The organism is Paenibacillus thermotolerans (assembly GCF_028745515.1).
Taxonomy (GTDB): domain Bacteria; phylum Bacillota; class Bacilli; order Paenibacillales; family YIM-B00363; genus Paenibacillus_AE; species Paenibacillus_AE thermotolerans.
This window is the reverse complement of the sequence record NZ_JAQZSG010000006.1, coordinates 115,343-171,448: the sequence shown is the minus strand read 5'-3', so window position 1 is coordinate 171,448 and position 56,106 is coordinate 115,343. Positions and strand designations below refer to the sequence as shown.

Below are 56,106 nucleotides of genomic sequence, written 5' to 3'. Positions count from 1 at the left end.
ATCAACCGATTCGAACGACGGCGGCCCAAAGAAGTTATCTCCGGTCCAACCGTGTTTAGGCCGTGCCTTTACTTCCGACACCGCTACGACCGGATAAAAGGAAACATGTCCTTTGCCGTACTCATTCAGCGGAATGCGCTCGGTGTACGATTTTACGCTGATCTCACGCTTGCAGTATGCGTCGATAATCGCGGAAGCACGGATAATTAGCGAGTTCGTCAGCGTCACACCTGGCGGCGCGTAGTCCGCTGCCTCTGTGACGGTTAAATAAGCACTCATTCAACAAAACCGGCCTTCTCCAATTCATCAGCCAGTTCGCTGGGAACATCTGCTTTGCCGTTCTTGAAGCTTACGATGCGCCCGCCTTTGAGGAATACCGAATGATTCCCCTCTTGACCTTCCGGCCAATCTTTCAATTCAACGCCTTTAACCGCTACCGTAGCAGTTTCCTTGGCAGGTTTGACTGCCGATGCCTTGAAAGCTTTGACCGCATCGCTCAGCACGTTGAGAGCCTCAGAACGTTGTTCATCCGTCGCGTCCTCAGACTGTGCAACCGGCCCTGCGAAGTCAAGCCCCGTTTTAAAAGCGTCTGCTGCTTCTTGTGGATATTGCCCTTCCTGATCGCCGATTACGGCCTCTTCGGCCAGCTCTAACGCTACATCCAACATCGAAGCAAGCTTTTCTTTTACCGACTTAGCCAATGCTATACCCTCCCAACAAAGGAATAGGGCGACTATTAAGCCGCCCCTCCCAAATTATGAACTTAACCGATCTTCGCAATCGTCGGACGCGTGATTTTGCCATAAGCATGAGCATAACCCGGACCTTTCGCAACCGGTGCACCGTATTTGATCGCTACCATTTTCCGCTGCAGGTCGGACGTAGTTCCCATTTCAAACAGGAATACGCCTTTTTCTCCAACGTAGTGGTATTCGATCATCGGCTCCGTAACAATCGCAATGCCATAGTCCGTTTTTGTTGCATCCGTACCATTGACCGTCGATTCGATAAACGGTTCCGGAATGATCGGCAAGCGGCCGGCGGAAGTAAGGACCGTCGCCACTTCAATACCCGCGACAACCGCCTTATCAAACGGATTGGTCATCGTACCGGCCTCTACAGCCGCTCGGACCTCTTCTTCCATATAGTAATGAGCAATCGGGTCGATGTAGATCGCCGTCGGTCGCAGCGTATACTTCTCGCTCGCCGTCATCGCAGCGACTTGTGCGCGGATACCCGCAACGATCAATGCGCCGTCCGCAATCGTGAAGGTGTTCGTGATTTGCTTCGAAAGACCGCGATATTGCAAGGTCGTCGGCGCGGAAAGGGAAGTGTCGTTACCTCTCCACAGGTTTTTACCGTGGGCCAACGTAATACCGGTAATCATGTCGTTAAGGTCCTTCGCTTGCAGTTCCGGCCAGTTGTTTTGCTGTGCGGCCAATTGCAGGTCGTAATGACCGTAGTTGACTTGGTTTGTCAGCGCCTTGATTTTCAGCGAACGAGCAACGCGGTTATTTGCTTGCGCCGTAGACGAAGGATTTCGAGGGTCAACGAACGCACCCTCCTTAAGCTCCGTTTGCTCGAAGTAGCTGGAGAAGTCACCTGTTGCCGGTACGTACTGAATCCGGCCATCTAATACCGAGTTGCGGCGGAATGCGTCAACAATCTCTTTTTGATACTCATCGATAATGAGTGCGCCCGGAGCGACGATTTGTGCCGCAGCAGAAAGGTCAATAAACTGTGTGTCTGTAACTTGTGCCATTAATTATTCACCATCCTTTTGAAATTGTGCCTTAGCGGCAATCTTGAGTTTCAAGGATTCAGCAGACGAAAGGTTCAACTGATCCACAGAAGCGCAGAAAGATTTGTAATCCGTTGTGGCGGATTCCTCGACCTTTCCGTACTTCGCAAGCAATTGAGCCGGCGAGGCTGTCTTGCGTTGCGGTTCTTCGTCTTTTCCGCCTTCTCCACCTTTAGCAGCGGCTTTCAAGTCTGCAAGTTCCTTTTCCAGCGCAGCCGCTTTATCTTGTGCGGCCTTCAATTCGGCAGTGGCGGCTTCCTCGGCGTTCTTTTTCTCATCAGCTTCTTTCGAAGCCTTGATGGATTCAACCTCCGTCTTGATCGCGCCGACTTCGGTTACTACCGTTTGTACGCTGGCCGAGAGCGTAGTCATTCCATCCGTTACAGCTTTCAATGCATCTTGCATCGCTTTAATTTCTTCCGGTGTCATCTTATTGACAACCTCCTCTTTTTTACTGTTTTTTGCGGCAAAACTTGTATTTGTAAACGCGGCACTTTCGGCGTAAAGGATTGCGCCGCCGGTGCCGCAGAATTCCACCACATCTAAGATGTTCGTATCATCTTCGGCATTCTTTACGGATGCTTCCATTTCAAGACTTGCACCGAAACGGTATTCTTCCCATCCGTATTCGTCGGCTAGGCCGTTATAATAGCGAATAGTTGCTACAACATCCGGGAAATCCTTGCCGTAAATGTAGCCCTCGACCATTGCGAAGCCATCCATTGAGCGATAGACCTTTTCCATTACACCGACTTTAAAGCGCGTATCGTGGCCTCTCATCTCGTTGTGGTAGTCGATGTTAAAGGCCATGCCGACGAACGTCTGCAAGTATTGATCGCACACAACAGAGGAAATGCGAATCTTCTTTCCTCCGGCACCTTCCGGACTACCGTCGGATGGTTTATCGATCTCGAACAAAGCGCATTTAAACGGTATTTTGTTCGGATGACCTCCGGTCACGTCCATCAACTGGAATTGACGTGGCTTGAGTGATTTACTCATTTTCAAGCGAGTGAGCATCTTCTTTTTCACCTCCCGACGTAATGTAATTGTCCGCTAGTTACGAGCGATAGCGGCATTTGCCCACATGACAGCCTCTTCAAGCTTCGTCATTGCTAACGACTTCTCACGGCTGTTCGGGCACATGTCGTCAAAAGCGACAGCTAGACCTTTTGCTAGAGATCGGATTGCATCGTACTTCGCTGGCTGCCCTTCTTTTGGAGCGTGATATTGGAAGTTGTTTTCAATTACTGGATTCAATTCGTTCACCCCTTTCACCGCAAAATAAAAACACCTGCTATTTAGCGGTGTCATGCACTACTGCAAAGTATCGATGCGGACAGTTTGGATGAAGCGGTAACGGAGCCGGCAACGTATCTTTCGTATACGGCGCTCCTGCTATGATGTTCGCGCAATCCTCATGGTTTGTTGCGACCGGCTGTACGTAGTATTCGGTGTACGGCGCGTACTTGTCATCATGAGCAAACAACGCCTCATTCCACGATAACCCGGCTTCGTAGTCGCTGATCTGCGAGGATTTGTACGTCATGCGACGCGTTAACCAGTTGCCCATTTCGTCGGCAATGGCTTTTTCCTTCTCGCTGCCCGTTAGGTCCGCGTACTTCTTCTCCATATCCGCGAGTTTTCCGCGAAGTTCTTCTTCGTACGTATCCATGATCTTTTTCGCGTTATCGTCGGACTGTTTTCGAATGTCGTCTTTCACTTCATCCGGTAACTCGCTAAGTTTTTCCTCGCCCATTTCCGCCCGGCGGCGATTGTACGAAGTTAACCAGGCTTCTTCCTTCAAGTCGTAAAGTGCATCCGACAAGGCTCTAAAATCGTCATGTGTAGGCGTCCAGACATACAGCAACGAATCAATAGAAGTTACATTGTCGCCACGTCTCAAGAGCATCGCCATGAGCAATAGATACGCCGCAATAAACTCTTCTTCTGCATCGCGTGTATCTTCATGCACGATTGGATCATGAAACGCTTCTGCTTTCATCCGCCTAGCCTTTACCGGCTCGTTTGGAGGCAAAGGCGTTGATTCCGGTGGAGGTTCTTGTTCTTCCATCGGCTTGTTGATGTCGATCGACTTCACGCTGCCTGGTAGCAACACAACTTCACCGTGTTTATTCGGATGCGTTTTCTTACCCTTCGATCCACGGACCTCATCGACCGTGAATACTTTCCGGTCCAGATAGATTTGATCGATTTCCGCTTGTGTCTTTTGGTCCTTAAGCGATTGTGCGTAAATGAATTTGAACTGTATCACATCACCTAAACCGAAGTAGTCATCAATAATCTTGTCGTTGATGTATTCGGATATGGTGTCCGCGATGGATTGAATGGTCGCGTTAGTATCCTCATCTTCAGAATCAGCTGTGCTACGGTTTACGTCTTTCGTCTGGCCCAGCTTTTTAGGAGAGACACCGAAAGCAATAGCTACGATCTCGATTAAGAACCGTTGCCATTCAATAAACAGCGCTTTATCGTCTGTCGCACCTAAATCCAAGACAGAAGGATTCTCACCGCCGATGATCGGCGGTACGCCTTTTCCTTGAACCTCAGCTTCCCAGTAAGCACGAAATAACGCTACAGCTTTTGCATCAGCGGTTTTACCGAGGTTCAGAATCTTGCGAATGAACGTGTTCTTCGCCTGATTCCCGGCGTTTTTGTGCGCTGCTATGAAGTTATTGACCGATTCCCACACCGTTTCAAGCGGAGATAATCCGAACGGCGTATTTGTTCGCGGATTCATTCGGATATACATCAACTCGTCGTCCGTAAGGTGAACATACGTTCCATTTGGCAACCGTTGAGCATACCGGTACGAATCTTTTTTGCCGTCCCAGTTTGGGTACAGTTCAATCGAAAACCCATCAACCGGAAACAATCGCAGTGGCCGCATTTTATCTCCGGCCTTTGCAATCTCAGCAGCACCGGCACTCGCAACAAGCATATCTTCCACGATTTGCTCCAACCAGAGCCGGAATGAGTCTGTTTGATTCGGCTTGCGCAGCGTCCGCGTGATGAGTTTGCACGCTTCGGCATACTTCTCTTGATCGTTCTCGTCAATCGCCGCAACGGACCAATCCAATCGCGAGATACCGTCTTTTATAACGTTTATCGCTCGGCGCGGAATTGGTGATTCACTAAGCAGCCGTAGATTCGCCGGCGTTCGTTTCATTACAGGCTGATTCGTCTTTCCACCGAACCAATAAAACGGAAACGGGTAAGCCTCTGTTTGTCGATCGGGTTCATTCTTCATCCGCCCAGCTTCTAGCCATTCGATAAACCATGATCTCAGACCCAAGTGTTGACCTCCTTTCTTTCCCAAATAAAAAAAGAAGGTAAGGAAAATTTTCCCGACCTTCTCTTAACGTTCATTCTTATCCATTTAAACTATAACTTATTTAAACTCCTTATTTACTGCGGATTTGAAAGCATTTTAAATATTTCCTTTATCTTTTTGCCGTATCTGAACGCCCACGTATCATTTGTATCTTGGTGACTTCTTAAGTTGATTTCTTCCTCGTTTGTATATCGAATTAATAATCCGACTTCAGATTCATTCCGTGTTGATTTGAATAGCTCAATATTTCGGATATTTTTATAATAAAGTGATTTAAGAATAATGCCGTTATCCCCTTGAATTATTGCTATGACATGATCTTGCATGAATGCATACAGTTCAATATTCGTATTTTCAACAAATAAATTTTTGGGGTAAAAAACTTTTACGTCATCTTCATTTACATATTCTTTTAATACTTCCGAAAGTAAACCGATTGTTGTCTGTCCATAAAACGATTTTTGCACCGCGTGATCGACGAATCCTCTGTAATTCATTTCCATAGTGAACCGCTCCTTTAGTTGAGTTTACATTTACTTCTACTTATTGCAATAAGTATCCTGCAAACCGTCGCACTAATGGATTTTCAAATATAGTTTAGTATAGTAAAATATTTCCTAAAGGTAGAATAATCGAATCCTAGATTTATGTTTAGAGGAGGCGGTAAATATGGTCAGGCAAGTGTTTTATAGCTTTCATTATGAACCAGACAGTGTCAGAGCTTCTCAAGTAAGAAATATGGGTGTCATCGAAGGGAATCAACCAGCAAGGGATAATGATTGGGAAACAATAAAACGTGGTGGGAAAGCAGCCATTCAAAGATGGATCGATTCTCAACTTCACGGACGTTCTTGCACCGTAGTATTAATAGGAGAAAATACTGCAGGTCGAGAATGGATAAATTACGAAATTAGTAAGTCTTGGAATGACAATAAAGGTGTTCTCGGTATCCATATTCACAATTTAAAAGACTTTTCAGGGAATCAATCGAGAAAAGGGAACAATCCTTTTGATTACGTTGTATTCACAGAAAGCCAAAGAAAACTATCCACTGTTGTCCATACTTATGATCCGCCATACCGAGAAAGTAAAGATGTTTATTCATATATTAAAGATAATCTTCCTGGTTGGATTGAAAAAGCAATAGCACTCAGAGAAAAATATTAGCTGGAGGATATTATGAACGACGTTATACATGAAGACTCCCAATCCGTACAATCTCATTTAAATATCCTTCAATCCATAATTCAGCGAATGTCAGCAAATAGTGCCTCATTGTGGTCATGGTTGATAAAGGGAAGCCGGAATATAACCTAATTGCTATTGTTCCGGTAGCGCTTTTCTTAGTAATGGATACTTATTACCTAGCATTAGAAAAATCATTTCGGAATTCATACAATTCTTTTATACAAAAATTACACAATGGGACGCTTGTTATGAAGGATTTATATATTGTTGCACCTAATGGTAATCTTTTTATACTGTTTCTTAAGTCCATCATTTCTATTTCAATTTGGCCCTTTTATTTAATCTTATTTGCCATGATAGTGATCGTGTACTCGTTACTTTGAAATATCCCTGTCGATCGACTGTCGGCAGGGATTTTTCCTTATAATTTAACCGAATGCAAAACCACTATCCTGATTTACATTTGCAAAAGCTAATATTAAAGCGTCGGCCCGGTCCGGAGACTGTAGCCCACGCTTTTTCATATCTTCTTTGCGTTCTAAATATATCTTCCCATTACTGCCCATTCGCCATTTCCTTGTTGTGAGCTGCGCGATCAGCTTTTCATCATCTGGAAGCTCCAACACTCCGGTTCGCCCGAGCATATAGTTACTCATGTTCTCTTCCAGCATTTCTTTTATATGGCCCCACAACTCAGACCCAAGGTTCCCGTAATACTCATCGATAGCCTTTGAACCGTTATGGACCGGGATTATGGTGTATCCGAGTCCCGTTTCATCGTTCACTTCATTCAGTCGGTCCGTTACACCGCCGCCTACGCCGTCATCGTCTATCCGGATCTCGACTTCGGTTACGTCCGAACGTTCCGCTTTAACGTCATCGATTAAGCGAAGCACCCAGCCGGCAGTTACCATGGTGTCCTGTTTAAAATGATGCTTTTGATTAACTACTTTGCCGCCGATCCGCGCATAAATGCTCGTTTCGTCATCACCAAATCGGGCAACGTCGCAACCGACGAATAGCTTTGTGCCTTTCGCCTCAAGCCTAACTTCATCTTTCGCAAATTCGGCAGCTTCGAGAGAAATGAACGTGTCAGCTTCGCCACGCGGGAATTCTCCTTCTACCCGCACCCTCCATACATCGCTTCCCTCACCGTATTTCCGTTTAAGCATGGCGATGTTATCTTTGCTCGTTCTTGGACTGTCTAAGCAGGATACTTTATGCGTCCGGTAATCCGCCCGATCTTTATTGTGAGAATCAAAAAAGACCCCACTTGTTTTTGTGGGGTTCCCGCACATTAGCAGCTTATTGAACGGACCGGATAATGTACCAAGTATTGCTTCCATGATCTTATCTTCAACGCCGGAGGCTTCGTCTACGATGAAGAGCATATAGTCCTCGTGGAAGCCTTGCATGTTCTCCGGCTTCGTCGCTGTCCTGGCCGTTGCGAACCATCGTTCCTCATAATTCCGCATGTAAATCTTTGTTTTGGTCCACTTGAGGATTCGCTTTAAGATCGGACTCTTGCTCTGCCACTTACTTATCTCAGCCCATAAAACATCATGAAGCTGCTGACGTGTCGGAGCTGTGCAGACGACTTTCGGAAACGGAAAGCAAGAAAGGAACCAGAGCGCCACAACTGATTCTAATCCAGTTTTCCCGACTCCTTGCCCCGATCGGACTGAGACAAGGCGGTCATTTGCAATATCGTTTAATACTTCCGCCTGCCATACGTCTGGCTCGAATTTGAGAATTTCTCTACAAAACAAAACTGGTTCCCGCTGGTAGACCGGAATGCGTTTCTTAAACGCCTGTAGCCTCCTCTTCATCTCTGGAGAGCTCTTTGTCAATCACCAATCACCGCCTCGACCCAATCCTCTATCAGTTCATCATCCGCATCTCCACTGCCTCCTGCTTTGGTCTTGAGCACTTCGACTTCCGTTTGTGCCTTCTCGACCTGAACCTTCATGAGTTCCAGTTTCATATGTCTTTCATCATTCTCAGGGGCAGCAGAAAGAAATTGCTTAATCGCAGATCGGAGTTCCCGATTGATTGCAGCGAATGCCTTTAGATCGTTTGCTTGTTTATCCCAAGCAAACTGCAACTCGTATTCTTCCTCGGTCCCCCACTCTGAAGGTTTCTCTCGTTTGAGTTCCTTCGTCAGGTCATCCTTGTCGCGAACGAACATGATCCGCTGCGCCCACAACATTTTTCCGAATGCGATTTCTACACCTTGCCACAAGATATCAAGGGGGTCCATTTGTTGGGCTACTTTCATAAGTTCCTGAAAGTCAGGGTCTTGAGGTAGGAATTTGCTGTAGATACCATTTTTGAGGGCGTTCGTATTTCCGGAAGGGGCACCACCTTTGTTTCCCTTCGCATTCTTATTCCCTTTCGGAGCGCCCCGTGGCCGTTTAAGTGGAATATCATCCCACTTATCTAAAAACTTCCATTTTCGGACGAGTACATCAGAAACGCCAAGCTCGTCTGCTATCTCTGTCAGCTTCATCTTTCGACCGCTCTTGAGCCAAAGTTTGAGGGCGGTTAATCGGTTGCTGCTTCGTTCCCTCGCCATTACATTTCACCCAACTCCATCGATTTGAGTTGAATGGAACGCTCTTACGAAATTTTCCTTTAGCGTTACCATTCATATTACTGTATTGAATCGATTTTTCAGCGGAATAAAATCATCGATTTTTCCTAAAATATGGAACACGGGAGAACCATAACATATATTCTGTTGCACTCAACAAGTTCGCGAATACTGCGTAATTATGAGTAATTTCCCGTTTTCAGAAAATGAGTGCGACATTCACCATATTTATGGGTAACTTAACTCCAAAATTGCAGCGTCCATCATGTCTTGTGTAAAGCCAATATAGCGTAGGGTGGTCGTTTCTTGGTCGTGATTGAACATTTCCATTAGTAACGCTAGGTTCCTTCTGTCCTTCATATAGAGATGATATCCCCATGTCTTTCGCATGGTGTGTGTCCCGATCTCGGTGAGTCCGAATTGTCGAGCTGCCTTGTTTAGCATTTTGTAAGCGGAACTTCGGTCAAGCGGCTGCTTTCGTAGTTTCGACTTCTTCTTTATTTGCCTGCTCGGAAATAGATAATCGTTGTCGTTCAATTTTTCAATATATCGTTCAAGCTCGGGGCGAATAGCCGGATGAATAATAAAACGCTTTTCCTTCTTCGTTTTCTTTTCACGGATATAGACATGCGTTTTCCCTCGAACCATACCGGCTCTAAGCTGACGTAGATCGGAAACTCGCAAGCCGCTGTAAATCCCCATCGTGAAAAATAAATAATTTCGAATGCTGCGCAACTTCAAGTAGTGCTGGATACCTTCGATGATCTCAGGGTCACGAATTGGTTGAACGAAATTCATTTGTTCGGCCCTCTCTCTTTTTGACTTAAATAAAAATAGAGAGATACGACGTTTGCCGCACTCCCAAGTAATATTTCACTTCTAAAACTCAAAGCCTCGTCTCAAATTGGACTTCTTTCTCTGGCCATTACATTTATTCACCACCGCCACAACTTTTTTTTAAAAAAACCTGATATTTTTTTTGAACATAATCCCTTTAGTATCAACAGGTTCCCGCTTTTAGATTAATGTCAATATTTTTTGTGTTCTATTTTGAAGAGAAAATCGATTTACTTCGTTCCCGATAATTTCCTACAATGAGATTGACGATAAAAACGCCTCACTGAAACTAATCAGTTGAAGCGTTAAAAATACAGAAAGGAGAAATAATTTGAATCGTCGTAATTATGGTTTCGATATTAAAGACTTGATTATCTTGATGCTTGTTATTGCACAATTCATTCGTTGATACTTCTAGGGGCCGTTTCTTCGGCCTCTTTTTCTTTTTCTATCAACTCAGAACAAATGTTCCATTAACATAGCAAAATGTTGTATAATAGTGGAATAGAGAGGGGGGGTGTTTTTAAATGCCGAATAAAAAGCAAACAAGCAAGTCTGTTGCAAAAACTGCATCTAAGATTTTGCGTGACGATCGTTACAGTGCTGCATCAAAGAAGGTCGCCGGAAGTGCACTAGCTCAAACGAAAAAGAGGTAATAACATCATGTCAATCAGAACTTAGCCACTTACACGAATCCGTAGTTCGTTAAGTGGTTTTTTATTGCATACATTCCATAAATATAGGGAGATACGAGGTTATCCGTACTCCCTCGGGGTACTCTGTTTTTGAAGTATTTAACGACGAATTACCATACCTTGACGGATCATAAAACCTTCCGTTGCACCATAGCGTCCAATGCGTCCCTGTCACATCATCGAAATGGAGTTTGACAATGCTTACGTCGGGCAAAATCCCTTTGAACCGGGTCAGCTTCTCATCACATTGGATTCCTAACTTTTGGAGAGCTGTGACAACATCTTTTGTCCTAGTCCCACCATTCTTCCCGCCGAACGCCTCGATTGACTCTTCCAACGACACTTCGGCAATCATAGCGACACAGGTTTGACCGCACAAACTCGATCCAGACGGTTGAAAGATATGATTGATCTTCATTTCCACTTCCATCGCTTCATGAACTTATCATTCTCTCGCCGTTCCTCTCGGTTTACCGGGTCCACGCTGATCTCATAGGTGTACCGAATTAACCAATCAAATAATCTCCTCACGTCCGTTCCTCGCTCTCCTCAACCCTTCTTGGATTCCCATCTCATAGCCGTGTCGGTATCCTTCGCTGTAAATGTTCGCGTTATGTGCTTTTTCAGCTTCTCGCAAATGCTTTGGTTTTTTCTTTTCACGTTTGGGCTTGCCCCTCATAGGTTCATCCCCTCCAGACTGCCACGGCCTGATAGACGTAGCAGTGTGCAGTGGACGAACTACTCTGCCGGCGTGAAGTCAACATAATACTCTTTGCCGACTTCGAACTGTTCAGCAGTAGCCGGATTCACAACTGACAATTCAATCTTCCCGCCCGGAGTCCAGCGAAAGAAATCTTTGTTTTCTTCACTGTTTCCAGTTACCGGTTGCAAAGTAATGTTCGAAGTTACACCTTCAGGGCTATACCCTACTTTGCCGTTACCTGTACATAGGAATTTTGCTCTTACTTTCATATCGATCACCTCCAAAATAGAAATAAAACCGGCTGTTGCTTCGGCCAACCGGCAAGCCGCCACGATCTCAACCTTCGCGCCTATGGTCAACGCTGAAAGGAGCGCAATTCCACCTACTATCCTTTACCCCCGGATAGAGGTCAATGTCATGGGAATTGTCGGGGAGGATGAGATTATCGAAAGTGTAGGAATATGCCAACTAATGACCAAAACATAACGCTAAGTAAGAAAGCGTTTACTAAGCCTCGGAAGAATCCGAGACCGTCGTCTTTACGCACTTCTGTTTTGAGCAGAACTGTTTGGTCCCAGTCCAATTGCCCCACATGCAACCTTTGCATTTCTTCGGCTGCTGTTCCTTGTTCTTGATCTTCGTAAAAATCACGACCTTTCATTATCACTCTGGCTCCCTCCCCTGCCATTTCATTGAGTGATTCACCCTAACGAAAAAAGCCGCGTTTCCGCGACTTCCCCCGTTCAACCTATTGATACTTTTTAGACATATGGTATCACTGCAGGAGCCGCCATTTTCCCAACCAATAGACCCACATTGGAACCGTGTCGTACACGGTCGCGGCAGGCGGTTACGTGGCAAATGGCGTAACCAGTCGTTCTCTTTTCCTTTTGTGAGGAGAGTCAAAAACGACAAACAATGTAACCCCTGCACTAATACCATATGGAGGCGGTAATTTATTGGATGCGCCTACCGCCGATGCGCCGTGCCCGGAATGGGCTTCTTGCGGACTCGGGCTATTGCCCTCAACGTCCATTTCCCCGATTGAATCCCCGCGTGGCCCTTGCCGACCGTTGATATTGCGGCCCCGCCCATTAGGGTCGTTGTATAGGGTGCTCTCTATCGTTCGAATGTCGGACGGGACGCGGGGTATATGTGATGCGCGTGACTCAACTTCTCCGCCCTTACTCCCACCAGTGGGTAGGTTTGACTTAGAGCCTAGGACATTTTTACGCGCTAATCACCGCCGGATGCCGCCGAACACCCTAGGGAGTTGCCAGCATCCATTGATTGCTTGGGTGGGCTGGTCCCGTTTAAGCCCGTGCAATTTTGGAGCGCGGCGGGTGTTCACCTCCACATATAGTTTGCACACAATACATAGTAAGTGCATACACACCACCGAGCGCATCCGCTGCTCTGTGTGATAAGCAACGGAAACTGTCTTTCTAACGAGAGAAAGGCACTTTCCATTGTTTATCAGGCATAAAGCCCTTTCCTCGCTTCGCACCATCGCAATTAATGCTAAGGCTGCATCGGCTGCAACCATTCAGCGCGTTCGAGTGCCTCCTTTGATAAGGGCTAGGATGGCATCACCCGGAAGAGGTATTTCCTTCCTACTGATGCCATCGTATCGCCCTCTAACTACGCGCACGCTACGGATTTTTATGACCACTCCTTTATGATGAATTTGCATTCACCTTCCGGATCTCTGCCCGGTCCGTAATCAATTTCTATTAGGTCCAGCTCCCGATTTAATTTCAGGCTGTTTGCGATGTTCTTTATGATGTTTCGGCGTTTCTCAAAGAAGGTTGTCGTTCCGATCGGCCATATATCATCCGTTCTCTTGATCCGCGTCATATGAGCTTGCGCCCGCTTGCTTTTCATTCCATCAATAAATAGGAGCTTTGCAATCATCTTTTCATGCGGATCGCGGATATTGTTTATGACGCCGCTGAGTACGCGGGACCGTTCTTTGTAAAAACGGTACAGTACTTCGCGCTTGTCCTTCAAAATAACAGTGTTGGCCGTAACGTTGGAGATGTCTTGTTCATTTTCCTTTTTTCCGGATCCGTGAGCCGCCGCGAGGTCATATTCAGTCATCCCATCGGTCAACGTGTTATTGTTCAGCTCATAGTTCTTAATGATATCCAGCATGCCAGGATAGAGTTTAAGCAGCCATTTTGTTTTGATAACGTCTTCTTCCGTTAAGTCATCAAACAAAGATAGCTGTACAATCATCCTCGTATCTTCTCTCTCCGCGCTAACTTCCTTTGTAATCACTAAATCACCCCTTTACATTTCTTGATTACAAGCTGTTTAATTGTTTACGAGGTGGTAGACTTGTTCAAACGTTCCTTACATCTTCGAACGGATAGAGACTTTCAAAAAGCACTGATGGCAAAGTATATAGTAAAGATAATTCAGTCAGGTGAAGATTGCGGCGAAGGGGTTATTTATCAATTCGACTCGGATGAGGTCATTATTCTTGATACAGAAAGTCAGAATCCGGCGCATTTTTTCCGTTCGGCATGTGAGTTTTACGCCGAGAGGTAACCGATTATTCCTTTGCCACTACATCAACAATCAAACCTAAACTGCTGCCGCTACGGAGAGCATCCGCAACCATTTCTGCTTCTCCCCTCGTCGTATATTCCTCCAGATCATCGCTACCCGGTTTACGTAAGAATCTAGGTTCAATGCCGGGACCAGATATTTGAATCAAATATACCTCTGACTTATCTCCTTTGATGGATTGGAGTGCTTTTTGTATTTCTTCCCTCGCCCAGACTGGTAAATCTCTATTAAGGAGTTTGTCGGCTTTCTCCAACGCTTCCACCGCTTGATTTAGCTGCATTTCCCAACTCTTCACTTCAGAAGGAAGTAGACATACGAATTGCTCGCGCTCTTTCGTTAACCTCTCTATTTCCGCTTCCTTCTCTGCTAACTTGGTGAGGAGAGGGCGGATTTTCTGAACTTTCTTTTGAATACCTACCACTTGTTCGAGATAGTGGAATGCTTCCTCAATCTCTTTTAAATCTACGTCCGTAGAGGGAAGTTCGGGTAAAAGGTCGATCTCTCCCGTTTCGATTCCGTCACGAAGAATAACCATGATTCCGGCAGGAACGTGCGCCCCTTTGTCATATAAATCATTTGCCGATTGATTAAGATACGCAATCAACTTCGCTTTACTTATTACTCCGTCTATCCGCGTCATGCCAGCCCCTCCCAATTCCATAATCCTTGCTGACCTTTCACCGGAATAGGTTCGATCAGTCGAACGTTCGCTAATTCCCACGCGTAACGGCCCGGTGTATAATCACCGAAAGAAAACTCATTTTCATCAATGAAAAAGTCATCATTTTGACCGTGCAATGCAGGATAACCATCGCTAAAAAACCAATCCGATACTTTTCTGCAATCCACCAAATCAGCGATCGCTACAATCGCTCCTGTCGGCATTCTGCTCAACGCGCCCGATGCGATATTAAAATAGTTATAATAGACGCTATACATCTGTCGTTGTACTTTATTCGGCAACGACTGCATCATATCGTGCGGGTCCTTCTTGCTTGCATGTATCGCAATCTGCCCGCGATAATTTGTCTTCCATCCCCGCGTTTCAAAGCGCTTTGCACCAATGGCAATTAACGATGCCCAAGGTTGGTGTATCGTTATAGCTTTCATATTGATTCCTCCATAATAGTATTATTCGGCCAAGGCCACCGGACTAACGTCCCGAGATTGGCTTCAAGTATCCGAGGTCGATCGCAAGCTGCTGGATCGCCCCCATATCTTCTTTTGGGTATCCCCAGTGCGGGCAATACAGACCACCGTATCCGTTGTTGTGATTGGCATCGTCGTCGCCGAAGATATAATCCCTGAAGTCGTTGACCAAACCCCAAAGAGTCCCGCCGTGGGAGAATGCATGCTTCTGCTCCCGTGTCTTCCCTTCCTTGCCGGCCACCATCAAGATCGGCTCACCTGTATAATCATCCGTATACCATAACCAACCGTTTGCCCAATGAAAGGCCGCGAATCTATCGTGCTTCTTCGAGTAAAGGAACCGACGTCCACGGCTACCGATCTCCCGGATCAACCGATTGATGAGTTCTATTCTTTCCGGTCGCTCGAATGGCGCTGATCCAGGTAACGGCTCTGATTGACCGACTTTTCGCACCCGGATTTGCTTGCACAAGTCGATGAAGCTCATCTCCCAGCAATCGGATACCTCGATCCATTCATCGTACTTCGCGGCTCCGGCGGTCCTCGCAGTTTTCAGGAAAGAATAAGCTGGGTGGTCGCCCCACATTCCCTCGGGGTAACTGACTTCGTACAGATTTATCGAATTCATCCGTTCAAGCCCCTCCTTTTGCTTTAAACACCCTTAATCTCATACAACAGTTGATTCAATAACAACTTTGGAACACCGGTTCTTCGTGACAATTTGCTTCTTGAAACGTATGGGTCATGAGCTTTGATGTATTCGCGGATATGAGCAGGAATATTAGTTGTATCTAGTACAATCGGGTTAGTGATTTCTACCTTTTCAACATTTCCGATTTCGTATTGATCGATGAGAACTTTATATTTACCCCGTCCCAATTGACTTAAAGCATTTACTGATATAAGCCTAGCAATTACCCTGTCAACAATATCCCGACTCAAATCGAGAATTTTTACAATATCTTTTCTGATTATTTTGCCATTTGCACGGATGACTTCTAAGACTTTCGCCTCTCTCTCCGTTATTATCAAACTAAACCACTTCCCCTTAAACGAAAAATCGCCTTGTTTTCAAGACCTCGAATCGTTGGTGTCCATTGTTCAGTTTCCGGTGTTGTATCGAGGGCATCTTCTACCATCTGAAGCTTCGCATCGAGCTGATCGATGTAATGAAGGGCTACGGCTTCCGGCAATTGAGGTTGGACCGGGCTACCCCATTCACCCAGGTTGTGATGAGACAAAACGATGTGCTGCAGGGCGAGAATCCGTTCGTCATTCGGGTCCAGTCCGTTCATATGTACCGCCTCAATAATCCACCCATAGACCATTGTGATATGCCCGAGCAACTTTCCTTTCAGGCTGTAATCGGATACGATGCCGAGCTGCGATTCCATTTCTTCCGTCTTGGCTATGTCGTGCAGGATAATCCCAGCCCTAACCAAATCCGGATTTAAAAACGGACGCTTCCGGCATATAAATTCGCCTACTTCTAGCATTCGGCAGATATGATAGGCTAGTCCGGCGTAATAAGCATGATGCATTCCTTTAGCCGCCGGGAAGTGCATCAGCTTATCTCCGACCTTCTGAATGCAATACAAAACGATTTGACGAATGACCAAATCCCCTATACTCTCAGCCGTCCGGTTAATGATGTGTACCAGGTCAACCGGCGCGATCGGCGCGGACCGGATGAAATCCGTTAGCGTTACCCCATCCTCTTCATTTGCCTTTCGGATTCTGTTTATCTTGAACTGAAGCTTGTCATTGTACGTTTGAACTGTACCCTGAACCTTCACAACATCCATTGCGAAAAATGTTTCTTTATCCGTTGGGGTTACGTCCCAAAACTTCGCCGGGATTTCGCCGCTTGCATCGCAAAGGATGATATCAAAGTAATCCTTCGGCGGCGTGGATCTCGTTTGCCTTAAATCCAAACCTTTCAGAAGGTAGAACCCTGTAATTTCTTCGCCTACAGCGAATGTTTTAATGAGTGTCATGTATTATTTCGTCCTTTCGAGCACTTTACGGGCAATTTCCCATGAGTTCGGCGTTCTCGTAGATGTTGCCGATGACTTCCAGTTCTTCTTCCAAAACTATTCCAGGCAGTAAAACCTTTGTGACCCCTGTTACCAACTTCATTCCGAGCCAAACGCCTTCGATAAAAGTTATTGAACCGATAACAGGTGCTTTGGTTTCCTTCACTTCGTTCCTGCTGCAATCGGTGTAAATAACCATCGTGTGTTTTACGATGTCACCGTCATAAATCTCTTTACCGTTCTTGTCTTTGAGGCCCGTAAACTGCAATAATTCAAAGTCGGATAACCTGAGTTTGTTAAACCCCTTATTATCGATTGGAAGATAAACACCAAGCACCTTAGTTTCAAAATTGATGCTTTCCAACCGATCGGGCAGGACCATTTCTCCTAGCGGTTTATACCAAGCCCGAAACTTAAACTCACGCATCTGTTCGCCTCCTTCAGCAGCCGTATATTAGTCATTAAAGTGTCCATAACCGAATTGAGTTTCATTACTACGAACTGATGTTCCTATTATATCACCCATAAGGCGGGCGAAGGTAGATATTTCCCTTTCATCCATTCCATCAATCAATCGGATCTCGGCAGCTTTTAACTTTCGTCCAGCGGCTAAAGCAAGAAGGTTCACGATCGGTTCCAGCTCCGAGAGGCGTTGCTTTTGTTCTTCCTCTGCTGCCTTAGCCGCGGCTTCCTTGCGGTTGAACTCTTCCCAGTCTTGCTCGTCATACCAAAAACGAGGTCCATATTTCAAAGCGTAAAAGTTAATCCATTGTTGAAGTTCATCTTCATTGGTTTGAATCCGATCATGGCAGAGGTCATTAAGCCTCATACCATTTGTCTTAACTCCGCGACCACCCCGGCCACGTGGCATTACGTGATGAGTCGATTGATCTGGACGACCACAACCGCACTGGCACTTACCATTTGCCTCTGCAATCAATTCCGCAACCACTTTACGCGGGAACTCGCCCCGATCTGCCATCGAAGCCTTTGGTTGGTAGTGAGCGAATAGGTTTTGTTTATATTCCGGCAAAGGCTTTTTCTCCTTCTTGCGTTGAAGGCTGTTGTATGGCTTCTTTTCCTTCACTTTGCGTTCCGGTTTCGGAAATAACATATTCGCTCACTACCTTTCTTAAAAGTTAATGACCATCTGTTCGACTTTCGATGATTTTTTCTTGGCATACTTCTCTTGGCATTTGGGCCCGATACCCGTCTTACGGTAAACAGGATTCTTTAACCGACGGCGGCAAATCAAGCAATGAGAATGCTCTTTAACCTCCGCCATTTTTAAGCATCCTTCGTACATCATCTTTCAGCCATTCGCTATGCTTTACGAACTCCATGATCTCCCCGATATTCATTGCGTTTTTACGAACCTCTTGGTCAGTCCATTCCGTTTTGGAGCATTCGGAATACCGGAAAGTTTCGAGAAAGTTTACAGTTTCCAAATACGCGTTGTAAGTGGTACAAAGGATACTCTTGTCTTTATAGGGTGCCGAGATTGTCTTTGTGACGCAAAGTACCTTTGATTCCGCATATTTAGACATTGTTTCGATGGATTTCATTACGGCTTTTTGCAAAATCTCCGGCGCTTCATCCAACTGAATGTAACTCTTGATGAAGGTCATGTTGCTCACCTACCTTTTCAAGGTATCCCGCTTGCTCCAGGACACTGTAATGCCTTTCCCTTTCTTCCGCTGTGAAGCTGATCGGGAGAACTGTATGAGCTGCGTAAAAGGCGATTGCCTCCCGTATTTCTACCGGCTGACTGTCCAAGGTTGTTAAGTCGATCTTCTTTGGTTCCACTTGACCACCATCCTCAAGCTCAGGAAATTTTTCCTTACCACTTCGTTATCGCTTATCGTATTTCGAATAACTTTCCTGAAATAAATATACGATATCGTATAATTAATGTCAATGGGTATTGAAAATAAATATTCGTTATCGTATACTTTCGTTAGAGAGGGGGGCAACCGGAATTGATAACTGTTAAGCCGAATCTAATGCCACTATTAAAAGAGTTAGGGATTACACAAATGCAACTTTCACATATGTCCGGCGTACCTCAAGGATCGATAAGCCGGTTTGATAAGAATTCGCGTCATGAGGACTCGCATCTTTTTTCAATAGCTCGTGCTTTGAACGTTCCAGTTGAGAAGCTATTTGTAGTGGAGGAGCATGAGGGATAAACTTTCTTATGCTCCTTTTGCTTTGCTTTTCAGCTTCTCGATAACTTTGTCCAAGTGCTTACCGATCTCAATCTGGGCATTGGCCTTGTCCTCTTCGCTTTCCGTTTTCTCGCCCATAATTCCGGCAAACTGCGCCGTTTTAAATCCGAGGGCTTCCATCATTTGTTCGTCGCTGCCATTGCCACAAACAAGGTAATAGCTCAAAACAGAATCCTTTTGCCCCATCCGGTGCGTTCTGTCTTCACACTGCGAATGAATACCCGGCGACCAATCCAATTCCCCAAAAACATTGATGTTCGCCCGGTTCTGCAAACCGTCGATACCGGCAGCGGCCCGCAAGGAGATAATGATCAGGTTTGTTTCACCTTTGATAAACTTCTCCTTGGCCTGTTCCTTTTGGACATTCGTTTCAAGTCCTGTCACTCGAACTGGATTAAATGCCCGTAACTCTTCCATCCAAATTTCATAAACCTCATGGTGATATCCGTACAGCACAACCGCTTCTCCGGCTTCGAGGAGCATTTTAACGAATGTTGCGACATAAGGAGCTTTTGATATGCCGGTTGCTTGCCGCATCCTCTCACCGATTTCCCGCTTGGCACGACCCTTTTCAAATTGGTCTGAAATCCTGTCATATCGGGATATCAACTCCATAACCGAACGCATTTCTTTGATGAAAACTTTGTCGTCGGAATCGATGTCTTGAACAATACGACGCTTTGGCGGAAGCTCCGTGAGTACCTGATCTTTCGTTCGTCGCAGCATAAGCCCTTCACGCCGCAAATGATCCCCGAGCAATTCAGGATCCACTACAACATCCTCGTTGTATCCATAGCACCACTCCCGCGTGAAACTTCCCCAATCACCAAGGCATTGATGCTGAAGAATGTTCATGATGTAATAGATTTCTCCACCCTTGTTGTATATAGGAGTTCCGGAGAGCCCGATCGCATTCCCGGCACTTTCGGCCAGCAATGACGCAGCACTGTATTTTTCAGTTCCCGGATGCCGGAGTTCTTGGATCTCGTCGAACACAACAAATTCAAATTTGTATTCAGGAAGAGCTTGCTTCCACCCACGCAACAAACCGTAATGAATAATGTAAAATTGCGCTTCTGGAAGTTCGTAAGGTGTTAGTCCCTTAATGATATGGACCATCTTGCTTGTATCAGGGAATAAGGCAACTTCTCCCGGCAACAACTGAGGTTGAATGAAATTCATGATCTGGCTACGCCATTGCGTTTGGACGCTCGTTGGAACGACGATGATGCCTGGGAATTTAGCTTGTGTAGCTACCCAAGCCAAAGCCTCAACTGTCTTACCTAAACCCATGTCGTCAGCCAAAAGCGTCGGCGCATTGTTGTTTAAGAAAGCGACTCCTTCCTTTTGGAATTCAGTCAACTTTCCTTTGAATAGGAGTGAAGATGGTTCCGCTTTCTGTGGACCTCTCCGGATTTCTTCACGCCGGCGTACATATTCAACCGACTCACCAAATGCTTTATCCCACTGTTCCCGATCAACAACCTTCAACGGATACCGCATCATTAGCCAGTTCAAATCGCCATTCGTTCGTTTGTTTCGTTTGAATCGTGCGATTCCTCTTGTTCTTCCCTCTGCTCCCGGAAACAGGCGTTTTGCAGCCTGACAGACGGCAGGTTCACCTTCAATAATCCAGAAGTCACCTTCTAGCCTCAGAGTTCCATAGTAGTAATCGCTCTCACCCGGTTCTCGTAGATATGCCGGGAGTTCTAACGCATTCATGCCCAATCACCTCATTTACTGGCAATACCCCATAGTTTTCTTAAACCAATTGACCGCACCGGAATACCGATTATTTCTTCTGGAAGATCCATGTAACGCTCAATTACAAGTATTAATCCGGTAACAGAATCAAACTGTGCATACCGTTCCAGCTGTTTAAGAACCTGTTGCTCGTTTGGCTTTCCTTTCTTTGCCTCAATGCCGATTCCGTCAATCGTTAGGAAATCAATTCGATTTCTTGGACCAAGAGGGAATTCTCTTTGAAACTGAATCCCCTCTTTGTCAAGTTCCCGTGCAATGATTTCGTGCAACTTGTACTCACTGATAATGACATGGCTTCGGATTCGTTGGAGGGCGGTGATAACTCGTTCCATGATTCGTCGATCGACTCCGTTAATGAAGAATCGTAATTTCTGGTCGTTCCCATTGAGGCAGTACCCATACATCCTGAAAACTGAATTCAAATGATATTCCGGCCTCGGCGTTTGCCATCGCAATTAAAATGACATTACCCATAGCTGTTGCGGATTGAACGGGCACCGCATTCCCGATATATTCCCGAGCCTTCGCATCCGAGCATCCTTCGAGTTGGAAAGGCCGTCCGTCAGGTAGATGCGTAGGAAATCCTTGAAGCATAGCCAGCTCGAAAGTAGTCAGCGGTCTGTGCCATGTACCGTCCTCTGCAATGATTACCCAAACGCCACTTTCCTTATCGTCCGGGATTCGTGGGTCAGCTACGGCGGCTGCGCTTGCGTGAATATCTCCGCTTCCGATAACCGTCTTTCCGGGCTCATCCCATTGTTGGACCCCCATAGTTCCGGATCTCGGTGAACAGTTCATTCGTGGGTCGGCAACCAATTGAGCGCCACTTTGTACATCCGTTACGCCTGTTACCGTCGCGGCGGGTTTATCGATTGATTGCATGCGGTATTTGTCGGTGTAACGTCCCGGTCTATCAGAAATTCGCGGGTCTGCGATGCTTGCCGCCGACTGCATAATTCGATTTGCCGATCGAACCGTCTTTGCGGTTTCATCCCATTCTTGAACGCCATAACTATCCGGGTGCAGTTCTGTCTTACATCGCGGGTCCGCTATCGCAATAGCCCCACTCCCGAACCTTGTTCCTGTGACTGTAGGAGCTGGTTCATCCGCTCGGACGATTCGATATACTCCCGGATGCTTGCCGTCCTGCTTGTTTAGCCGTGGGTCACTGATACTGATTGCCCCGTTATTCGGTCGGTGTGCGCCGGTTACGGTTGTTCCCGGTTCTTCAAATTTGCAAACTTGATAGATTGATGTATGAGTGCCATCTTTAAATCCGGATCTTGGGTCCGATATAGCAGCCGCTCCATTGCTTCTACCAGGTCCTGCAGTTCCCGTAACGGTCCTTGATGTTTCATTCCATTCTTCAACCGCGTATGCACCGCCGCGAGGTTCATGGAGGATGCGGTACTGCTCCCAATCAATCTTGTTCAAATCTCTCCAATCACCTTTTGCCGGAATGAGTGCCAACCGCACCCATGTCTTCCATTGGAGATTAGGCAGCCTGTGAAGTGGCCCACCTCGCTCTGTATCTCCCGGCATCGGCAAAGGGCCGATAATGTCACCTATCGTTTTAAGCGGCTTTTTCGGTGGCAAATAACAGAAATTCGGCACTCTCTTTTCATTCCGAGCTAATATGAGAAACCTCATGCGATTCTGCCCAAGTCCGCCGATCTCGCCGAGGTTGTGGTCAGACCGTTGGTCATAAGCGAAGCCGTATCCTTTCAGCAGCTTCTTGATTTTCTCAAGAATGTGCTTTCCGCGAGTTGTGATTCGCGGCACGTTCTCGAAGTGTATGAACATCGGGAGTTCGTCGCCATACATCAGGCACGCTTTCAGGCATAAATCCAGCCCGCGAATTGTCAAAAGGTTCAACGCCTGGTATTTCTTCGACTTGGATTTCTCTCCCGGCAGAAGGCCGCTGAACCCCTTACACGGCGGCGAAAGGAAGATGTAGTCCGGAACTTGTTCACCAAACGCTTTCCACACATCGTACGGTGTCATTTCACGCCATTCCGTTGGAGGCTCATAGCCGTGCCAGTCGATGTACTGCTGCCGGTCAAAGAGATCCATGTTTACAGCTGTCTTTTCCCCGGTGATTAAATCGTGATTGTGGCACGTTACCGGGTCGTAATCGATGGAGCAGAGAATCTCGAAGCTGTGAACCTTTCCGTAGGCTTCGACCTTTGATTCTTGGAGACCTCGGCTAAAACCACCGATTCCCCCGAAAAGAATAGCTGCTGTACGCTCTGTTCTCATCGATCAGTCTCCAATCTCGTGAGTAGGTATTTTTAAAACATCATCTTCGATATAGGCGGTTACTTGGTTCGGATCTTCGAATTGCTCTTCATTAGCGTTTTTATTGTCATTGCTCATTGACAGGCACCCTCTCAAATTCAATTTCAATTCTCGGATTTTGCTTATCTACTGCGAATCGATGGGTTACGTCCCCGATCTGCTTCCATCCGTCGTTACTGATGATTCCGGCCTCTTTTATTCCGTCAAAAATGAACTTTTGCCCGGCCATGATGTTGTCTTTGTCGTGCCGCTTGTCTTTGCAGTGCCACGTGATAACGACATTCACCCGTTCCAACTTCGGCAACTTTTTCGCCGTCCAAGCTATTAGGTTTGTGTTTTCTTCTTTCATTTGCCGGTAGACGGACCAATGAGATTTAGCTGCATCAATGATTTCGTTAAGCGTTGGCAAGGCTCCCGGTATGACCAGTTTCATGCGATTAATAACCGGATGATTGTCTATCATGGTTTACGGCGTTCTTACTCATATAGGCATGTTCGATTTCCTCGAGAGAGAGATTCAACAAATGCCCTAAGTGCATAAACACATCAACCAATCTCCAATAGCACTTTGGTTTTTTGAGCGTATAAAGATTCACTAACCAAGTTGATATGTGCAGAAAACATTCGGTAATCTCATCAATATCTACTTCAACTGAATGAACGCTAGCTGCCATTTGATCGAACCCGGTCTCCAATCCAATCGACAATATGAAGTGCAGACAGTCTACGTATTCTTCTAACACGGCATTCTTCGGTCTCAGTCCTTGGTAACAATCGCACTCGCTACCATCTGGACGTAGGCTACGTCGTTCGCTGTCCATTGCTTCCCAATAGTCACAGAGTTTGCAACCTCCGCTCCATCTTTGAAGCGGTTCCTGCTTGTTGCTCCAAAACTTGAAGCCGCGCCATTCATTTGCCAGTTCCCCGAGTTCAACTTGTAGAGCAAGTATCTTTTTGGGGAGGAGGTCTTGTCCCTCCATCCCCTTTTCCGAAACAATCCGTTCGTCTAATGCTTTCTGCATTTCAAACAGTTTGGAAAGGTTCATTCCGATACCGCCTCCGTCAATTCCTTGATTGTCGTATCGTTTCCGCTCTCGCTAACTCGGATGGGGAGCACAAGTAAATCCCCTCCGGCTAAGTAAACCGGCTTAAGCGGACTGTTTCCTTGCGTCTTAATGTCCGAGTCTCCTTCTGCCAGTTTGAAGTAGTCCTCGTCATTGAATGCGAAATGTTCGGGGAATTTTAACACCCTAGCAAAATGCTTCTCCCCTATTTCTTTCATAAACGGTGTGACTTCACCGATGGCGTCCTGCTTGTCTGGTTGATAGATGTTGTCGTACTTGACCGGCTTTGTTTCCGATTCTTGCCCGGCGAATATATTCAGCGTCTGTCCGACTTCGGGGATTTTGCAGAACACCGAGAACAACTCGATCTTCACCTCACGCGGCAATTCATCGAACCGGACCAACCAATGCCGATTGGTGATGAAATGCCGATTATCTTCGCGGGACCAAACCATTCCTCCGCGTGTTCTGCCGTATCGGATTCTTTTGCATAATTCCTTGATATTGATCTTAGTTTTCAATTGGATTCCTCCTATGCAGTACGGTAAGGCTGAATGAGCTGAAAATTATTTTCCTCACCTTCGCCTTTCAAAATCAGTGGTTTCATATCGCCTACGTAATGGATAACTACCTTGTCTGTATCAATCGCCTTAACCGCATCCATTACGTACCGGGCATTGATGGATAACTTAAAGCCCTCGCCTTGCAAACCGATGATTTCCAATGATTCGACGGCATGGCTGCCTTCTGTTTTGGACTCGATCTCCAACTCTTCTCCAACCGTGATAACGATTTGATTTGTCTTTTCTTCCGTAGCGATGATGTATACTCTCTCAATCGCCTGAAATAGCTTTGAAGTCGAAACCGTGACCAAGGAATTAAAACCCGTCGGGATCGTCCGATCAACATCTGGGTATGTACCCTCTAACACCCTCGAAATGAATGTCACTTCTTTGGTTTTAGCCATGAACCGATTGTGTGAAATCGACAACTCAACTGGATTTGTATCTATGATCTTGAGCAATTCACTTAAACTCTCAGCGCTTACGACCACAGATACGACATTTTCGTTTTCAAACTCACTTTCAACTCGGGCTAAACGATGCCGGTCGCACCCGGATAATTTGATCTTGTTCTCTTCAAACTGAAAATGAACTCCGGTAAGTATCGGCGTTTTTTGATCTGCGGTTGTAGCGAAAATTGTTTGATTAACCAGTGACCTTAACTTGTCGCCGGGAATTTTGACTGTCGATCCGGAAACTTCGTGGAAGAGTGGAAATTCCTCTGCATCCAGACCCATCAGTTCAAACTTGGACTTCCCGCTTTTGACGGTCACTTGCAGCCCCTTTACTTCGATGCTTAGGTCCTCCGTCAGCTTCCGTACAATGTCGATGATCTTCTTCCCCGGTAAGACAATCCGCCCTGGCTCAACCATTTCGAAATCGTCTGGCTGAATTTCCGCCTTAATCGAGATTGACGTATCGCTTGCCGTCAACGTCAGGCCATTCTCGTCTGCCTGAAACAGAATTCCTACAAGAATCGGCATAGTCGCCTTGCTCGGCAAAGCCTTGGAAACCTGATCCAGTGGTTTCAACAAAACGTGCTTGTCGATGTTAAATTTCACCTGTAACCCTCCATTTTTAGAACATTTGTTCGATTTGATATTTGTAACTCGTCGCCGGAATAAGTGCTATTCCGCTTTTTAGGTATGAAATTGTGTATTACTGCAGTTTCTTCAGCTCATCAAACACGATCGTCTTTAAAGCGCTTTCGAACCCTCGGGGTATGTTGTACTTGCGGACGAAACCACGAACAAACTTATCGACATCCTTTGGTTTATAAATCCGAGTGAGGTCAATTAGGCTTTGTTTAGTAGCCCCGTAGTCGATAGTTCCTGACATTCGACTCATCACCTTCCTGTTGTTTGTTCAAGCTCCACCACCTCGTGGAGAAGTGATTTGATTTCTTGGGCATACGGCGCAAGGTATTTCTTTGCGTATTCATCAAACTCTTGTTGATCGGACCATATCCCGACCGGATGTATGATCGGAGCCAGTTTAATGCCCTCCGAGCGAATCTGTATGCTTGTCCCAAGGCTCCGGCAATTCCACATTCTAATAAGCAGCGGAATACCCTTCACGGCGTTGTAGTGAATAATTATGAGCCTGAATAATGTCGTCCATAGCTTCGAATCCATAGTGTTATATGGCCGTGGGTCCTGTAAGAGGTAGTCCATATCAATCGCTTATCCTCATGAACCGATGATCGAATACCTTTACCGGGTCCATACCTTTTTCGATTTCTTCTTTCGTCAATCGGAACCACACAAGCCGATCTTTCTTCGGATCCTTTGGGTGTTTGCATCGTTCAACCAATCGTCCTGCAAAGCTACGATCAAGACTCATGAGCTCAGCCGGTGACCATTCAGTGCTGAAGGCTGTTGGCAAATCGAATTGGTTTCGATGATTAATGACGTCCCAAGATGCGTCCGCCTCCCAATCAGGAACTTCACGGTTTCCGTTCTTGTCGCGTTTCTTAGTCTTGAAGAGGTCATCCCACAGAAGCACACCACGGAAGTTTTTCAACCGGTCATAGACTTCTCCTGGGTCTTCAAATCCGCTGTTCTTAATCTTGTTGAATTCCTCGCGATGCTGGAAGTATAAAACCGGAACCTTACGCTTCAACAACTCATTCCCGACAGCAAAGATTAAAGTCGTTTTACCGCTTCCAGGCTCTCCGCATAAAATTAAACCGTTGTCCTTTCTGCGATTCTCTTTGTCTCTTAGCCTTGAAAAATAATCATTTGAGGCTACTTCGACGTATTCTTTGCTTATTCTCAACGCTGTAAAGAAGAGATAATGCTTTCCCTCAGTCTTGTAGTCATCGAAGCTCACACGTTGAAATTCCTCGGCTATTCCGCTATTGTGAAGCCGACGCCTTGCGGCCTTCCATTCCGCGCATTCGCAGATTACTTCAACCCATTCACTCAATGCGATTTCTCGGTGCCCCGTGATGACATTATTTGGGCCGTAAATTGGGCGAGTCTCGACTTTTTGTTTCCCAGTCTCAGGGTCCATCACAGGCACAAGTTTAGTTAGCGGTTCGTCCTTACACTTTTCGCACTCGTACTTTTTAGTGACCAATCCCGAGGCTGTCGAATTGTTCCTCGCTGACTCTGCGGCTTCCCTTGCCCGCCGGAACACTTCTGCTAGCCGACTGTCCTTTATGGCCTGTCCCAAACTCATGAAGTCCGCCTTGCCCATTTTCATCACCACCAGTTGTTGTGTAATCTTCCCACCGTTCTTTGCTCAAGAAGGTAGCTGGGTGCATGATGTACTGTTTGTCGGTCCCCTTCCTTGCGCATTCCGCCGCATAATTATTTGCCGCTTTTATGATTTCTTCCGGATCAACACCTTTTTTAAGAGCTGCCTTCCACTTCTCAAGGGCAACTTGTCTGCCGACTTTCTTTGGGTGCACGTTCCAGAACTTTTCAAATTGAGGAGGTAACGACGATCCTTTATTAATTTCTTTATCTATATCTTGTTCTATATCTAGTTCTTGTTCTATTGCGTTACTTGTCGTTACATCATCAGTTACTGTAACGTTACTCTCCTTAAGTTCAAGTCGCTTTTTGTTCCGGTGTTCAGCTACTCGAAGCCTTGTTTGCTCTCGAATGCGGTCTAGTTTTTCGACTTCCTGATACTTTTCCCACTTCGGAAGGAAGATGCCGTGTTCGTCCATCTCGATCATTTCCAAGCGCCTGAACGTTTCGAGAGCAAGTTTTATTGTGTTAAGCTGCTTCTTGAATTTGTGAGCTAACATTTCGTCGGTGTACGGTATTTTTTCAGTCAAAAACACATACCCACCGGCATTACATTTCCCGGCCAAGGCGAGAAGTCGAATCCAAATAACAATTATTGCATCAGCTTCCGGAAGGCTTGAAATGAAGTCGATCTTCTCGTCCTCGAACATGTCCGTGGTGATTTTTATCCACTTAATATCAGCCACATCAAATCAACCTTTCGGGTCAAAAATGTATCTTCGGCCTTCCCACTGAATCACACTTGGAACGCCTTTATTGTGCTTTAAGACTTTAACCTCATTGATCTGCTTATGCTCAGAAATAACCTGTATTGCCCGTGCAGACGAGGGTATTCTTCTGATAAGCCCCTGCTTCTCAAGCTTCTCTAAATGCCCCTGAACTGTAGAAACTGACTTTAATCCTACTGCTGAGCCGATCTCTCTTACCGTTGGGGAAAAGCCTTTTTCATTGTTGTACTGGGAGAGAAAAGCTAGTATTTCGTCTCTCTTGCTCATGCTCTCCCCTCCGCTAAATCCATGAAGTCAAACAGTGTAGGAACATTAACCAATGCTTCTGCAGCCTTCAGGTAGCCGATGCTATCCCGGAAATAATCTGTGTTCAATTCGATTGTGTAGCCTCTTCTACCCATCTTCACGGCGTTGTAAGCGACTGTTCCTAATCCTCCGAATGGGTCAAGAACAACATCGCCGGGGTTTGAATAGCGATTGATGATTCGCTCGACAATATCATGTTGCAGGGGGCACACATGGAGTTGTTGCCTCTTTTGGCTCTGAGTTGTGTTAAGCGTCCTCATCCGGTTAATATCGTCCCATACTTCGTCGTGCCAACTCCCCGGAGCGACAACCATAAACGTTGCCGGAAGCTTTCCGTCTTTATCCAGTTTCTTAGCCAGTTCGACATGTTCCTCATAGCTGTAAATACTGTTCCGTGAGAACTTCCGATAGACCGCCTGCAGGTCGCTAACCGGTACCTTTGACAACTCTTCTTTCGCCATTAGTCGGTCGCCGCTCGATCTCCAATACCCATGAGCGTCAATCTGCCATTGCGCCCGTGTGTACTCTTCCTTGGATTTCATAACCGGTACATCCGCATAAGCCGTACTTGTATCGCTTGGAAGCTTCCGGAAGAGAAGGATGTACTCCGGGCAACCAACACCCATCTTCGTTCCGTCCTTGCATTGCTCCGTCCATCCGAGGCGGTACGTTTGGTTGTTCTCCCGAACAACGTCCGTAACGACTGTGATCATGCCGAAATACTGAAACCCATGTTTTTTGTAATGCGCGATACAGTCTGCATGGAATGGTTCCATCGTTGGCATTCCGGTACCCGTCGCGTTTCCGAATAGAACGCGATCTTTAACGTGACAAGCAAACACCCTTCCCGGTTTCAAGATCCGGAGGAGCTGAGGCGATAAGTAATCCATCTGCTCAAAAAATCTGGCCGTATCCTCGTTATGACCGAAATCGTTATAGCTTGGTGTGTATTCGTAATGATTGCTAAATGGAATGGACGTATGGATAAGATCGATGCTGTTATCCGGCATTTCTGAGGTTTCAAGAACACAATCGTTATTCACCGCGGTATACCATTCGGTTTGAATCTTCACTCTTTCAACTCCTATACTTCTGGCCAGCTTATCGATGACCGATGTTCCTGAAAGGCCGTACTTCTTTATGACCTCGATCATCTTGCCGACCAGGTAATCATGCTGCTTCCACTTTTGCAAAAGGACCTGAAGGATTTCCTTCTCGCTTTCCATGTAAATCACGTCGATGATGACTTTCTCCGTTTGCAAAAAGCGGTATATACGGTGAATTGCTTGGATAAAATCGTTAAATTGATAGTCGATACCGATAAAGATGGCTCTGTGACAATGCCGCTGAAAGTTACATCCGGATCCGGAGAGTTCTTTTTTCGTGGCAAACAGCTTGATCTCCCCATTTGAGAAGTCGATAACGCGATTTTCTCGAATCTCGTAGTCTTGGCTACCGAAAATGTCCACAACATCCGGCATAGCCGACTTGATCGTGTGGCGCTCATCCTCCAAGTCATGCCAAAGGATGAAATGTTCGTTTGGGCTGGCATCGATTATTTCCTTCGCCTTAGCTACACGAGCCGCGATACTCTCACGCTTTTCCTTGGCCGCATCCTTCAGTCCTACTGAGGCATCACGTAACAGTTTAAGTTGCCCGTCCTGCTCTGCCCCGGCCCCGCCATGATTAACAGGTATTTCGTGATAACGGACCTCAAAAGGCGGTAAATCGTATCCCTCGTCGGAATATTCAGAATTAACATCTGACGGACGGGTTATGAATAACGCCCAAGTGGACATCCATAACCAAAACTCGTCTTCGCGATGTGGATACAATGTCAGGTTGTTTGCCTTGGTGCTATCCCGTTGAAAGAACCTTGTCAGGGCTTGCCCAGTATCCATCACCTCAAGGTAGCCGGCGTAATGGATGAGCTCTTTATACTTGTTTGGGCTTGGTGTGGCCGTGCAAACAAGCTTATAAGGAACGCCTTTGAATTTATCCAAGAAAGTTTGATATGTCTTAGAACCAAAGCTCCGTAAAACCGCCGCTTCATCCAGCGAGGTTGCCGTGAAGAATTTTGGGTCAATATCCCCGTCCCGTACCCGTTCATAGTTCGTCAGCAGGATCGTTGCCGTTGATTGCCTGACCTCTTCCATCGTCCGGACGTATTCAGGCTTATCCATGCCAAGCAGCTCTACGGCATCCCGTTCAAACTCTTGTTTCACGCCGAGTGGTAAAACGATGAGCGCCTTGCCGCCTTGCTTCTCGGTTACGATGCGGCAAAACTCAAGTTGCTGGACTGACTTCCCGAGGCCGAATGATTCGAATAGTGCCCGTCTGCCACCTTTTACCGCCCACCTTACCGCATCCCTCTGATGCGGCTTTAATCTTGGGTTTAAGTCATCCGGAGAGACTTCAAAGCCGGTTTCCTTTGCGATTTCTATTTTTGATTTTAAAAAATCAATGTAACTCAAAGTCTTCTTATCCCTCCTTCATTGGCTTTCTCTTTTTAAGAAAGAACCGCTTCAATCCACGACTCCTCTTATCTTTTGTCATTAATCCTATCTCCCGGCTTGTCATCGGTGGTTGTGTAGCCGCCCTTTCAATATCCCACCCCGAACTTAACCGCCGATGAAAGGTTCGTTCTTTAATTCCATTCGCTTCTGCCAGTCGTTTATAATGCTCAGGATACTTCCGGGTTGCTTCATGCATTACCTTGGCGAGTGCCTTGCGGTCTTGAAGCGGTTGAGTAGCAGCTCGTTCCGGTTCCCAACCAAGCCGATTGACTCGATAAGTGTATGTTCTGTAGCAAATACCGTTCCTCTCAGCGATTTTTACCCACCTGTTGTTATGGGATGCGCGTTTCCGTGGTGGGGTTGTCATTGCCTTATCTTTCGACCATCCAAGTTGTCGGACACGATTATAGAATATAACTTGGCTGATTCCATTTTTCGCGGCCTGTTCAAATTCTTCCGGTGTTATATAGAAGTCGTAAGGATTCATTCCGGCACCTCACAAGAATCAAATGAGTCCACGAAACATCCGCAACCGCCAATATCGAACAGGTCAATCTGCTGGTCGTTTTCAACCTCGTAATGAAGGTCGCGGATCGGGAACGGCTTACCATCACGCTTCATAAAGCTGTACTGCTGGATGTGTGCATACCGCGGTGCCGCACTCCCCGCTGGATGAATAAAAAGCTTCGGCTTTGGGGCTCGATCGTAAAAGTAATCCCGATATGCGTCGTCTAGTTCCGCAAGCATGATCTCCTGAACGTGCAGTGGTATACGATCTTCCTCTGGAACCTTATCGTTCGTGATGTACCGATACGCCGAAACACACATTTTCAGGTGATGCTCCTGCTCCATGATCTTGGCGAATACCTCTGGCATCCGTTCTTTCAGCAACTTGTAATGCCCCTGCCCCGCCTTTACACAGCGACCGTTGCAATTGTTATGGCTGAATCCATAGTCGTAGAGAACAGGACGCTTTATGTCGTATTTCTTTAGCGAATCCTCTTTCCAAATGTTGTGATCGATAAGCGGCATTTCGACTTTGAACGGCTGCCAGTTCTCCCGAATTGCCTTTTCCCTGTGCATCTCGTCAAATCCGATGCCGAAGTATAACGTGGCGTTCGTTGTGAAATCATGCTCTTTTAGGTACTCAGCGTTTCTCCATTTTTCAATAGATGGACGTATGCCTTTCTTCAAGAAATCTTTAGCCACTTTCATTTTGAGTATCTTCGAGCAATCCCCGATCATGGAGTTAAAAACGAGCTTCTTTTCAAACATCAATTGTATTGGAGTTAATCCGGCGCTATGCGTAAGCATGGGCAGTTGTAGTTTGTCACTGGATTCGTCGGTAAAACGGTACAAGTCCGGCGATTCCCAAAGAGTGTCAGTGAAGTAAAGCAAGATGTTGTCTTCTGGATGTTGCTCCTTCACCCAATCCGCTACTGCCATGCTTGCGGTGCCTCCGCTGAAGAAGACGATGTGGTTTTTCAATTACCACCCCTCCTACCTACTCCCATAAGCAGAGCTCCGCCATCTGCTTCCAATGACGGTTCGCTTTTTTTGGTAAGCCTCTGAAAAAACTTTTTCCCCAATCCTTTTCATAAAAATGTTAGAATGGAGGCGACAATTACTTTGCCGAGTGATTATCGCCGAATGAAACACTCCAAAAGCTTCTGAAAAGCTGACTTTGCAGAGTCGGCTTTTCTCTTTTTACCAACGTTCGCGTTTTTTCGTTCAAACTGTTGCCGCTTCTCCAGGGAGAGATAAACCCCTTCGACTTTAACCTTCATCTGAACACCACCAATACATAGAGAAAAACAAAGGTAGGAATTAATAACAGTACTGAAATTACATCTTCAAACTTCATGTAGCGGAGAATTTCACGAATCTGGTCCATCAGATGTAATCCTCCGGCCTAAAATTCTGAACGAAATCAACGGCATCATCGAAGTCGATTCGGCGAATGTGGGAATATTTAGCTACACTGAATTGATCTTTCAGCTTACTCCAAATCATCCGGCGATAGCGTCCCACCATATCCTTGAATTTTTCGTCCGATTCTTTGAAACGGTCTTTTGTTAAGGTGTTGGATTTCATTCGAACCGCATACTGCAGCTGATAGCATTCGGAGTCGGATAAGGTGACGCTATCCCTGACCTCTTGAACCATGATCTGAACTTCTTCTACCTTCTCGTTAACATCCGCATGCATTTGCTTGATGCCTTCGACCAAAACTCTGATCGCCGCGCCCTGTGCTTCCGTAAGATGCATTTGCCGTTCGACAATACTGAGGAAATCCGGTTGTTCTGCCAAAGCCATTTGCTTAAACCACCTTTCTGCCGTTTACAGCCGGTTTAATTTGGTCTATGAAGGTTTGGAGCATGTCCAAACTTTCCAATAGCCGCTTTTTCTCGCTACTACTTGCGTTCGCAACTGCCCCGAGCATGAAGGAAGTGATTCCGACTTTTTGAAGAAACTGTTTGATATGTATGCTGACTTGAATCGTGCTGTTATCCGCTTCAAATCGGAGTTTCTTCATTTGAGCTTCTGCCATTTGCTCGTCAAATTCCGCTGGCTGCTGAAGCTTCAGTGTCTCCAACTCTTCCTTCGCACGTTGATACCCGGATCTTAAATGCTCCATTTTTAAGCGTTCGTTTTGTAATTCTTCGTCCAACTTTGCCTTCCAAAGCTTTTCTTGCTGTTTTAACCGGGTTTCTGCTTCACTTTCTTTTTCCCGGATGAACACCGCTGTTTCTTCTTGATGCCGCTCCACAGCAGCGGAGACAGCCTCTTCAACTTGTTCCGCCGGCACAGCGTTCTTAAACTGCCGTTTGAGCTTGTCCGCCTCCTGTTCGGCCAGTTCAGCTCGTTCCTCCGCTGCCCGAAGTTCAGATTCCAAACGTTCTTTCGTTTCGATGAAGGCGCGATGCGTACTGATAATGCCGTCATCTAACTGTTGAATGATCTCAGGCGTTGCATTTTCGGCTATGAACTTGGCTTTATCGTATTGCTTCCCGCTGCCAAATCCGGCCTGCTCTGCAACAATGTCCCTTACTTGCCCGGATTCATGGTCAGGTAAATTTTCCTTACCTGCCATACGTTCTTTTGCCTTAAGCTTTTCGACTTGCTCCAAGCGTTTAGCCCATTCAACACGTTCTGAGAAGGTGAATTCCTTCCGGTGCTCGTTCTCGGAAATCTCAAGCTTCAATTGGTGTTCGAAATCCGTTACTGTCATAATCCTTACTTCGATTTGTTGGAACCCCAAATGTTTGCAGGCTCTTAGTCGGCGTTCCCCAGCGATCAGCTCATATTCCGGTGTAACGACCGGCGGATTGATCAGCCCGTTTAACTTTATGTCCTCCGCGAGTTCTTCGATGTTTCCGAAGTCCTTTCGGATACGGTCACTTACTTTGATTTTTCTAATATCGATTAACAACTGCTTCAGCCCCTTATCGCGGTTCAACAATAAGCTTAATTGCCGTCCGGTCCTCTCCATCGATCACGATATCCGTAAATGCAGGGATACAGATCAGGTCCACACCTTGCGGTGCTACGAAACCGCGTGCGATTGCGACTGCCTTAACCGCTTTATTCAGTGCACCAGCTCCGACAACTTGTAGTTCAGCTCTTCCCTTTTCCCGAAGAACAGCAGCCAATGCCCCTGCTACAGAACTCGGATTAGATTTTGTGGATACTTTCATTAATTCCATGTGTTATGTACCTCCAAAATTTTAATCTTTTAATCTACTTTTCTATCCTAGTAACTCTTTGAAAACTGATTTCATTTGAGTGCAAAAGAAGGTGGGCGGTTCGCCCGATCATTTTTCCTCTTGTTGTTTAATTAAGCGTTCTTCGAAAATCGATCGAATGATTTCGCCAACTCGCCTGTCTATTTCGTCATTTTCTTCTTGCGTTTTTGCAACCATCGAATCATCAATGTGGCAAATGGTGTTCCCAAACTGATAAGTGGCTGCGTATTCGCCGGTTTTCTCCAAGATGTTTCACCTCAATAAATGTGTATGCAGGATAATTTGTCCACCCTTCGTACAATGTTTGATAATTTTTTTATCATTATAGGCATAAAAATAAATTCCGAGAAAAAGATCGCGAAATTTTGTTGACGATAAAATAAATATCATGTACTATTGACTATAGATAATATTTTTATCTGTTTATGCTTTTTGTGGAATGTTTTGGAAGTAATCCGGGAATAACTCTTCAACGGGTGCTCCCAACACGTCGGACAACTTGAACATTGTATCCCTGCCCGGCATCAATGTTCCGCTCTCAATCAATCGAATATAAACTTCAGAAACACCGATCATGGACGCAACTTTCTTTTGGGTCCCTATTTTTTTGCGATGGCGTGAAAATGCTTCTCTGCGTTTTGAAACTCTTTTTGTCATTTTTTCCCCTCCTTTCTGTACCTCGATTATATTTGATAATTTTTTTATCGTCAATGACTTTTTGATAAATATTTTAGCGTGAGGTGTTTTGTTGTGAAAATTGGGAAAAGACTCAGTGAATTAAGGAGTAAAAAACACATTACGCAAGATGAAATGGCGGAAATACTTGGGGTAAAGCGACCTAGATACAACGCTTGGGAAAATAACATTTCCAGTCCTGATATTGAGTACCTGGTTAAACTGGCTGAATTTCATAATGTTACACTCGACTTTTTATTGGGTAAAAGTGACGATAGTTCTCCTGTAAGTTTACAACTACAATTAATTGAGGATATCGAGCCTAACGAGAAGCTCGCGGAGAAACTAAAATACCTCAGGTTAAAAAATAAAAAAACGATTGAAGAAGTTGTTGACGACTTAAGAATGAATGGTTATCCGTTTTTCATTAATAAATTTATTTACAGTGGCCTTGAACAAGGTTATATACCTAATGGTTACGGTTCACTCCTTCAATCGATAGCAGATTATTTTGATGTCTCCCTTGAGTATCTTAATAGTGATGAAGAAGTCCCGAATCTTGTTGACATAGAAAAATTAGATGATGTTCTAATTCCTCTTGTTGGAACCATTTGCGCCGGTGATGGTCTTTTGGCAAGCCAAAATATTGAGGATTACTTGAGATACCCATTTCCTACAAAAAGACAGCCAGACTTCGCTCTAAAAGTAGATGGAAATTCAATGATAAACGTTGGTATTGAAAGTGGAGATATTGTTTTCATGCGTGAAGCAAAGTGGGCCGAGTACAACGGACAGGTCGTAGCCGCTATTATCAACGGAGAAGATGGTACACTCAAAAGAATGAAATGGACCGAAGGATCTCCTAAAATACAATTGATACCTGAAAATGAAAAGTTCCAAACAATTGAAGTTTGGCCTAATGAAGTTCAGATTTGCGGAGTATACATGGGGCATTTCAAACCAGAGAGACATATTTAAAATCTACAGGAGTTGTTCTTATGGACCAAGTAGCTATATACCTACGTAAATCCAGAGCAGACGAAGAAGCAGAGCGGCGCGGTGAAGGCGAAACATTAGCAAAGCACAAAAAAGCATTATTGAAAACTGCAAAGAATTTTAATCTTAATATTGTAAAAATTTATGAAGAAATCGTTTCTGGAGAATTCATTGATTTCCGACCCGAGATGCAGCAGCTCCTAAAAGCTGTTGAAAACAATGAATATGATGCCGTATTAGTCATGGATGTTGACCGCTTCGGACGCGGAAACATGCAGGAACAAGGAATGATTCTTGATGCATTTCGTAAATCAAAGACAAAAATAATAACTCCCCGAAAGGTATATGACCTTACGGATGAGTTCGACGAAGAATACAGTGAATTTGAAGCGTTCATGGCCCGTAAGGAACTCAAAATAATAAACAGACGTTTGCAGGGAGGTCGCATCCGCTCTGTTGAAGATGGTAACTATTTAGGAACAAGACCGCCTTATGGTTATATGATTAAATATGACGATCGAGGTGGTCGTTTACTGGTACCACATCCCGAACAAGCGCCGATCGTCCAAATGATATTTGAGTGGTACACCGATCCCGTAAACGGGATGGGCAGCAGTAAAATAGCAAGTGAACTGAACAAACTTAAACTCCCTTCTTATACAGGAATAGCTTGGAAGCCGGCATCCATAATAACGATGCTTAAAAATATTGTTTACATCGGGAAAATTGCATGGAAAAAGAAAGAACAGAAGAAATCAAAAGTACCAGGAAAAAAACGAGAAACAAGAACAAGAAATGTTGAGGAATGGGTAATCGCAGATGGAAAGCATGACCCACTAGTTGACAAACACATATTCGAAATAGCGCAAGAAAAACTGAAAGAAAAATATCATTCGCCATTCCAATTAGACGAGAAAGGGAAACCGAAAATAGCAACAGCCTTAGCCGGGCTTATTAAATGTAGTATGTGCGGTTCTACTATGGTTTATCGACCCTACACAAACGCCCCAGCTCATTTACGATGCAATACACCGTCGTGCCAGAACAAAAGTTCTAGATATGAGTATGTTGAGAAAAAATTGATTTTGTCACTCGAAACATGGTTGAGTGATTACAAAGTTAAATGGAATCAACCCACCACAAATTCCGGAAACGAGAATAAAATTATGTTTATCAAGAAATCGATCGCATTTCTTGAAAAGGAATTATCTGAGTTTCAGCAACAAAAAAATAAATTGCATGACTTTTTGGAACGAGGAATATATGATGAACAAACATTCTTGGAACGTTCTCAGAATATCGCCGAAAGAACAAATGAAATAATCAGAACAGTTGAACAGAAGAAAAAAGAATTACAGGAAGAGGAATTGAGGAGTCAGGCTACCGAAAAGTTAATACCACTTGTCGAAAGTGTACTAGAGGCATACAAATTAATAGGTGCTGGCGACGAGGTTAAAAAGAATTATCTTCTTAAGTCGATACTCCACTATGCGGTTTATCGTAAAGAAAGGCATCAACGAGATGATCAGTTTACTTTAGTACTACGTCCGAAAAAACGGGTATAGATAATACGTCTATGATGTTGATGTAATTTCGTTGCCTTCTTTATCCGTGCCGATCGGGTCGTGAAGCGATACGTCCTTTCTTGTCTTCTTGAGCGAGCGCAGGTGCATAAGAATTTCGATTCTAATGTCAAAAGGGTGCGTAGTCAAGCGTTCATCTTTTCTTAAAATACTGCAACAGAAGTTGTTGATATTAAAACACATCAAGCTCTTTATTGGTCAATGTATATACAGGATACCCGTTTATTTCAGTTGACTTTAAGTATCCTTGTTCACAAAGTTCATCCATGCGTCTTTTCAATACTATCCCTGTCTTCTTATAACTTTTCGTACCTTCTTCTTCAGTGTTAAAGCGTCTGTTCACCGTTTCCATCGAAATAATTTCTCCAGGTTTATAATTACTTTTCAAATAACTTAGTATCCCATAAGACCTCATTCCAAACCAAGGTAATATTGCTGCCATTTCCTCGGTACTGTCTAAAATATCCTTCTCGACTTCTTCCGGTATTTGTACGTCTTTCCCTTTCAGGTAGTCCAAAACACTCACAATGTCGGTTCGATTATTCGTGTTAGTCTCATGAATCTGTTGTAGATAGCTTTGGATTTCCTCGAAATTCCTTACAGCAAACGAAAGGTCATCCTTTACGTGTTGAAGCTGAATTACTTTTTCACTCATGTTTTCAAGTGTTCGCTGCAGGTTCTCCGTCTGCTTCGACGAGGAAAATGTTTGGTAAAAAGCGTAAACTATTGCGATTATCGCTAAGAGTATCGATGATATACTTGAAACCAATGATATTTGATTTATAACGTCAGTCGAATCCTTGAATTTCCATGTAATAAGGCCGATTATGATTGAGCATAGAAAGAATATTATGAACCCGAAAACTAATTTTAACTCCCGAACAGTCAATGTTATCTTCTCCTATCCTACTTTCGAGTTTATGTACTGTAAAACCGACCGTGCAATATTGATAAATAGAATCGCTTCTGGTTCGTCCAACAGAACCTCGTTAGGGTGAGACATACTTTCCCGGTTCCTAATCGGATTAAAGACATCGACTATCGCTCCAAGCGAACGAATCATTCTATCGACGTTCGGCGAATTGCTACCGCTATTTTGGAATGCCGGGTGATTATTCCTAAGTAGGCTGAAAAGCGCGGTAACGTTGGCATCGTCGTTAAATGAAATATTATTCTTGCGACAAAGCTCTTTCAAATACCCATGAAACAACGTATGAAGCCTATCGACCGCGCTAGTCGCACCAGTATTTTCAATCAAAGCCTTGGCGTCGGCAATCGCCCTTTCAACGAACTCAGACGTTATCGTTAGTTCCGGGTTCTCGACTACGGGAAACGATTCGCCTTCAAGGCGTCGAATCATTTCTTCGATTTCCGGTTTATGCTTCAGGCGCCGTTCGGCATGGTACTCGTTATCAACAGGACAATACGCTAATACGCCACGCAAAATTTTCGCTTGAGTTGGAGCGTCAACCGACGAAAGGATTTTCATAAATTTCTGTCGCGTGGTTCCCTCATACTGATTTGGGTCAATATCAAGACCACAGTACATCGGATAAAATTCTTCATGGCTTCTATATGAAAAGCCGACAAGATAACCACCATCTACGCCAATGTACCCATTAACAACCTTCATTGCTTCAATATTTGATAACAAGACTGTCGCCCCATTCAATTCTAGTTCATAACTAGATTATATATAGTCTAATCACTGGATGTAAACTTCAGGAAATCTTGAGCCAATTTTAGGACGTGCGAGTTAAAATGATGATAAAATCTTGTTGAAAACTGAAATATGTGGTACTATTTTCTCGCCCTGCCCCGCCCAGTTGAGAGATTGGGTACCAAGGGACGGTCTACGGACGGACTGGGGGCTAAAAGTCGTGGAGCACATGAAAGGGGTGGTTCCTATGGTGACAGCTATTGGTGAAATAGCCACTGTAGTAGGTTTCCTTAGCCTTGTTGTTGTAAAGGTTATCGCCTTTTTGACTGCCTCTCAATTGTGCGGGGTCAAATGCAACAGGACACAACAACCGCCTACGGTTGTTTTTTGCGTTTAGGGGGTATTTATGAATAAGGCGAGACGGAAATTCACTAAACGAAAGCAATCTAAAAAAGTTGAAGAACCTCGCCGAAATAAGTTCTTTAGCTATAAAGGTGAAGAAAGAACCGATAGGAATTTTCTATATAAAGACTTCAATAAAAGCGATTCTATACATTCCAGATTTACTCGTTCGAACTTTTCTTTCGTTAACTTTAACAAAGCGAGCATGAAATATTGTGGATTCAATGGAGCTACGTTTGTTGGAAGTGAGTTCAAACATGCAAAATTAACTGGAAGTCGTTTTCACGGTGCGGCATTTAAGGACACCCTTTTTTATCATACAAAGCTTGAAAGGGCTTCTTTTCATGGTGCTACATTTGAAAATGTAATCTTCTTCGGTACAAGCATTAGAAACATTCGAGGACTATCCCCCGATACCCCAGGCATTAGGATTATGAGTACTCCTCCAAAGCTGGAACTAAGTAAGCACTTAAAAGAGGCTATTGATTTAGCATTATGTAACATACACATTAAAGAATCGGAAACATTAAGGTTCAGAAAGCAACAACGCGATAACATTATAAATTTAATGATACTGCAAGAGCGCTTCGCTGAAGCAGACTTAATCCATGGACTAAAAATAGCACAAAGCAAGATTAACAAGGGTTTCCATACACTAAGTTACTTAATAGGGTTTATTAAGAGGGAGTTGGCGAGAGAGCTCGTCCACACGTAATAAGGCCTTGTTATTTTGCTCAAAGATAAAGACGACCCGCCAATCATCGGCGGGTTAGTTTTCATTCTTTCTGCGATTGTGGAACTTCACGACGTTGCCGCCCATAACTTCCTTCTTCAACGCTTCCAGTTCGGCGTCAAGTTCAGCGTCAGACAGCTTTTCAAGCGGTTCGGAAACTTTGTGAACCTTCTGGACAACTTCTGACTTATTGACGTTGATACCCTGCATAACAAGATACATCTCAATCGCTTTAAGGTCGCCGCGCTTGGCCTTCTTCGCAAGTGCGCTGAGAACGTCGGGTAAATCTTCCGACTGGATTTCTAGCGCTCGTTCCCGTACTGCAAGTTCAACTTGTCGCTTGTCGCGGATTCTTCGCAGGTGTCTTTCGGAAATCCCCAGCGTATTAGCGATTTCACGGTAAGACTGTTGCGGTGACTTACGTGCAAGCAGCTCGACCGCCCTGATTTCTGTTACAGTAAGACCCTTCATGTATGGACGAGGGTCTAATTCTTCGGTTTCTGTTTGGTCGTTCTTTCTCACATCTTCATTCATCTTTTATCACCCCCTGACGTGTTGCTTTTGACGATGCGTGTTTACTTTCCCGAACACGTTCGCTCCGGTTCTTATAGCGCCTATCAAACGCTTCGATTTCGCGATTTACCTTTTCCAGTTCAAGGTTTAGTAAACGCATTTCCTTGTCATGACGTTCACGTTCTTCGGACGTCATTTTTACCCGTCTTACTGCGGCTTCCCTGCGCCATTTTTCTTGATGGATTGCCCGTATTTTAGCTGCTTCCTCTGACGATGCGAAAGCGGTTCTTTCCGCGTAATTCATAGCCATGTAAATATCGAATCCGTAAAGGGCAACGCTGATTTCACTTAAAAGCTGGTTGACTTCGCTCCAACGCTCTTGGTCTGTCATACAACCGCCCCCTAATACGAAAAAAGGAGCCGGGGAGACCCCGACACCCTTATATGTTAAGCGTTTAAGGAAAGTTCCATGTCGCAAACGCCCTCGTTTGTAACCACAACGTAAATATTGACCGTTTCTTGGAACCCGCGTGGCAAAGTACGGAATTGGAACGCATAAGTACCGTCGGCGTTGGCGCTCAATACTTCTTTACCGTCAACGATAACCGAAACGGTTTCACCCGCGGGAATGTTCGAAATGACAGCTTTACCTTTGAAGTCAATCCCACTTGAACCGCTATTAGTTTCAACGTGGTTAATAAGTTTTACGTTAGCCGAACCGTTAACGCGACTAGCGACGGATAGAATATGTTTCATGTGTATAGACCCCCCTTATAATATTGTCACGAAGACAGTAATCGCGCCGCAAACTAACGACGCCTGATTATTGATTCATGTATTTCGCAAGTTCGGTGCTAATTGCTTCAAGCTGCTTTTGAAGTGATTCTATCTTCGCTTTGTCGCCTTGTTCGTATTCGAAAGTTACACCCACATTAGCGGCGGCTTCTTTCGTCGAGCGATTCGTATTATCTTTGTTGCCCGCCAACTCTTCCGCTGTAATGGTCATTGTTGATTGTGCTTCATTCGCTTTACGCGCTTCGTCCGCCTTGGCGTATCCGTCCATAAATAATTCAGCAGTGGAAACGTGTTCCCCAGCGTCAATACGTTTGCGAATATCCGCTTGATATACTTTCCGTCTTTCCTCCGCTTCGTTTACGACTTGACCACTTGTAGCTGCGTACCCCGCGGATAACAGTTTCCGAATACTTTTCGCTTCGGCGTCACACATAGCAATATCATTCTTTATGTCTTGAATTGTCTTCGTCATGGTTTAAATCCCCCCTTGGTAAGCATTGACCCATTCGGGCAACTTTCCATCTTTGTAGGCGTCTGTCACCGTTTGAGGAAGTACGCCATATTCACCGCCGTCATAAGGAACCGACGGAACCATTTGACCGTTGCGGAATCCACCCGTCGTATAACGATAGAACATAATCGACGGACTCGCTTTCGACGTTATGCAAACCCTTAACGGCAAGTAAGTATTCCGCCAAGCAACGTTTAACGTGTTCAGCTTGCGCTTCATGTTCCTTAACAAGCTCGGCTCGACGCTTCTCGGCGCGTTCCTTCATCGCCGGGATAAGTTCAAGCAACGCTTGGGTACGTCCGCGACGGTTGAAGTTATTTCGTTTTTCAAGTTCTTCGATTTCGTCGGCAATCTCACGAATACGCTTCTTCAACTCGGCCTGTTCCTCTGCGGTAAATATATCGCCGCCCGCTTCTTCTTGATAAAGCCTATCGTCATATTTTGCTTTCAGTTCCCGAAGCTCGGTACTCAACTTATCCGTCCGTTTTTTATTTTCGGCAAACCGCGTATCGAAGCGTTCCTTTGTTGCCCTGAACTCTTGAAACAAGTCTTTAATTCCCATTCAAACATCCCCCCTCGGTAGGTTTTGGAAAGTTGTATTTCCGTTTGTCCGTACAAGCATTTTTCAGCTTCGATTTTTTCCGGGATAATCCCGCATTATTTTGAATGTCATACTCGATTGCTTGACGTCTTTTGGCTTCATACATTGGCAAATCTTCTCGAAAGCTTTCAAACGATAACCAGCGCCGATTAAACGGTGTCATTTTGAGATTCCCGTTTAAGTCAACTCCACCAACGAACAAAGCGCGAACCACTTCAAGAATTGAATCATTGGTCAAGTCGTCATTAGTAGCGGTGTCCAAGGCGTTAGTAACGTCTTTTAACGCCATCTTAGCCCCCCCCCTTCGCCGAATGGTTTAACCGCGGATTTAAGCGCTCTAAGCCTTTCTTTATCTACGTTGAATACCCGGCAAATATGGCTAACTGTTTCTTCGGTCGCCGCTAAGTCGCCACGTTCAATTTTGGAAATAGTGCTGTACGACAACCCGATTCGATTTCCAAATTCAGCTTGAGTCAATCCCGCGGTTCGACGTATTAGTCGAATTTCGCTTCCGTCCAGATGCTTCATTCCATTTCACACCCCCTAGTCAAAAAATTGGATATAAAGGGTAAAGAAAAAAGCCCCAAACGGAGACCGTCGGGGCGAAGCGCGGGTATGTGCGTTGCTTTACCTGATACGTATAATGTGCGGGTCAGCTTTTCGTCAGGGGCAACCGCGAAACAGCATTCGCAAGGAAGCTCGCACATTACATATATGGGCTATCAAATATTTTGACAAGTAAAGAAATTAAAAAATGCAACGCCGACCCCGTTGCAGGAGGGAAGGCGCCGCGGAACTTTGGTATTTGTTTTTATTTATATAATGTCGTTGTTCTTTTCAACAAAGATTAAGGTATTGAAATTTAGAGTGTCTGCGTAGCAGTCGCCGAAGGCGATATTCTTCTTTGTGTCCGAAGGACATACTTTGCCTTAAATCCTTACGGCGCTTCTATCGAAGCGAACTTAATCTAAATGCTTAATCGTAATTCTCAACTTTTAACCTAAACGTCTAACTTAACGCTATATTAACGTTTATGTCTACGTTATATAGGTGGGCAGAACAAGTAAAATACAATGCTATAAATGTGAACATTTTATGAATTTTGCTTAACATTGAAAAAACCCAGTATTGGCGCGGCTTTTCAGCGTTACCCCGGCGACCCCTGACGACGAAGGATACTTGTCGGACTTTTACGTTTCGAGCGCTAGAGTGAGTAATGTCCGTAGGGCTTTACATAGTCAAAAATCATGCAATCTACGCCAATATCGAAAACAAGCGCGACAACGATTCGATTGCGAAGGAAATCGCCGAGCTGGAACGCTTGCTTGGTGGGGAACAATAAGGGTGTATGTAATCTATACACCCTTCGTTATCTGGGACGCTCACTTTATGAGTATCCCTGTGTTGGTTGATGGGGAATAAGTGTGTATGTATTTGTGACCCACCTTAAAGGGACGCTTGCTCGGCAGGTTACATATAGAATCCGTTAAAAGTAGCTTATCTTTCGTTATTATACGACATAGAAAAAGGGTCTACATATTATTTAGACCCTTTTGGAGCGTTTGCTTAGCTAGGATGAGTGCATCGCTCACCCCTTCGTTATCTATGCCTAATTCATCGGAATATTAACGGACGTTAAAGGGGGAGGGCGTCCCTTACGGGGTTAATGTCGTCGCCTAACGGCTCCGATGTACCTTTGGCAACCTTTAATAATATCTTCGTTGGTAGTGACAACGACATTTTTAAGGGGAAAGTAATAGCCGTGGCAAGGCGTCGAAGACGCCGCAGCCCCGACCCTTCGCCAAAGGCGATAGGGGCGGTATTACCGACGCTATATTTACGAAGTAAATATATTATGAATGGTTCTTGTTATATATTGTTCTTCTTTGTGTCAAGAGTCACGGACAATACTAACGTATAATTTCGTTGACATTCCCCATATGTCTAGTGTCAAATTCTACGGACATTACCCGTTCGAATAATGTCAACAATTACAGACAATACCCAAAGGGAATTAGACGCCAAGGAACGTCCATAGGCGCCTAATTCAATGGGTACAGCGGCGACAATATCGCAGGGATATCGTTGGGATGGCGTCGGGGATTACGCCGGGGAACGTCGGGGAACGTTCGAATCATTATGTCTTTGATATGACTTCGTTTGTGACGCTATGGTACGTATTCTTTGCGTTTATGTTTCGTTTTTGTCACCGCCCCGGCTCCCCCTGGCATCCCCCTTACCGCTACCCAATACCCATCGTTGGAAGACGTATATGAGGGTCAAAAAACGGCTATTTTAGGCATTTAACGGTCGGGGAGAGTAAAGATGCCGGGGCGAGAAAAAGGCGCCTTATAAACAAAATTAGAAGCTCATTAGGGCAGCGTAATAAATACGTTGTCCCCGGCCTATCCCTTAACGTTGAATAAGATAACAAGGGGCTAAGGAATCCTTAGTACCTATCGCTAGAGGGCTCAGCGTTCAAACCAACGCAGCTTTGACTGTCAATACAAATGACAGTCATGGCGATACATCGCTAAATCTTTTAATTAAAACCTCGTTTTCCGAAAATAATACGCAAATTGTAAAGGCACTTTCGGCAACAAAACACCCCCTAGCCCCCCCGGTGGTAGCCCCTTCCCTTAAACGACGAGAAGACGCCGACAATATGCCGACGCCTTTCCACGGGAGGTTGCCTTATGCAATGCGTAGAAACGGCGAAGTGGTGGCGCCGTTCCCGCTTCAATATGTCGTTTTGTAAGCGTTAATTGTGACGCTGGACACTCAACGCAATCATAACTTTAGAGTATTGACACCGTTTCGTCGCCCCAATAAAATCAAGGTATAAGACGTATTCATAACTTATACTCAATAGTAAAGGGGCGAATACATATGAATAAAACAATGAAATACGGATACGCAAGGGTATCGACGAAGGGGCAGGATTTAACCGCACAGATTAAGGCGTTAAGAGCGGAAGGCTGCGAGGTGATATTCCAAGAAAAGTTTACAGGCCAACGTCAGAAGGATTTCCAGCGTCCCGAACTGAATAAACTGCTCCAAACATTGAAGACAGGGGATAGTCTTGTAGTAACGAAGCTAGACCGCTTCGCACGTTCAGCGAGCGACGCAACAAGTATTATTGAAGACCTGTTCGATAAGGGCATTCGTGTCCATGTTCTAAATATCGGCATAATCGAAAATACGGCAACAGGCAACCTCATATTCAACATATTTATGGCGTTCGCTCAGTTTGAACGGGATATGATTATTGAACGGACACAGGAAGGAAAAGCAATCGCCAAGTTATCGCCTGACTTCCGCGAAGGCCGTCCGAAGAAGTTTACCCGTAAACAAATCGAACATGCCTTATCGCTTCTGGAACGCCATTCCTATACGCAAGTAGAAGCAATGACGGGAATAAGTAAATCGACGTTGATACGCTCTAAAGCTAAAAGTCGCCAAGCCTAATACGGTGTTGGCGGCTTTTCTATTTCGTAACGTCCGGGTTCATGTGGTGAAACAACGTTAGAATGTCGCGGAAAGTTAAGCATGGCAAGGGTTTGCGCGGTCTTGGCGTTTTTGACGAAGTGGGACGTATTTTGACCGTCTCGCGGTCGGGAACGTAAATCCAACACCGCTCAATTAACATAACAATAACTCGTAATCGCTCTTAATCATTGGCGGTTAAACACCATGTTTAGCCGTAAAAAACGAAATCACGGCTGCGTGTTTATATGCTATATTAAAGAAAAATCAACGAAAAGGGTGTTTTTATGAGAGAAGTTGAGTTTAGACTATACTTGGAACAAGACAACGCAATAACCAGTAAGAAGAAGTCCGTAAGCTCCAAAGTCGGAAAGGCGCTAATCGTTGAACGTGAGCTGAGCGTTGACTTAGACGACATTGTAAAGGACGACGAAAAGACCTATCGCTTACTACTCTCCGTCAAGGAAAAGCTGAACGACGAATTATATCATGGCGTCTATCAAAATTCTGTCAGACGTTACTATACCTTTGTTAACGGCAAGGAGTTCCCGACGCTAAAACAATTTGAGCGCAGATTCAGAAAGGCTACATAAACAAACGTCCCCGCACATCTGTACGGGGCATGGGCTACTTCAAACACAGTCCACAACGCTTATATGGCAATCCCTTATCGACCATTTCGTCTTCCAGCTCTTTAATATCGGTCGAACACAATTTATGATGTTCCGGCGTTACAAGACGGTCACGATTTTCGCTTCGCGACTCGTCCAACGATGAACAATAACGTGCCGAATGAATAACGTTCTTAGTCGATGTGGATTGCGGATTCCACGTGTTGATGTTCAATACGAATCCGTCGGGATTATCTTTTCTCCAATTCAAATATTGCTGCTTCTCGTCTTCCTTCTCAAAACTAACAATCGCCATATAAATAGCTCCTTTCGTAACGGGGCGCCTATTTAGCGCCGGATTTCAGCTTGTTCTCGTTAACGACCTTCCAGACGTAATTCGTATATGTCTTCAACTCGCGAGCTATTTCCACCTGTTTCATGCCCAAACTATATAAGCGTAATATCTGTTCCTTTTTCGTCATCTTTTCGTGTAGCATCGCTTAATTCCTCCCTGAAGCGTCTTAACAAGATTATATTACTAATTGGAGTATCGCGGTAGTAATTGGTGTGTTGTGATTGCCTGTTGTGACAAAAACATAAAATAAAAACGCCCTAACCGTAAAGAAAGGGCGTTCGTTAAGCTTCTCGTTTAGCATTCTCAATAAAATGTGCAATATCATCAACAACACCGTTAAAATCCACTTTCATTTCGTGTTCCCATACACGTAATACATGCCAGCCATTTTTTCTGTAATACGCGGTAACTTCCTCATCGCGTTGTTTGTTTCTTTCAATCTTATTTATCCAATATTGCTCATTGCTCTTAGACATCTTGCAATGTTGTTCGCAACCATGCCAATAGCAGGAATCTACAAAAACAACAACGTTATACTTCTTTATTGCTATGTCAGGCTTTCCAATTAAGTCCTTGACGTTTTTCCGAAAACGCAGACCTCGGTGCCACAACCCTTTTGAGATGCGTTCCTCCAGAGTTGTTCGTTTTGAGCGAACTGCTGCCATTATTTTGCTTCGAACTTCCCTAGAAACCCTATCTGCCATCTTACCACCTACACGAAAAGTTATTTCTATCGTCTAAAATGGTAACTGATATCACGGTATAAAGTAAGCTGAAATTTATGTAAAGAGCGACTTAAAGCAAGTCCCTAAGTTTCTTTACATATTCGTCAGATATTTGATTCGAGGGAACGAGTTGATAATGTTTTTCGTCAACAATCTGGGCATTATAGTCTTCGCAATCCAAATGGAACATGCAAATAACATTATCGTCCAAATACTGGACAGCTATTGGTGCGCAAATGAGATTGGTGAATTTCTTCTCTAGCGAACAATAAGTAATGTCTTGTTTGAGTTGAACAACGCCAATTTTATCTTTCGGGCCTTTTGCTTGAACGGGGATAACAAAATGCTGACCCTTCTTGTTAATTCCGACGTATAACTCGTCAATTTCTATTTGTCCAATTCCCTTAACTGTTGTGCGCAAATGGTTCTGTAAAGAGAAAGTTGTAATTCCGAGAAAAATATCAATGAGCCGGTTATATCGTACTTTACTTAGAACACCCTGCTCGTCAGTTATACTGTAACGCTCAATAACTTCAGGCGTATTATCGGGAATTTTAATTTTCTGCAAAGCATGGTTTGGTTCAATATATGGTGTACTGCTCAGTTTGAAGGCATATTTAGCTCGTCCTTCGCCTATAATAATCCACGTTTTTCCGGGAGGAGCTGACGATACGATTTCTTTCGGCAGTACATTCCGGTAGCGAAAACTGTATAAGATATCGCCAGGATTTTTAGGAACAGCCACACCTAATGATTGACACGTTGAAATTAAATCATCTCTAGTAAATTCAACCGAGCTATCCCCAACAACATACTTGTTGGTAAATATCTCCCTCACTATTTGCACATAACGATTTTCTTCTATGTCCGATGAATAACTAGACTTTTCTTCCCCCAAGAAAAATCACCTCCCCTTGCCTAAATATTTAGATTATACGGTCTTACGTTGTCTTGTTCCGATAACATCTCTTGGTACGTTAAAATATTGCGATGCGTTTGTCATGTCCATTTTAAGCAGGTTTTCATCGCCCAATTCTATAGCGATATCGGGCTTTACAATAGTCAATCCCATTGCTTTGACGAGCTGCTTCGCTATTGCACGCCCTAATAGCGGCGGCACGGAATTACCAACTTCTCTAAATCCATGCCACTTCGTTACGTGAAGTCTGAACCAATCAGGGAAGGAATGGATTCGTGCTGCTTCTCGCACGCTGATACAGCGATTATGCAACGGATGGATAGGCCTTGGACTGGTATATGCGCCGCGCTTACTGTCGGTTCCCGCACGTAAAGTATTACAAATACCGTCTACGTGCAATTTGAAGAAACGACTTATTGGCTCCACTTCGCCGCCGTTAGTATTGGAAAACCGTTCTTTAGAAACATCGGTGTGTTCCGTCCTCAAAGAGCTTGTCAGCAACTTATTATTCCAAATCCGAGGATATGAATAATCCTCTGAATCAACCTGCTTTCCATTAAGACAGGAAGCATAGCTACTCTCAGGACGGTAAACGAAAGGAATCGTATCGGAATTTACTAATTCCTTGTAATTATCAATATTGGGCAAGTCCTGAATTGCTTCGCTAATAGACGGACACCAAGGCTTCTCGGGAGCATTCATACCCTCAACGCCCTTTTTACCGCGGATGGTTGTCATTATCTCAGGATAGCTCGGTTGCTCAACGTCATTTCGATAACCGAGTATAAACAATCTTTTTCTGTCCTGCGGTACACCATAGTTGGCTGCGTTCAGCACTTTATAGGGCATAACTACTTTATAATCAGTAGTTTCGAACTCTTTAATAAACTGGATTAGCGTGGACTTTGCATCGCCAATCGTGAGACCCGAGACGTTTTCCATAACGAAATAACGCGGTCTTGTTTCCACAACGAGACGAGCGAAGTGACCGACTAGTGCATTTCTTGGGTCGTCAATTAGTCGCTTCCCAATCAAAGAAAACCCTTGGCATGGCGGGCCGCCAAATAATACATCCAATTGTCCGACTTCCAAACCTGCTGCCTGTAAAAGTCTCTCCCCTGATAAATTAACGATATCCTCACACAATACTGCTGTATCAGGGAAGTTATACATATGAACAGCGGCATGGATTGGGTCAATTTCGACTGCCGCGCGAACGTCAAACCCCGCTTGCTCAAATCCTAAAGACATTCCACCCGCACCAGCAAAAAGGTCAATAGCAGTTGGTCTTGCCATAAAAATAATTCTCCTCCTTCTTGGCGCGTAACACCTATATAACTCTCATATTTTATATTAAATCTACTTTCTATGAAAGTCGCAGACTAATTTTTATCGGCGCCAACGGTGTTCCGCCCCGACTTCATCGAAACTATTTGCCGTATTCATTTCAATCATATTTTTGGTCGTACAACTGTTTCTTACAGTCCGGGCACTCTACCGTACACTTGCGTTCATAATCCATTTTTTCTGTTGAAGTTAATCCCTCTGGATAAGCTTCGACTTCCTTGACGAGCATGACGCCTCCGCAAGAACATAGGTACATACATTGTCATTCCTTTACGCTAGTTTCTTCATACTACTTATTTCGACAATAGAATACCTGTTCCCTTCTTTTCATACGGAAAATAAAAAATTGGCTGCCCGTAATCGAGCAGCCTTAGATACGAACAAATTCTACCTTTCCATCTCCGTAAACCCTAACTTCACGGAAAACCCGCCGAACAAAATCCCTTTTTTCTGAAAGGCTTAACGATTCAGGTGCGCTCTTTTGAAGAAATTGTTCTACCGTTTCCAATAGAACTTCCTCGCTGAATTTTTCATCTTCAAAATGCTTCAATTGCTGAACGATTTGTTCTAAATCTTCCCGGAGGCGTTCCTCTTTTTCTTTCAATTCCTTTAGTTGATTACGAATTTCTTCTTCGTCAACTACATCGGAATTATTCATCATGAAGCTAAGCAATTTCTTGCGGCCAGTCTTAATTCGTTCAAGCTCGCTGGTAATCCTTTGCTGTTCAAGCTCCTCGTATCTCACAACGTCTGTTCCAAGTGTATCTTCGCTCGCCGCGGCAGCTTCCGCAAGTACTGCGCCTTTATTCGTCATGACGTTTACAAAGGTATCCCACACGAACGAGTCTAAGTCCTCGCATTTTATCTTGTTCCCACAACCGCGGTTCTTAGCACCTGCTGTATTCTTAATATCCGTATATTCAAAAATGTATTTTCCCCAGTTCTTTGACTTCCTGCCGGTCATTGTATTTCCGCAATCGCCACAACGAACGAGACCGCTTAAAAAATATTCGTTTTTTGGCGCACCGGAAGAGCGGCGTCTGGATTCCTCGATTAGCTTTTGAGCATACTCGAAAACGTCAGCGCCAATAATTGAAGGGCAGGGAACGAGTATCCAATCTTCAACTGGGCGTAAAGTCATCGCAATACGGTCTTCTTTGCTCTTGAACCTATTCCCTAACATCCCTTCGGTATTCCAACGATTCTGATAGAACTCGCCAATATAAGCTCTGTTCATCAGTATTTGTCTAACCACTTGACGATGCCATACGCCTACGTCACGCTTTGTAGGCACGCCGTTTTCGGTTAACAATAACGCTATTCCGTTAATCCCCTTAACCCTGCCTTGAGGGTTCGTAAACAACTCGAAAATCAACTTTACGACGTTTGCTTCCTGTTCATTGACCTCGAACCGTTCGTTTTCTTTGTCGTAAGTGTACCCATAAACTTGGTAATCACGCACGACGCGACCTTGACGCGCCTTTTCTCGTCTACCGCGTGACATACGTTCGTTAATTAACCCCTTTTCGTATTCCGCAAATGAAGCCTTCATGTTAAAGAAAAATTTCCCCATCGGCGTTTTGTCATAATCGCCACTTACGAAGGTGAGTTCCGCCCGTCTTTCAAACTCATTAGTAACGATAAGTGCGTTCATTAGGTTACGCGAAAGACGGTCAGGGTCATAGACGTATACCTTTGAGATAAGACCTTCTTTTACGTCTCGACGTAGTTTCGTTAAGGCCGGACGCTCAAGGAACTCGCCAGAGTATCCATCGTCAACGTATTCAATGACGTCTGGTGGATTTCCTGCCTTCTCGCGACATTGCCTGACTTGGTCTTGGAGGGAATAGCCCGTCTTAGCTTGTTCTTCCGTCGATACCCTTGCGTAAACTGCTATCATGTTTTGAACGTTGCTCCTTTCTGATGTATTTTTTGATATCGTTATAGCAGTCGATTAGGGCTTTGTCGGTAGCGTCGGATTCAATAATGACAGCGTAGAGTTTTGCCGCATCTATTTGCCCCTTGTTACCTTTTGCCCCCTTGCTCATACAAAACGCCCCCTTAAACCTTGTCCATGTTGGTTGCGTTTCGTTATGTCGCAAGGTAGGGGGCGTCTGTGACGCGAGGCTATGTAGTTTTTATTGAATCGCTTTTTCCATTTTTTTACGCCCACATCTGACCTTGATATCTCATTTTCAATGCAGCGGGCGGAGAACGTGGCGAGCTTGGTGCCCTTATCCGGCTGAAAGCTCTCGATCGCTTTAATCAAACCGATGGTGCCGATGGAAATCAAATCCTCGAGATCTTCGCCGGTATTGTCGAATTTTTTGACAATATGTGCCACCAACCGCAAATTGTGCTCGATTAAGATGTTCCGGGATTGCTGATTTCCTTCCGCCATTCGTTTCAAATGCTTCATTTCCTCTTCTTCCGTGAGAGGCTGCGGGAAGGCGTTGTTTTTCACATAGGAGACTAACAACATCAGCTGCTTAATGAACAGCGCAATCGTTGCAAATAAACCAGGCACGAACGAACACCCCCTGAAGTGTTACCCCGCCCGCCGTTCGAACGGCTGGGGCCGGAGCATCCCTACATTGTATGTGGGCGCCTGCCTATTCGTGCCTGTACCTTAAACCGATTTGATTTGATCAGAGTTTGCTGCAGCAAGCTTCCCGTTTATTCGGAGCTGACGTTCATGCCGTAGTCCACAACATCATCGGGCGCTTTCAACGGAATCATTAGCTGCTTCTCGACGCTGCCGTCTTTGGCGCTGTAAACGAACAAGATAAGCGACAAGTTAGGCTGAGACGCCTTCTCATAGTTAACCTCGAATCGGAATCGCCCCCACGCAGGCGCTCCTCCGTCGGCCGTCTCATGGCCTTCCGCAAGTATATCGTGGCCGTCCTCCAGCTGCCAGCTGAAGGCGGCTTCAAATACGCGGGCCGCTCCTTCTACCGTGAAGCCGGGCCCCGCTTCCGTTTCCGGCTGCGGCGAAAATAAGCGGAACGCATCGTTCTCGGCCGCAATCACTTGCCCGGAACGGCCGTCGATGCGCACGTCGACCGGTTGTTCGACGGCCTCGTACGACGCGAGTACGACCGACCATACGGCGTTTTCCGTATCCGCAGCCGCGTCTTTAACGGCCCTTGCGGCCGTTGCCCCGGTTTGCGATTGCAGGGCGGCCTGCACGGCGGCGGTGCGTCCGACGAAGCCTTCGGCGGGAATCTCGTCCTCCTGCTGAAGCACGATTTTCGCCGCTCTCCCCTGCATCGGGTACGATTCCGCAATCGGCCCGGAAGCCCACGCTTCCACTTGAGCACCTACGCCTGCGTCTTCAGCCGATATTGTTTCTCCTTCGCTCGTAATCAGCTCTGTATGCTCATCGACGGTCAGCGAATAGGCATCGATAAACGAACCGCCGTCCTTTTCAACGTAGGCCGTAATCAACCAGCGGTTTCCGTCCTTCATTACGATGTTCCCTTTGTCGATCAGTTTGGCCGCTTCCGATGAAGGCACCGGTTGGGGCTCAGGCTGAGGCTCCGGAGCACCGCCTAGGCCCCCTCCTTGCGCGCACGAAGCCAGCAATACGGCTGCGCAAATCAAAGCGAAACAAAGCGGACGATATCTTTTTTCCATCCTATTCATCTCCTTTGCACTATAAACGCCTCGGGAGATGCTTTTGTTTCAGTTCTGCTTCCAAATCAAGAGCCTTTTCCACCGTTCAAATCGTTCCCGAGGCGCACCTGAATCCATCAACCCTTTGCAAGTGTACAACGCCTCCTCCAAAGAACCGGCGCGCCCCGAATGGTACAGCCGATAAGCGGCGTTCAGCAGCACTTGGTGAATGAAGCCCAAATCCGCATCCCCGCGCAATACCGCTTCCGTCACTTGAAGCTGCAGCTCGCTCGTCCAGGCAAGCTCCGGAACCGGCGTGTCGAGACCAAGGCTCTCCGGATTGATGACGTGCAGCGAATTCGCGCCGTTCTCCACAATGTACGTCCGCGTCGGGCGATCGATGAACAAATCCTCGGAGCCTTCCGCCCCCTGAACGATCATTGCTTTTTTATAATTCAGCTTGGTCAGCAATCGCGTCAGCCGGTCGATGACCGTATTGTGATACACGCCGAAAACTACATAGGGCGACCGTCCGAAGTCGATCAGCTTTTCCGCCGTATTCAACACCGTTCGCATGCCCAGCTCCTCCCGAATCGGGCGCAGCTGCTTAAGAGGGGGGCACCATTGCTCGGCAGCCGCATACAAAACTCCGGTTTCTTTGGCCGCCCGAATCCATATATCGCGCTCCGCGCTGTCGGGGTCGATCCCTATAAGCCGCAGTAAATCGTGCAGCGTCGTCCCCCATTTCGGCGGCAGCGATGAGGTTCCATGCAGCGTAACGGGGAGCCCCGCGGCCGCCAACACGAATGCCGCGGCAAAGGTGGCGTAAAACGACTTCTTCCTTCCGTCGTACGGGCCGGCGCAGTCGATTCCTTCCTGCACCGTCTCGCGGTGCGCCTCGCTCCGGCAAACGGCGACGAAAGCCTCCAGCTCCTCCACGCTCTCCATTTTGATTCGTTCCGCAATAAAAAATGCGCCGATTTGCGCGGGTGTCGCGGTCAAGCTCATAATCGCCTCCGCCGCCTCCAACGATTCCTCATAAGTCAAATCGCGGGCGCCGCGCTTCCCTCTACCGACCTCTTTTAAGAGATGGATCATTTCGTTTTATCCCCTTTCCCGTTGCTCTTATGCATCAATTCATACGCCTTTACGAGCGATGTGGCAACATCGACGAGCCGTTTGCGTTCATTCATGGCTTGCTTGCGAAGAAGATCATAGGCTTCCGGTTCCGTAATTCCTTTCGTTTCACTCAGGATGCCCTTGGCCGTGTCGATCCACTTCCGGTCCTCGAGCCGGCTCAGCAGCTGCTCCCGCTCGTTCTGCCATTCCAGGCGGTCGTAAAAGTGCTTGGCGCAAAAATGCAGCGCCCAATGGATTTCATGCCCGTTCATGGAAGGCGTAAGAAGCCCGTCTATCACGATATCGTCCTCGCAATCTTCAAGGGACTGCGCTGCTGCGGATTCGTCGCACCACCATAGTATAGGCGTAGGCTTATATTTTGCAAGATAAACGGCCCAAAGCTTAATGGCCGAGACGGGCAGGTGAAATACGACGGCGTCCGCGCCGATGATCAGCTTCTCCGCTTGAGCTTTCAGATGTGTATGAGTGACGATATACCCGTTGGACTTCAGCAATCGTTCCGGCAGTTGTAATGTTGAGGACGTTCTCTCCGGGGC

General features: G+C 45.5%; 67 protein-coding genes and 1 pseudogene (2 of these 68 only partly in view). 9 read left to right on the top strand and 59 right to left on the bottom strand.

Features of this window, described 5'->3' with window-relative positions; translation table 11 throughout:
* The 7 genes from PT964_RS07670 to PT964_RS07640 form a co-directional block, all read right to left on the bottom strand.
* On the bottom strand, positions 1 to 279 hold the start of the coding sequence (locus PT964_RS07670) for a hypothetical protein (RefSeq protein ID WP_274362750.1). 291 nt of this gene lie to the left of the window's left edge; 279 of the gene's 570 nt are visible here — the first part of the coding sequence; its start codon is at positions 277 to 279; its stop codon lies off the left edge, out of view.
* Complete coding sequence (locus PT964_RS07665) at positions 276 to 701, bottom strand: hypothetical protein (RefSeq protein ID WP_274362749.1); 426 nt, start codon at positions 699 to 701, stop codon at positions 276 to 278. The genes PT964_RS07670 and PT964_RS07665 overlap by 4 nt, the downstream gene beginning before the upstream one ends.
* A 62-nt stretch (positions 702 to 763) precedes the next feature.
* Positions 764 to 1,762 (bottom strand): hypothetical protein, encoded by a 999-nt coding sequence (locus PT964_RS07660; RefSeq protein ID WP_274362748.1) that lies wholly within the window; start codon positions 1,760 to 1,762, stop codon positions 764 to 766.
* A 3-nt stretch (positions 1,763 to 1,765) separates the two neighbouring features.
* Entirely contained in the window at positions 1,766 to 2,821 is a 1,056-nt protein-coding gene (locus PT964_RS07655) for a 3-oxoacyl-ACP reductase (RefSeq protein WP_274362747.1), read from the bottom strand.
* A 36-nt stretch (positions 2,822 to 2,857) separates the two neighbouring features.
* Entirely contained in the window at positions 2,858 to 3,061 is a 204-nt protein-coding gene (locus PT964_RS07650) for an Acb2/Tad1 domain-containing protein (protein WP_274362746.1), read from the bottom strand.
* Positions 3,062 to 3,098: 37 nt separating this feature from the next.
* On the bottom strand, positions 3,099 to 5,117 hold the full coding sequence (locus tag PT964_RS07645) for a phage portal protein (RefSeq protein ID WP_274362745.1): 2,019 nt from the start codon (positions 5,115 to 5,117) through the stop codon (positions 3,099 to 3,101).
* Between the two features lie 113 nt (positions 5,118 to 5,230).
* Complete coding sequence (locus PT964_RS07640; protein WP_274362744.1) at positions 5,231 to 5,659, bottom strand: DUF3908 family protein; 429 nt, start codon at positions 5,657 to 5,659, stop codon at positions 5,231 to 5,233.
* A gap of 166 nt (positions 5,660 to 5,825) precedes the next feature.
* Between PT964_RS07640 and PT964_RS07635 the strand changes: the two genes are divergently transcribed.
* Entirely contained in the window at positions 5,826 to 6,323 is a 498-nt protein-coding gene (locus PT964_RS07635; protein WP_274362743.1) for a TIR domain-containing protein, read from the top strand.
* A gap of 449 nt (positions 6,324 to 6,772) precedes the next feature.
* On the opposite strand, the gene PT964_RS07630 is transcribed toward PT964_RS07635, so the two are convergent.
* The 3 genes from PT964_RS07630 to PT964_RS07620 all read right to left on the bottom strand — a co-directional run bounded on the left by PT964_RS07630 (position 6,773) and on the right by PT964_RS07620 (position 9,735).
* Entirely contained in the window at positions 6,773 to 8,173 is a 1,401-nt protein-coding gene (locus PT964_RS07630; protein ID WP_274362786.1) for a terminase B, read from the bottom strand.
* 17 nt (positions 8,174 to 8,190) lie between these two features.
* On the bottom strand, positions 8,191 to 8,919 hold the full coding sequence (gene terS, locus PT964_RS07625) for a phage terminase small subunit (protein ID WP_274362742.1): 729 nt from the start codon (positions 8,917 to 8,919) through the stop codon (positions 8,191 to 8,193).
* A 246-nt stretch (positions 8,920 to 9,165) separates the two neighbouring features.
* Positions 9,166 to 9,735 carry a tyrosine-type recombinase/integrase gene (locus tag PT964_RS07620; RefSeq protein ID WP_274362741.1) on the bottom strand — a complete coding sequence of 190 codons (570 nt, stop codon included), beginning with the start codon at positions 9,733 to 9,735 and terminating at the stop codon, positions 9,166 to 9,168.
* Between the two features lie 566 nt (positions 9,736 to 10,301).
* Between PT964_RS07620 and PT964_RS07615 the strand changes: the two genes are divergently transcribed.
* Positions 10,302 to 10,430 carry a hypothetical protein gene (locus tag PT964_RS07615; RefSeq protein ID WP_274362740.1) on the top strand — a complete coding sequence of 43 codons (129 nt, stop codon included), beginning with the start codon at positions 10,302 to 10,304 and terminating at the stop codon, positions 10,428 to 10,430.
* A gap of 777 nt (positions 10,431 to 11,207) precedes the next feature.
* On the opposite strand, the gene PT964_RS07610 is transcribed toward PT964_RS07615, so the two are convergent.
* The 12 genes from PT964_RS07610 to PT964_RS07560 form a co-directional block, all read right to left on the bottom strand.
* Positions 11,208 to 11,489, bottom strand: coding sequence for a hypothetical protein (locus PT964_RS07610; RefSeq protein ID WP_274362739.1), 282 nt, complete (start codon positions 11,487 to 11,489; stop codon positions 11,208 to 11,210).
* A gap of 125 nt (positions 11,490 to 11,614) precedes the next feature.
* Positions 11,615 to 11,833: a hypothetical protein gene (locus tag PT964_RS07605; RefSeq protein ID WP_274362738.1), complete on the bottom strand. Its 219-nt coding sequence runs from the start codon at positions 11,831 to 11,833 to the stop codon at positions 11,615 to 11,617.
* A gap of 1,001 nt (positions 11,834 to 12,834) precedes the next feature.
* Positions 12,835 to 13,410 (bottom strand): hypothetical protein, encoded by a 576-nt coding sequence (locus PT964_RS07600; RefSeq protein WP_274362737.1) that lies wholly within the window; start codon positions 13,408 to 13,410, stop codon positions 12,835 to 12,837.
* 319 nt (positions 13,411 to 13,729) lie between these two features.
* On the bottom strand, positions 13,730 to 14,386 hold the full coding sequence (locus PT964_RS07595; protein ID WP_274362736.1) for a hypothetical protein: 657 nt from the start codon (positions 14,384 to 14,386) through the stop codon (positions 13,730 to 13,732).
* Positions 14,383 to 14,856 (bottom strand): ASCH domain-containing protein, encoded by a 474-nt coding sequence (locus tag PT964_RS07590; RefSeq protein ID WP_274362735.1) that lies wholly within the window; start codon positions 14,854 to 14,856, stop codon positions 14,383 to 14,385. The genes PT964_RS07595 and PT964_RS07590 overlap by 4 nt, the downstream gene beginning before the upstream one ends.
* Positions 14,857 to 14,899: 43 nt before the next feature.
* Positions 14,900 to 15,523 carry a hypothetical protein gene (locus PT964_RS07585; RefSeq protein WP_274362734.1) on the bottom strand — a complete coding sequence of 208 codons (624 nt, stop codon included), beginning with the start codon at positions 15,521 to 15,523 and terminating at the stop codon, positions 14,900 to 14,902.
* A 23-nt stretch (positions 15,524 to 15,546) separates the two neighbouring features.
* On the bottom strand, positions 15,547 to 15,927 hold the full coding sequence (locus PT964_RS07580) for a hypothetical protein (protein ID WP_274362733.1): 381 nt from the start codon (positions 15,925 to 15,927) through the stop codon (positions 15,547 to 15,549).
* Entirely contained in the window at positions 15,924 to 16,892 is a 969-nt protein-coding gene (locus PT964_RS07575; protein ID WP_274362732.1) for a 3'-5' exoribonuclease YhaM family protein, read from the bottom strand. The genes PT964_RS07580 and PT964_RS07575 overlap by 4 nt, the downstream gene beginning before the upstream one ends.
* A gap of 25 nt (positions 16,893 to 16,917) precedes the next feature.
* Entirely contained in the window at positions 16,918 to 17,358 is a 441-nt protein-coding gene (locus PT964_RS07570) for a YopX family protein (RefSeq protein ID WP_274362731.1), read from the bottom strand.
* Between the two features lie 27 nt (positions 17,359 to 17,385).
* Positions 17,386 to 18,045 (bottom strand): HNH endonuclease, encoded by a 660-nt coding sequence (locus PT964_RS07565; protein WP_274362730.1) that lies wholly within the window; start codon positions 18,043 to 18,045, stop codon positions 17,386 to 17,388.
* Between the two features lie 18 nt (positions 18,046 to 18,063).
* Entirely contained in the window at positions 18,064 to 18,216 is a 153-nt protein-coding gene (locus tag PT964_RS26495; RefSeq protein ID WP_425262686.1) for a DUF6011 domain-containing protein, read from the bottom strand.
* Positions 18,203 to 18,559, bottom strand: coding sequence for a hypothetical protein (locus tag PT964_RS07560; RefSeq protein ID WP_274362729.1), 357 nt, complete (start codon positions 18,557 to 18,559; stop codon positions 18,203 to 18,205). Before PT964_RS07560 ends, PT964_RS26495 begins: the two co-directional genes overlap by 14 nt.
* A 375-nt stretch (positions 18,560 to 18,934) precedes the next feature.
* Here PT964_RS07560 and PT964_RS07555 point away from each other — a divergent pair, with 375 nt between their 5' ends.
* Positions 18,935 to 19,120: a helix-turn-helix domain-containing protein gene (locus PT964_RS07555; RefSeq protein ID WP_274362785.1), complete on the top strand. Its 186-nt coding sequence runs from the start codon at positions 18,935 to 18,937 to the stop codon at positions 19,118 to 19,120.
* Positions 19,121 to 19,126: 6 nt separating this feature from the next.
* Here the strand turns inward: PT964_RS07555 and PT964_RS07550 are convergent, their stop codons facing one another.
* From PT964_RS07550 to PT964_RS07470, 17 genes are all read right to left on the bottom strand, one after another.
* Complete coding sequence (locus PT964_RS07550; RefSeq protein ID WP_274362728.1) at positions 19,127 to 20,881, bottom strand: DEAD/DEAH box helicase; 1,755 nt, start codon at positions 20,879 to 20,881, stop codon at positions 19,127 to 19,129.
* Positions 20,882 to 20,892: 11 nt separating this feature from the next.
* Positions 20,893 to 21,255: a hypothetical protein gene (locus tag PT964_RS07545; RefSeq protein ID WP_274362727.1), complete on the bottom strand. Its 363-nt coding sequence runs from the start codon at positions 21,253 to 21,255 to the stop codon at positions 20,893 to 20,895.
* Between the two features lie 19 nt (positions 21,256 to 21,274).
* Positions 21,275 to 23,182, bottom strand: coding sequence for a DNA cytosine methyltransferase (locus PT964_RS07540; RefSeq protein ID WP_274362726.1), 1,908 nt, complete (start codon positions 23,180 to 23,182; stop codon positions 21,275 to 21,277).
* Between the two features lie 106 nt (positions 23,183 to 23,288).
* Positions 23,289 to 23,684: a RusA family crossover junction endodeoxyribonuclease gene (locus PT964_RS07535; protein WP_274362725.1), complete on the bottom strand. Its 396-nt coding sequence runs from the start codon at positions 23,682 to 23,684 to the stop codon at positions 23,289 to 23,291.
* Positions 23,659 to 24,267 (bottom strand): dUTP diphosphatase, encoded by a 609-nt coding sequence (locus tag PT964_RS07530; protein WP_274362724.1) that lies wholly within the window; start codon positions 24,265 to 24,267, stop codon positions 23,659 to 23,661. Before PT964_RS07530 ends, PT964_RS07535 begins: the two co-directional genes overlap by 26 nt.
* A complete protein-coding gene (locus tag PT964_RS07525) occupies positions 24,264 to 24,806 on the bottom strand; it encodes a hypothetical protein (RefSeq protein WP_274362723.1) in 543 nt (180 codons plus the stop codon). The genes PT964_RS07530 and PT964_RS07525 overlap by 4 nt, the downstream gene beginning before the upstream one ends.
* A gap of 11 nt (positions 24,807 to 24,817) precedes the next feature.
* Positions 24,818 to 25,909: a DNA polymerase III subunit beta gene (gene dnaN / locus PT964_RS07520; protein ID WP_274362722.1), complete on the bottom strand. Its 1,092-nt coding sequence runs from the start codon at positions 25,907 to 25,909 to the stop codon at positions 24,818 to 24,820.
* A gap of 1,508 nt (positions 25,910 to 27,417) precedes the next feature.
* On the bottom strand, positions 27,418 to 28,293 hold the full coding sequence (locus PT964_RS07515; protein ID WP_274362721.1) for a phage replisome organizer N-terminal domain-containing protein: 876 nt from the start codon (positions 28,291 to 28,293) through the stop codon (positions 27,418 to 27,420).
* A gap of 6 nt (positions 28,294 to 28,299) precedes the next feature.
* Positions 28,300 to 28,602 (bottom strand): LexA family protein, encoded by a 303-nt coding sequence (locus PT964_RS07510; RefSeq protein ID WP_274362720.1) that lies wholly within the window; start codon positions 28,600 to 28,602, stop codon positions 28,300 to 28,302.
* Complete coding sequence (locus PT964_RS07505; protein WP_274362719.1) at positions 28,599 to 31,115, bottom strand: DNA methyltransferase; 2,517 nt, start codon at positions 31,113 to 31,115, stop codon at positions 28,599 to 28,601. Before PT964_RS07505 ends, PT964_RS07510 begins: the two co-directional genes overlap by 4 nt.
* A gap of 7 nt (positions 31,116 to 31,122) precedes the next feature.
* Positions 31,123 to 31,644, bottom strand: coding sequence for a hypothetical protein (locus PT964_RS07500; RefSeq protein ID WP_274362718.1), 522 nt, complete (start codon positions 31,642 to 31,644; stop codon positions 31,123 to 31,125).
* Entirely contained in the window at positions 31,641 to 32,645 is a 1,005-nt protein-coding gene (locus PT964_RS07495) for a phosphoadenosine phosphosulfate reductase domain-containing protein (RefSeq protein ID WP_274362717.1), read from the bottom strand. The genes PT964_RS07500 and PT964_RS07495 overlap by 4 nt, the downstream gene beginning before the upstream one ends.
* Positions 32,646 to 33,050: 405 nt before the next feature.
* Positions 33,051 to 33,473 (bottom strand): ORF6C domain-containing protein, encoded by a 423-nt coding sequence (locus PT964_RS07490; protein WP_274362716.1) that lies wholly within the window; start codon positions 33,471 to 33,473, stop codon positions 33,051 to 33,053.
* Between the two features lie 4 nt (positions 33,474 to 33,477).
* Positions 33,478 to 34,590: a ParB N-terminal domain-containing protein gene (locus PT964_RS07485; RefSeq protein ID WP_274362715.1), complete on the bottom strand. Its 1,113-nt coding sequence runs from the start codon at positions 34,588 to 34,590 to the stop codon at positions 33,478 to 33,480.
* Positions 34,591 to 34,603: 13 nt separating this feature from the next.
* Entirely contained in the window at positions 34,604 to 34,864 is a 261-nt protein-coding gene (locus PT964_RS07480) for a stage V sporulation protein S (RefSeq protein ID WP_274362714.1), read from the bottom strand.
* Positions 34,865 to 34,972: 108 nt separating this feature from the next.
* Complete coding sequence (locus tag PT964_RS07475; protein WP_274362713.1) at positions 34,973 to 35,149, bottom strand: hypothetical protein; 177 nt, start codon at positions 35,147 to 35,149, stop codon at positions 34,973 to 34,975.
* A 177-nt stretch (positions 35,150 to 35,326) separates the two neighbouring features.
* Positions 35,327 to 35,560, bottom strand: a complete 234-nt coding sequence (locus PT964_RS07470) for a helix-turn-helix transcriptional regulator (protein ID WP_274362712.1) — start codon at positions 35,558 to 35,560, stop codon at positions 35,327 to 35,329.
* 93 nt (positions 35,561 to 35,653) lie between these two features.
* Between PT964_RS07470 and PT964_RS07465 the strand changes: the two genes are divergently transcribed.
* Both PT964_RS07465 and PT964_RS07460 read left to right on the top strand, forming a co-directional pair.
* Positions 35,654 to 36,556 (top strand): helix-turn-helix domain-containing protein, encoded by a 903-nt coding sequence (locus tag PT964_RS07465; protein ID WP_274362711.1) that lies wholly within the window; start codon positions 35,654 to 35,656, stop codon positions 36,554 to 36,556.
* Between the two features lie 20 nt (positions 36,557 to 36,576).
* The gene (locus PT964_RS07460) at positions 36,577 to 38,139 is read left to right on the top strand and encodes a recombinase family protein (RefSeq protein WP_274362710.1); all 1,563 of its coding nucleotides are present in this window, start codon (positions 36,577 to 36,579) and stop codon (positions 38,137 to 38,139) included.
* 190 nt (positions 38,140 to 38,329) lie between these two features.
* On the opposite strand, the gene PT964_RS07450 is transcribed toward PT964_RS07460, so the two are convergent.
* A complete protein-coding gene (locus PT964_RS07450; protein ID WP_274362709.1) occupies positions 38,330 to 39,046 on the bottom strand; it encodes a hypothetical protein in 717 nt (238 codons plus the stop codon).
* Between the two features lie 12 nt (positions 39,047 to 39,058).
* The gene (locus tag PT964_RS07445) at positions 39,059 to 39,811 is read right to left on the bottom strand and encodes an abortive infection family protein (protein WP_274362708.1); all 753 of its coding nucleotides are present in this window, start codon (positions 39,809 to 39,811) and stop codon (positions 39,059 to 39,061) included.
* Between the two features lie 412 nt (positions 39,812 to 40,223).
* Here PT964_RS07445 and PT964_RS07440 point away from each other — a divergent pair, with 412 nt between their 5' ends.
* Positions 40,224 to 40,934 (top strand): pentapeptide repeat-containing protein, encoded by a 711-nt coding sequence (locus PT964_RS07440; protein ID WP_274362707.1) that lies wholly within the window; start codon positions 40,224 to 40,226, stop codon positions 40,932 to 40,934.
* Positions 40,935 to 40,988: 54 nt separating this feature from the next.
* On the opposite strand, the gene PT964_RS07435 is transcribed toward PT964_RS07440, so the two are convergent.
* From PT964_RS07435 to PT964_RS07405, 7 genes are all read right to left on the bottom strand, one after another.
* Entirely contained in the window at positions 40,989 to 41,486 is a 498-nt protein-coding gene (locus PT964_RS07435) for a phBC6A51 family helix-turn-helix protein (protein WP_274362706.1), read from the bottom strand.
* A complete protein-coding gene (locus PT964_RS07430) occupies positions 41,479 to 41,856 on the bottom strand; it encodes a hypothetical protein (RefSeq protein ID WP_110844198.1) in 378 nt (125 codons plus the stop codon). The genes PT964_RS07435 and PT964_RS07430 overlap by 8 nt, the downstream gene beginning before the upstream one ends.
* Before the next feature lie 56 nt (positions 41,857 to 41,912).
* Positions 41,913 to 42,221, bottom strand: a complete 309-nt coding sequence (locus tag PT964_RS07425) for a hypothetical protein (protein WP_274362705.1) — start codon at positions 42,219 to 42,221, stop codon at positions 41,913 to 41,915.
* 67 nt (positions 42,222 to 42,288) lie between these two features.
* Positions 42,289 to 42,732 (bottom strand): hypothetical protein, encoded by a 444-nt coding sequence (locus tag PT964_RS07420; RefSeq protein WP_274362704.1) that lies wholly within the window; start codon positions 42,730 to 42,732, stop codon positions 42,289 to 42,291.
* A gap of 100 nt (positions 42,733 to 42,832) precedes the next feature.
* Positions 42,833 to 43,333, bottom strand: coding sequence for a hypothetical protein (locus PT964_RS07415; RefSeq protein ID WP_274362703.1), 501 nt, complete (start codon positions 43,331 to 43,333; stop codon positions 42,833 to 42,835).
* On the bottom strand, positions 43,323 to 43,661 hold the full coding sequence (locus PT964_RS07410) for a hypothetical protein (protein ID WP_274362702.1): 339 nt from the start codon (positions 43,659 to 43,661) through the stop codon (positions 43,323 to 43,325). The genes PT964_RS07415 and PT964_RS07410 overlap by 11 nt, the downstream gene beginning before the upstream one ends.
* Positions 43,652 to 43,900, bottom strand: coding sequence for a helix-turn-helix domain-containing protein (locus tag PT964_RS07405; protein ID WP_274362701.1), 249 nt, complete (start codon positions 43,898 to 43,900; stop codon positions 43,652 to 43,654). The genes PT964_RS07410 and PT964_RS07405 overlap by 10 nt, the downstream gene beginning before the upstream one ends.
* Before the next feature lie 688 nt (positions 43,901 to 44,588).
* On the opposite strand from PT964_RS07405, the gene PT964_RS07400 reads away from it, so the two are divergent.
* The 3 genes from PT964_RS07400 to PT964_RS07390 all read left to right on the top strand — a co-directional run bounded on the left by PT964_RS07400 (position 44,589) and on the right by PT964_RS07390 (position 47,451).
* Entirely contained in the window at positions 44,589 to 44,714 is a 126-nt protein-coding gene (locus tag PT964_RS07400; RefSeq protein ID WP_274362700.1) for a hypothetical protein, read from the top strand.
* Between the two features lie 1,559 nt (positions 44,715 to 46,273).
* The gene (locus PT964_RS07395) at positions 46,274 to 46,840 is read left to right on the top strand and encodes a recombinase family protein (RefSeq protein ID WP_274362784.1); all 567 of its coding nucleotides are present in this window, start codon (positions 46,274 to 46,276) and stop codon (positions 46,838 to 46,840) included.
* Between the two features lie 305 nt (positions 46,841 to 47,145).
* Positions 47,146 to 47,451, top strand: coding sequence for a hypothetical protein (locus PT964_RS07390; protein ID WP_274362699.1), 306 nt, complete (start codon positions 47,146 to 47,148; stop codon positions 47,449 to 47,451).
* A gap of 34 nt (positions 47,452 to 47,485) precedes the next feature.
* Here the strand turns inward: PT964_RS07390 and PT964_RS07385 are convergent, their stop codons facing one another.
* The 11 genes and pseudogenes from PT964_RS07385 to PT964_RS07335 form a co-directional block, all read right to left on the bottom strand.
* The gene (locus PT964_RS07385) at positions 47,486 to 47,785 is read right to left on the bottom strand and encodes a hypothetical protein (protein ID WP_274362698.1); all 300 of its coding nucleotides are present in this window, start codon (positions 47,783 to 47,785) and stop codon (positions 47,486 to 47,488) included.
* Positions 47,786 to 47,813: 28 nt separating this feature from the next.
* Positions 47,814 to 47,966 carry a hypothetical protein gene (locus PT964_RS07380; protein ID WP_274362697.1) on the bottom strand — a complete coding sequence of 51 codons (153 nt, stop codon included), beginning with the start codon at positions 47,964 to 47,966 and terminating at the stop codon, positions 47,814 to 47,816.
* 139 nt (positions 47,967 to 48,105) lie between these two features.
* Positions 48,106 to 48,528, bottom strand: coding sequence for a very short patch repair endonuclease (locus PT964_RS07375; RefSeq protein ID WP_274362696.1), 423 nt, complete (start codon positions 48,526 to 48,528; stop codon positions 48,106 to 48,108).
* Between the two features lie 91 nt (positions 48,529 to 48,619).
* Positions 48,620 to 49,447, bottom strand: a complete 828-nt coding sequence (locus PT964_RS07370; protein ID WP_274362695.1) for a hypothetical protein — start codon at positions 49,445 to 49,447, stop codon at positions 48,620 to 48,622.
* Positions 49,448 to 49,480: 33 nt separating this feature from the next.
* Positions 49,481 to 50,764, bottom strand: coding sequence for a DNA cytosine methyltransferase (locus PT964_RS07365; RefSeq protein ID WP_274362694.1), 1,284 nt, complete (start codon positions 50,762 to 50,764; stop codon positions 49,481 to 49,483).
* 421 nt (positions 50,765 to 51,185) lie between these two features.
* A complete protein-coding gene (locus PT964_RS07360; protein WP_274362693.1) occupies positions 51,186 to 52,715 on the bottom strand; it encodes a recombinase family protein in 1,530 nt (509 codons plus the stop codon).
* Entirely contained in the window at positions 52,672 to 52,863 is a 192-nt protein-coding gene (locus tag PT964_RS07355; RefSeq protein WP_274362692.1) for a hypothetical protein, read from the bottom strand. The genes PT964_RS07360 and PT964_RS07355 overlap by 44 nt, the downstream gene beginning before the upstream one ends.
* 101 nt (positions 52,864 to 52,964) lie before the next feature.
* Positions 52,965 to 53,342 (bottom strand): annotated as a pseudogene (locus PT964_RS07350) (sigma-70 family RNA polymerase sigma factor); the annotation flags it as partial.
* Between the two features lie 149 nt (positions 53,343 to 53,491).
* A complete protein-coding gene (locus PT964_RS07345) occupies positions 53,492 to 54,451 on the bottom strand; it encodes a Gmad2 immunoglobulin-like domain-containing protein (RefSeq protein ID WP_274362691.1) in 960 nt (319 codons plus the stop codon).
* Between the two features lie 48 nt (positions 54,452 to 54,499).
* Entirely contained in the window at positions 54,500 to 55,528 is a 1,029-nt protein-coding gene (locus tag PT964_RS07340; RefSeq protein ID WP_274362690.1) for an anthranilate phosphoribosyltransferase, read from the bottom strand.
* Positions 55,525 to 56,106 carry the 3' portion of an ANTAR domain-containing response regulator gene (locus tag PT964_RS07335; RefSeq protein ID WP_274362689.1) on the bottom strand. 36 nt of this gene lie beyond the right edge of the window, so only the last 582 of its 618 coding nucleotides appear in the window; its start codon lies off the right edge, out of view; the stop codon is at positions 55,525 to 55,527. Before PT964_RS07335 ends, PT964_RS07340 begins: the two co-directional genes overlap by 4 nt.

What these genes read in the sequence shown, in the direction of transcription:
- PT964_RS07620 (WP_274362741.1), bottom strand. Translation starts at nt 9,735, where the DNA reads ATGAATTTCGTTCAACCAATTCGTGACCCTGAGATCATCGAAGGTATC.
- PT964_RS07615 (WP_274362740.1), top strand. Translation starts at nt 10,302, where the DNA reads ATGCCGAATAAAAAGCAAACAAGCAAGTCTGTTGCAAAAACTGCATCT.
- PT964_RS07640 (WP_274362744.1), bottom strand. Translation starts at nt 5,659, where the DNA reads ATGGAAATGAATTACAGAGGATTCGTCGATCACGCGGTGCAAAAATCG.
- PT964_RS07360 (WP_274362693.1), bottom strand. Translation starts at nt 52,715, where the DNA reads ATGATAGCAGTTTACGCAAGGGTATCGACGGAAGAACAAGCTAAGACG.
- PT964_RS07575 (WP_274362732.1), bottom strand. Translation starts at nt 16,892, where the DNA reads ATGACACTCATTAAAACATTCGCTGTAGGCGAAGAAATTACAGGGTTC.
- PT964_RS07405 (WP_274362701.1), bottom strand. Translation starts at nt 43,900, where the DNA reads ATGAAGCATCTGGACGGAAGCGAAATTCGACTAATACGTCGAACCGCG.
- PT964_RS07555 (WP_274362785.1), top strand. Translation starts at nt 18,935, where the DNA reads ATGCCACTATTAAAAGAGTTAGGGATTACACAAATGCAACTTTCACAT.
- PT964_RS07425 (WP_274362705.1), bottom strand. Translation starts at nt 42,221, where the DNA reads ATGAAACATATTCTATCCGTCGCTAGTCGCGTTAACGGTTCGGCTAAC.
- PT964_RS07380 (WP_274362697.1), bottom strand. Translation starts at nt 47,966, where the DNA reads ATGCTACACGAAAAGATGACGAAAAAGGAACAGATATTACGCTTATAT.
- PT964_RS07545 (WP_274362727.1), bottom strand. Translation starts at nt 21,255, where the DNA reads ATGGAACGAGTTATCACCGCCCTCCAACGAATCCGAAGCCATGTCATT.
- PT964_RS07535 (WP_274362725.1), bottom strand. Translation starts at nt 23,684, where the DNA reads ATGATAGACAATCATCCGGTTATTAATCGCATGAAACTGGTCATACCG.
- PT964_RS07570 (WP_274362731.1), bottom strand. Translation starts at nt 17,358, where the DNA reads ATGCGTGAGTTTAAGTTTCGGGCTTGGTATAAACCGCTAGGAGAAATG.
- PT964_RS07530 (WP_274362724.1), bottom strand. Translation starts at nt 24,267, where the DNA reads ATGAACCTTTCCAAACTGTTTGAAATGCAGAAAGCATTAGACGAACGG.
- PT964_RS07510 (WP_274362720.1), bottom strand. Translation starts at nt 28,602, where the DNA reads ATGAGCAAGAGAGACGAAATACTAGCTTTTCTCTCCCAGTACAACAAT.
- PT964_RS07390 (WP_274362699.1), top strand. Translation starts at nt 47,146, where the DNA reads ATGAGAGAAGTTGAGTTTAGACTATACTTGGAACAAGACAACGCAATA.
- PT964_RS07590 (WP_274362735.1), bottom strand. Translation starts at nt 14,856, where the DNA reads ATGAAAGCTATAACGATACACCAACCTTGGGCATCGTTAATTGCCATT.
- PT964_RS07595 (WP_274362736.1), bottom strand. Translation starts at nt 14,386, where the DNA reads ATGACGCGGATAGACGGAGTAATAAGTAAAGCGAAGTTGATTGCGTAT.
- PT964_RS07585 (WP_274362734.1), bottom strand. Translation starts at nt 15,523, where the DNA reads ATGAATTCGATAAATCTGTACGAAGTCAGTTACCCCGAGGGAATGTGG.
- PT964_RS07340 (WP_274362690.1), bottom strand. Translation starts at nt 55,528, where the DNA reads ATGATCCATCTCTTAAAAGAGGTCGGTAGAGGGAAGCGCGGCGCCCGC.
- PT964_RS07480 (WP_274362714.1), bottom strand. Translation starts at nt 34,864, where the DNA reads ATGGAATTAATGAAAGTATCCACAAAATCTAATCCGAGTTCTGTAGCA.
- PT964_RS07565 (WP_274362730.1), bottom strand. Translation starts at nt 18,045, where the DNA reads ATGTTATTTCCGAAACCGGAACGCAAAGTGAAGGAAAAGAAGCCATAC.
- PT964_RS07605 (WP_274362738.1), bottom strand. Translation starts at nt 11,833, where the DNA reads ATGAAAGGTCGTGATTTTTACGAAGATCAAGAACAAGGAACAGCAGCC.
- PT964_RS26495 (WP_425262686.1), bottom strand. Translation starts at nt 18,216, where the DNA reads ATGGCGGAGGTTAAAGAGCATTCTCATTGCTTGATTTGCCGCCGTCGG.
- PT964_RS07345 (WP_274362691.1), bottom strand. Translation starts at nt 54,451, where the DNA reads ATGGAAAAAAGATATCGTCCGCTTTGTTTCGCTTTGATTTGCGCAGCC.
- PT964_RS07540 (WP_274362726.1), bottom strand. Translation starts at nt 23,182, where the DNA reads ATGAGAACAGAGCGTACAGCAGCTATTCTTTTCGGGGGAATCGGTGGT.
- terS (WP_274362742.1), bottom strand. Translation starts at nt 8,919, where the DNA reads ATGGCGAGGGAACGAAGCAGCAACCGATTAACCGCCCTCAAACTTTGG.
- PT964_RS07375 (WP_274362696.1), bottom strand. Translation starts at nt 48,528, where the DNA reads ATGGCAGATAGGGTTTCTAGGGAAGTTCGAAGCAAAATAATGGCAGCA.
- PT964_RS07500 (WP_274362718.1), bottom strand. Translation starts at nt 31,644, where the DNA reads ATGAATCCTTACGACTTCTATATAACACCGGAAGAATTTGAACAGGCC.
- PT964_RS07630 (WP_274362786.1), bottom strand. Translation starts at nt 8,173, where the DNA reads ATGAAGAGGAGGCTACAGGCGTTTAAGAAACGCATTCCGGTCTACCAG.
- PT964_RS07470 (WP_274362712.1), bottom strand. Translation starts at nt 35,560, where the DNA reads ATGACAAAAAGAGTTTCAAAACGCAGAGAAGCATTTTCACGCCATCGC.
- PT964_RS07490 (WP_274362716.1), bottom strand. Translation starts at nt 33,473, where the DNA reads ATGGCTTTGGCAGAACAACCGGATTTCCTCAGTATTGTCGAACGGCAA.
- PT964_RS07600 (WP_274362737.1), bottom strand. Translation starts at nt 13,410, where the DNA reads ATGATTGTACAGCTATCTTTGTTTGATGACTTAACGGAAGAAGACGTT.
- PT964_RS07420 (WP_274362704.1), bottom strand. Translation starts at nt 42,732, where the DNA reads ATGACGAAGACAATTCAAGACATAAAGAATGATATTGCTATGTGTGAC.
- PT964_RS07460 (WP_274362710.1), top strand. Translation starts at nt 36,577, where the DNA reads ATGGACCAAGTAGCTATATACCTACGTAAATCCAGAGCAGACGAAGAA.
- PT964_RS07655 (WP_274362747.1), bottom strand. Translation starts at nt 2,821, where the DNA reads ATGCTCACTCGCTTGAAAATGAGTAAATCACTCAAGCCACGTCAATTC.
- PT964_RS07365 (WP_274362694.1), bottom strand. Translation starts at nt 50,764, where the DNA reads ATGGCAAGACCAACTGCTATTGACCTTTTTGCTGGTGCGGGTGGAATG.
- PT964_RS07660 (WP_274362748.1), bottom strand. Translation starts at nt 1,762, where the DNA reads ATGGCACAAGTTACAGACACACAGTTTATTGACCTTTCTGCTGCGGCA.
- PT964_RS07550 (WP_274362728.1), bottom strand. Translation starts at nt 20,881, where the DNA reads ATGAATGCGTTAGAACTCCCGGCATATCTACGAGAACCGGGTGAGAGC.
- PT964_RS07440 (WP_274362707.1), top strand. Translation starts at nt 40,224, where the DNA reads ATGAATAAGGCGAGACGGAAATTCACTAAACGAAAGCAATCTAAAAAA.
- PT964_RS07560 (WP_274362729.1), bottom strand. Translation starts at nt 18,559, where the DNA reads ATGACCTTCATCAAGAGTTACATTCAGTTGGATGAAGCGCCGGAGATT.
- PT964_RS07395 (WP_274362784.1), top strand. Translation starts at nt 46,274, where the DNA reads ATGAAATACGGATACGCAAGGGTATCGACGAAGGGGCAGGATTTAACC.
- PT964_RS07435 (WP_274362706.1), bottom strand. Translation starts at nt 41,486, where the DNA reads ATGAATGAAGATGTGAGAAAGAACGACCAAACAGAAACCGAAGAATTA.
- PT964_RS07410 (WP_274362702.1), bottom strand. Translation starts at nt 43,661, where the DNA reads ATGGCGTTAAAAGACGTTACTAACGCCTTGGACACCGCTACTAATGAC.
- PT964_RS07415 (WP_274362703.1), bottom strand. Translation starts at nt 43,333, where the DNA reads ATGGGAATTAAAGACTTGTTTCAAGAGTTCAGGGCAACAAAGGAACGC.
- PT964_RS07400 (WP_274362700.1), top strand. Translation starts at nt 44,589, where the DNA reads ATGTCCGTAGGGCTTTACATAGTCAAAAATCATGCAATCTACGCCAAT.
- PT964_RS07635 (WP_274362743.1), top strand. Translation starts at nt 5,826, where the DNA reads ATGGTCAGGCAAGTGTTTTATAGCTTTCATTATGAACCAGACAGTGTC.
- PT964_RS07430 (WP_110844198.1), bottom strand. Translation starts at nt 41,856, where the DNA reads ATGACAGACCAAGAGCGTTGGAGCGAAGTCAACCAGCTTTTAAGTGAA.
- PT964_RS07385 (WP_274362698.1), bottom strand. Translation starts at nt 47,785, where the DNA reads ATGGCGATTGTTAGTTTTGAGAAGGAAGACGAGAAGCAGCAATATTTG.
- PT964_RS07355 (WP_274362692.1), bottom strand. Translation starts at nt 52,863, where the DNA reads ATGAGCAAGGGGGCAAAAGGTAACAAGGGGCAAATAGATGCGGCAAAA.